General features: G+C 57.0%; 53 protein-coding genes and 1 tRNA gene (1 of these 54 running past the window's edge). 39 read left to right on the top strand and 15 right to left on the bottom strand.

From position 1 onward, the window contains the following. Positions 1-51 precede the first annotated feature (51 nt). The 6 genes from AC13E3_RS10390 to AC13E3_RS10415 form a co-directional block, all read right to left on the bottom strand. Positions 52-477 (bottom strand): DinB family protein, encoded by a 426-nt coding sequence (locus AC13E3_RS10390; protein WP_273072856.1) that lies wholly within the window; start codon positions 475-477, stop codon positions 52-54. 283 nt (positions 478-760) lie between these two features. Further along, complete coding sequence (locus AC13E3_RS10395) at positions 761-1,456, bottom strand: TSCPD domain-containing protein (RefSeq protein ID WP_008174265.1); 696 nt, start codon at positions 1,454-1,456, stop codon at positions 761-763. A gap of 27 nt (positions 1,457-1,483) precedes the next feature. Next, positions 1,484-3,622, bottom strand: a complete 2,139-nt coding sequence (locus AC13E3_RS10400) for an adenosylcobalamin-dependent ribonucleoside-diphosphate reductase (RefSeq protein WP_482902032.1) — start codon at positions 3,620-3,622, stop codon at positions 1,484-1,486. A 402-nt stretch (positions 3,623-4,024) separates the two neighbouring features. Beyond that, positions 4,025-4,819 carry an ABC transporter ATP-binding protein gene (locus AC13E3_RS10405; RefSeq protein WP_092032790.1) on the bottom strand — a complete coding sequence of 265 codons (795 nt, stop codon included), beginning with the start codon at positions 4,817-4,819 and terminating at the stop codon, positions 4,025-4,027. 9 nt (positions 4,820-4,828) lie between these two features. Continuing rightward, positions 4,829-5,731, bottom strand: coding sequence for an ABC transporter permease (locus AC13E3_RS10410; RefSeq protein WP_008174269.1), 903 nt, complete (start codon positions 5,729-5,731; stop codon positions 4,829-4,831). Between the two features lie 66 nt (positions 5,732-5,797). Continuing rightward, complete coding sequence (locus AC13E3_RS10415) at positions 5,798-6,772, bottom strand: ABC transporter substrate-binding protein (protein WP_008174270.1); 975 nt, start codon at positions 6,770-6,772, stop codon at positions 5,798-5,800. Between the two features lie 241 nt (positions 6,773-7,013). Between AC13E3_RS10415 and AC13E3_RS10420 the strand changes: the two genes are divergently transcribed. Together AC13E3_RS10420 and AC13E3_RS10425 are read left to right on the top strand one after the other, a co-directional pair. After that, positions 7,014-8,681: an AMP-binding protein gene (locus tag AC13E3_RS10420; protein ID WP_288367919.1), complete on the top strand. Its 1,668-nt coding sequence runs from the start codon at positions 7,014-7,016 to the stop codon at positions 8,679-8,681. A gap of 131 nt (positions 8,682-8,812) precedes the next feature. Beyond that, positions 8,813-9,298 carry a thioesterase domain-containing protein gene (locus tag AC13E3_RS10425; protein ID WP_008174272.1) on the top strand — a complete coding sequence of 162 codons (486 nt, stop codon included), beginning with the start codon at positions 8,813-8,815 and terminating at the stop codon, positions 9,296-9,298. 5 nt (positions 9,299-9,303) lie between these two features. Here the strand turns inward: AC13E3_RS10425 and AC13E3_RS10430 are convergent, their stop codons facing one another. Continuing rightward, positions 9,304-10,992, bottom strand: a complete 1,689-nt coding sequence (locus tag AC13E3_RS10430; RefSeq protein WP_008174273.1) for an ABC transporter permease — start codon at positions 10,990-10,992, stop codon at positions 9,304-9,306. A 155-nt stretch (positions 10,993-11,147) separates the two neighbouring features. Continuing rightward, positions 11,148-12,164: a Fe(3+) ABC transporter substrate-binding protein gene (locus AC13E3_RS10435; protein WP_039882044.1), complete on the bottom strand. Its 1,017-nt coding sequence runs from the start codon at positions 12,162-12,164 to the stop codon at positions 11,148-11,150. Between the two features lie 186 nt (positions 12,165-12,350). On the opposite strand from AC13E3_RS10435, the gene AC13E3_RS10440 reads away from it, so the two are divergent. From AC13E3_RS10440 to AC13E3_RS10450, 3 genes are all read left to right on the top strand, one after another. Continuing rightward, positions 12,351-12,629 (top strand): PilZ domain-containing protein, encoded by a 279-nt coding sequence (locus AC13E3_RS10440; protein WP_008174275.1) that lies wholly within the window; start codon positions 12,351-12,353, stop codon positions 12,627-12,629. A gap of 73 nt (positions 12,630-12,702) precedes the next feature. Then, complete coding sequence (locus AC13E3_RS10445; RefSeq protein WP_008174276.1) at positions 12,703-13,296, top strand: hypothetical protein; 594 nt, start codon at positions 12,703-12,705, stop codon at positions 13,294-13,296. A 176-nt stretch (positions 13,297-13,472) separates the two neighbouring features. Next, positions 13,473-14,780: a cyclic di-GMP phosphodiesterase gene (locus AC13E3_RS10450; protein ID WP_053114999.1), complete on the top strand. Its 1,308-nt coding sequence runs from the start codon at positions 13,473-13,475 to the stop codon at positions 14,778-14,780. Here AC13E3_RS10450 and AC13E3_RS10455 read toward each other — a convergent pair. Beyond that, positions 14,770-15,885 carry an organic solvent ABC transporter permease gene (locus AC13E3_RS10455; RefSeq protein ID WP_482902033.1) on the bottom strand — a complete coding sequence of 372 codons (1,116 nt, stop codon included), beginning with the start codon at positions 15,883-15,885 and terminating at the stop codon, positions 14,770-14,772. The two genes, AC13E3_RS10450 and AC13E3_RS10455, sit on opposite strands and share 11 nt — an antisense overlap. A gap of 261 nt (positions 15,886-16,146) precedes the next feature. Between AC13E3_RS10455 and AC13E3_RS10460 the strand changes: the two genes are divergently transcribed. From AC13E3_RS10460 to queF, 3 genes are read left to right on the top strand one after another with little or no spacing between them, the layout of a single operon-like run. Further along, positions 16,147-17,097 (top strand): ABC transporter ATP-binding protein, encoded by a 951-nt coding sequence (locus AC13E3_RS10460; protein ID WP_014576877.1) that lies wholly within the window; start codon positions 16,147-16,149, stop codon positions 17,095-17,097. Then, positions 17,094-17,867 carry an ABC transporter permease gene (locus tag AC13E3_RS10465; protein ID WP_014576878.1) on the top strand — a complete coding sequence of 258 codons (774 nt, stop codon included), beginning with the start codon at positions 17,094-17,096 and terminating at the stop codon, positions 17,865-17,867. The genes AC13E3_RS10460 and AC13E3_RS10465 overlap by 4 nt, the downstream gene beginning before the upstream one ends. Before the next feature lie 14 nt (positions 17,868-17,881). Further along, on the top strand, positions 17,882-18,700 hold the full coding sequence (gene queF / locus AC13E3_RS10470) for an NADPH-dependent 7-cyano-7-deazaguanine reductase QueF (RefSeq protein WP_288367815.1): 819 nt from the start codon (positions 17,882-17,884) through the stop codon (positions 18,698-18,700). 30 nt (positions 18,701-18,730) lie between these two features. On the opposite strand, the gene AC13E3_RS10475 is transcribed toward queF, so the two are convergent. Together AC13E3_RS10475 and AC13E3_RS10480 are read right to left on the bottom strand one after the other, a co-directional pair. Then, entirely contained in the window at positions 18,731-20,170 is a 1,440-nt protein-coding gene (locus AC13E3_RS10475) for an adenylate/guanylate cyclase domain-containing protein (protein WP_053115003.1), read from the bottom strand. A 1-nt stretch (position 20,171) separates the two neighbouring features. Beyond that, entirely contained in the window at positions 20,172-20,483 is a 312-nt protein-coding gene (locus AC13E3_RS10480) for an Mpo1-like protein (protein WP_053115004.1), read from the bottom strand. 155 nt (positions 20,484-20,638) lie between these two features. Between AC13E3_RS10480 and AC13E3_RS10485 the strand changes: the two genes are divergently transcribed. The 18 genes from AC13E3_RS10485 (at position 20,639) to secF (ending at position 38,502) form a co-directional block, all read left to right on the top strand. Beyond that, positions 20,639-21,190, top strand: a complete 552-nt coding sequence (locus AC13E3_RS10485; RefSeq protein ID WP_014576882.1) for a nitroreductase family protein — start codon at positions 20,639-20,641, stop codon at positions 21,188-21,190. Between the two features lie 238 nt (positions 21,191-21,428). Continuing rightward, positions 21,429-21,827, top strand: a complete 399-nt coding sequence (gene flgB, locus AC13E3_RS10490; protein WP_041645182.1) for a flagellar basal body rod protein FlgB — start codon at positions 21,429-21,431, stop codon at positions 21,825-21,827. Between the two features lie 44 nt (positions 21,828-21,871). After that, positions 21,872-22,321, top strand: coding sequence for a flagellar basal body rod protein FlgC (gene flgC / locus AC13E3_RS10495; protein WP_053115005.1), 450 nt, complete (start codon positions 21,872-21,874; stop codon positions 22,319-22,321). Positions 22,322-22,339: 18 nt separating this feature from the next. Beyond that, positions 22,340-23,017, top strand: coding sequence for a flagellar hook assembly protein FlgD (locus AC13E3_RS10500; protein ID WP_008174289.1), 678 nt, complete (start codon positions 22,340-22,342; stop codon positions 23,015-23,017). A 27-nt stretch (positions 23,018-23,044) separates the two neighbouring features. After that, positions 23,045-24,943, top strand: a complete 1,899-nt coding sequence (locus AC13E3_RS10505) for a flagellar hook protein FlgE (protein ID WP_273043944.1) — start codon at positions 23,045-23,047, stop codon at positions 24,941-24,943. Between the two features lie 76 nt (positions 24,944-25,019). Next, positions 25,020-25,772, top strand: coding sequence for a flagellar basal body rod protein FlgF (locus AC13E3_RS10510; protein WP_008174293.1), 753 nt, complete (start codon positions 25,020-25,022; stop codon positions 25,770-25,772). Positions 25,773-25,858: 86 nt separating this feature from the next. Next, positions 25,859-26,647 carry a flagellar basal-body rod protein FlgG gene (flgG, locus tag AC13E3_RS10515; RefSeq protein WP_008174295.1) on the top strand — a complete coding sequence of 263 codons (789 nt, stop codon included), beginning with the start codon at positions 25,859-25,861 and terminating at the stop codon, positions 26,645-26,647. Positions 26,648-26,666: 19 nt separating this feature from the next. Then, entirely contained in the window at positions 26,667-27,368 is a 702-nt protein-coding gene (gene flgH, locus AC13E3_RS10520) for a flagellar basal body L-ring protein FlgH (RefSeq protein WP_008174297.1), read from the top strand. After that, a complete protein-coding gene (locus AC13E3_RS10525; protein WP_008174300.1) occupies positions 27,365-28,462 on the top strand; it encodes a flagellar basal body P-ring protein FlgI in 1,098 nt (365 codons plus the stop codon). The genes flgH and AC13E3_RS10525 overlap by 4 nt, the downstream gene beginning before the upstream one ends. A gap of 8 nt (positions 28,463-28,470) precedes the next feature. After that, on the top strand, positions 28,471-29,457 hold the full coding sequence (flgJ, locus tag AC13E3_RS10530; protein ID WP_288367806.1) for a flagellar assembly peptidoglycan hydrolase FlgJ: 987 nt from the start codon (positions 28,471-28,473) through the stop codon (positions 29,455-29,457). A 5-nt stretch (positions 29,458-29,462) separates the two neighbouring features. After that, entirely contained in the window at positions 29,463-31,493 is a 2,031-nt protein-coding gene (gene flgK, locus AC13E3_RS10535) for a flagellar hook-associated protein FlgK (protein WP_092032816.1), read from the top strand. A gap of 18 nt (positions 31,494-31,511) precedes the next feature. Further along, complete coding sequence (gene flgL, locus AC13E3_RS10540; RefSeq protein ID WP_288367803.1) at positions 31,512-32,750, top strand: flagellar hook-associated protein FlgL; 1,239 nt, start codon at positions 31,512-31,514, stop codon at positions 32,748-32,750. A gap of 82 nt (positions 32,751-32,832) precedes the next feature. Then, positions 32,833-32,919: transfer RNA gene (locus AC13E3_RS10545), tRNA-Leu, on the top strand. Positions 32,920-32,954: 35 nt separating this feature from the next. Then, positions 32,955-34,058: a tRNA preQ1(34) S-adenosylmethionine ribosyltransferase-isomerase QueA gene (queA, locus tag AC13E3_RS10550; RefSeq protein WP_288367704.1), complete on the top strand. Its 1,104-nt coding sequence runs from the start codon at positions 32,955-32,957 to the stop codon at positions 34,056-34,058. Positions 34,059-34,072: 14 nt separating this feature from the next. Then, the gene (gene tgt / locus AC13E3_RS10555) at positions 34,073-35,194 is read left to right on the top strand and encodes a tRNA guanosine(34) transglycosylase Tgt (protein ID WP_288367729.1); all 1,122 of its coding nucleotides are present in this window, start codon (positions 34,073-34,075) and stop codon (positions 35,192-35,194) included. A 29-nt stretch (positions 35,195-35,223) separates the two neighbouring features. Next, a complete protein-coding gene (yajC, locus tag AC13E3_RS10560; protein WP_053115014.1) occupies positions 35,224-35,586 on the top strand; it encodes a preprotein translocase subunit YajC in 363 nt (120 codons plus the stop codon). Between the two features lie 95 nt (positions 35,587-35,681). Next, a complete protein-coding gene (gene secD / locus AC13E3_RS10565; RefSeq protein ID WP_092032821.1) occupies positions 35,682-37,556 on the top strand; it encodes a protein translocase subunit SecD in 1,875 nt (624 codons plus the stop codon). Beyond that, entirely contained in the window at positions 37,549-38,502 is a 954-nt protein-coding gene (gene secF, locus AC13E3_RS10570; RefSeq protein ID WP_053115016.1) for a protein translocase subunit SecF, read from the top strand. The genes secD and secF overlap by 8 nt, the downstream gene beginning before the upstream one ends. Before the next feature lie 83 nt (positions 38,503-38,585). Here secF and AC13E3_RS10575 read toward each other — a convergent pair whose 3' ends face one another. After that, positions 38,586-39,386, bottom strand: coding sequence for an inositol monophosphatase family protein (locus AC13E3_RS10575; RefSeq protein ID WP_053115017.1), 801 nt, complete (start codon positions 39,384-39,386; stop codon positions 38,586-38,588). A gap of 183 nt (positions 39,387-39,569) precedes the next feature. Between AC13E3_RS10575 and trmJ the strand changes: the two genes are divergently transcribed. The 13 genes from trmJ to der all read left to right on the top strand — a co-directional run bounded on the left by trmJ (position 39,570) and on the right by der (position 52,290). Then, positions 39,570-40,433 (top strand): tRNA (cytosine(32)/uridine(32)-2'-O)-methyltransferase TrmJ, encoded by an 864-nt coding sequence (trmJ, locus tag AC13E3_RS10580; RefSeq protein ID WP_014576900.1) that lies wholly within the window; start codon positions 39,570-39,572, stop codon positions 40,431-40,433. Further along, positions 40,426-41,199: a serine O-acetyltransferase gene (gene cysE, locus AC13E3_RS10585; RefSeq protein WP_053115569.1), complete on the top strand. Its 774-nt coding sequence runs from the start codon at positions 40,426-40,428 to the stop codon at positions 41,197-41,199. The genes trmJ and cysE overlap by 8 nt, the downstream gene beginning before the upstream one ends. A gap of 78 nt (positions 41,200-41,277) precedes the next feature. Continuing rightward, on the top strand, positions 41,278-41,775 hold the full coding sequence (gene iscR / locus AC13E3_RS10590; protein WP_288367708.1) for a Fe-S cluster assembly transcriptional regulator IscR: 498 nt from the start codon (positions 41,278-41,280) through the stop codon (positions 41,773-41,775). A gap of 22 nt (positions 41,776-41,797) precedes the next feature. Next, positions 41,798-42,946 carry an IscS subfamily cysteine desulfurase gene (locus AC13E3_RS10595; protein WP_288367709.1) on the top strand — a complete coding sequence of 383 codons (1,149 nt, stop codon included), beginning with the start codon at positions 41,798-41,800 and terminating at the stop codon, positions 42,944-42,946. A 68-nt stretch (positions 42,947-43,014) separates the two neighbouring features. Next, positions 43,015-43,443, top strand: coding sequence for a nucleoside-diphosphate kinase (gene ndk, locus AC13E3_RS10600; RefSeq protein WP_069184985.1), 429 nt, complete (start codon positions 43,015-43,017; stop codon positions 43,441-43,443). A gap of 63 nt (positions 43,444-43,506) precedes the next feature. Beyond that, complete coding sequence (rlmN, locus tag AC13E3_RS10605; protein ID WP_288367711.1) at positions 43,507-44,619, top strand: dual-specificity RNA methyltransferase RlmN; 1,113 nt, start codon at positions 43,507-43,509, stop codon at positions 44,617-44,619. Between the two features lie 74 nt (positions 44,620-44,693). Beyond that, positions 44,694-45,467 (top strand): type IV pilus biogenesis/stability protein PilW, encoded by a 774-nt coding sequence (gene pilW, locus AC13E3_RS10610; RefSeq protein ID WP_008174329.1) that lies wholly within the window; start codon positions 44,694-44,696, stop codon positions 45,465-45,467. Beyond that, positions 45,457-46,494 carry a RodZ domain-containing protein gene (locus tag AC13E3_RS10615; protein ID WP_008174331.1) on the top strand — a complete coding sequence of 346 codons (1,038 nt, stop codon included), beginning with the start codon at positions 45,457-45,459 and terminating at the stop codon, positions 46,492-46,494. The genes pilW and AC13E3_RS10615 overlap by 11 nt, the downstream gene beginning before the upstream one ends. A gap of 35 nt (positions 46,495-46,529) precedes the next feature. Continuing rightward, positions 46,530-47,648, top strand: a complete 1,119-nt coding sequence (ispG, locus tag AC13E3_RS10620; protein ID WP_008174332.1) for a flavodoxin-dependent (E)-4-hydroxy-3-methylbut-2-enyl-diphosphate synthase — start codon at positions 46,530-46,532, stop codon at positions 47,646-47,648. Positions 47,649-47,697: 49 nt separating this feature from the next. Further along, the gene (hisS, locus tag AC13E3_RS10625; protein WP_482902034.1) at positions 47,698-48,978 is read left to right on the top strand and encodes a histidine--tRNA ligase; all 1,281 of its coding nucleotides are present in this window, start codon (positions 47,698-47,700) and stop codon (positions 48,976-48,978) included. A 52-nt stretch (positions 48,979-49,030) separates the two neighbouring features. Beyond that, positions 49,031-49,687: a YfgM family protein gene (locus AC13E3_RS10630; protein ID WP_053115018.1), complete on the top strand. Its 657-nt coding sequence runs from the start codon at positions 49,031-49,033 to the stop codon at positions 49,685-49,687. Next, positions 49,687-50,859, top strand: a complete 1,173-nt coding sequence (bamB, locus tag AC13E3_RS10635) for an outer membrane protein assembly factor BamB (RefSeq protein WP_482902035.1) — start codon at positions 49,687-49,689, stop codon at positions 50,857-50,859. Before AC13E3_RS10630 ends, bamB begins: the two co-directional genes overlap by 1 nt. Before the next feature lie 9 nt (positions 50,860-50,868). Next, on the top strand, positions 50,869-52,290 hold the full coding sequence (gene der / locus AC13E3_RS10640) for a ribosome biogenesis GTPase Der (protein WP_288367721.1): 1,422 nt from the start codon (positions 50,869-50,871) through the stop codon (positions 52,288-52,290). A 28-nt stretch (positions 52,291-52,318) separates the two neighbouring features. Here the strand turns inward: der and pta are convergent, their stop codons facing one another. The 3 genes in view from pta to AC13E3_RS10655 are tightly spaced (at most 27 nt apart) and all read right to left on the bottom strand, a layout consistent with a single transcriptional unit that may run on beyond the window. After that, positions 52,319-54,475 (bottom strand): phosphate acetyltransferase, encoded by a 2,157-nt coding sequence (pta, locus tag AC13E3_RS10645; protein WP_288367723.1) that lies wholly within the window; start codon positions 54,473-54,475, stop codon positions 52,319-52,321. A gap of 27 nt (positions 54,476-54,502) precedes the next feature. Further along, positions 54,503-55,699, bottom strand: a complete 1,197-nt coding sequence (locus AC13E3_RS10650; protein ID WP_008174344.1) for an acetate/propionate family kinase — start codon at positions 55,697-55,699, stop codon at positions 54,503-54,505. Positions 55,700-55,726: 27 nt separating this feature from the next. After that, positions 55,727-57,671, bottom strand: partial view of a bifunctional diguanylate cyclase/phosphodiesterase gene (locus AC13E3_RS10655; protein ID WP_482902036.1) — the 3' portion only. It continues 467 nt past the right edge of the window; only the last 1,945 of its 2,412 coding nucleotides appear in the window; its start codon lies off the right edge, out of view; it ends in the stop codon at positions 55,727-55,729.

Below are 57,671 nucleotides of genomic sequence, written 5' to 3' on the forward strand. Positions count from 1 at the left end.
TAAGAAAAGCCAAGGCACAAAACACGGAATCGGTTGACCCATCGTGACCGCTCAGAGTACAAAACTGACTCCAGCGTGATGGCCGTGTGCAAACCGGTCACGATCCCCGGAATGACCGGTCACGTTCGCCGGAATACGCAACCCGGCTACCCAGCTAATAATCTGCCGGTCAAGCCAAGTCCGATGTTCGAATAAGCTACCAATATCGTCAAACACTATCTGGCTTAGGCTTGTCGGATTTGGAAGGTTGGCGACCTCCTGCAACGAGCCCACGCAGGATGGATGGTTGGCAAACCGCTTCAGCCAGATCGTGTCACCAACGACGATGTGATTCAGAGTTCCAAGAATAGAGCCGAAAAAAGCCCCGCGATCCTGAGTTAAGTCTGTTGCAGAGAGCGAACTTGCAGACTCGTAAATTTTGGAATTCATCCATTGGTTGTATATGGACAGCAATTCAAAGTGATCTTTCAGGCTCACCTGAGTTCCCTCTCATGTATAACATTTTTATATTGGTCGTGATGACCATTTTTCCGACCAACTATCCAGAATGACCACTTTGCCAATCGAACCAAAAGTTCAAAAAAACTCAATATCTTGAATTCCAAACTTGCCTCAAAACTTCTATAAAAACGATCACAACGACTGCTTTTCCTGAGATCACCAATTTTTCGATAAAACCGATGACTTTTCCTGCCCACCAAACAAAAAGGCCCGAAGTTCTCACTCCAGGCCTTCTTGTTACTCAGTGCCGCTCATCATCTCAACCGCACTTGCTATCGCCGCAGGAGAGGCAAGTCGCACAGCCGTCCATCACAATCACCGCCTTGGTGCTGCACTTGCCGCACATGGTGGCGTTGGGTGGGTAGTCGTCGGCTTTTTCGTCGTTCGTGGCCGTGCTGTGGCTGGCTTCGAACTCGGCGCGCTTTTCAGCGAGGATGCGCTTGGTGGTTTCGCTCATTTCCTCGCTTTCCAGCAGGCCGATGGCCTTCAGGTGCTTCTCAATCACGGCGCCGATTTCAGCGACCAGGGACGGCATGAACACGCCGCCTTTCTTGAAGTAGCCGCCGTTGGGGTCGTACACGCTACGCAGCTCTTCCACCAGGAAGGTTACGTCGCCACCCTTGCGGAATACCGCAGAGATAACGCGGGTGAGGGCGATGACCCACTGGAAGTGTTCCATCGACTTGGAGTTGATGAACACTTCGTACGGCTGCCGGCTTTCGTGGTCGGTGCCTTCGTTGAGCAGGATGTCGTTGATGGTGATGTACATCGCGTGCTCAGCCACCGGCGGCTTGATCTTGTAGGTGGTGCCCAGCAGGAAGTCCGGCCGTTCGATGTATTCGTTCATCTGAACGGGCTTGGTTTCTGCGTGCACCGGTGCCTGGTGTTCGGTAGCTTCGGGGTCGACCTTCTTTACGCGGTAGCCGACGATTTTGTTTCTGATTTTAACTGTCATGTTCGTTTTCCTGTGTCGGTTCCCGGATCAGTACTTGCCGTAGGTGCCTTCTTTAAGCGCGTCAAACAGGTTGGCGGCGTTGTGGATTTCGCCGTCGTACTCTACCTGCTCGTTGCCCTTGAGGGTGACCTTGCTGCCATCGTCCAGGGTGAACTCGTACAATGTGTTCTCGAGGTCTTTTTCCTTAACCAGTACGCCCTGGAAGGCTTCCGGGTTGAAGCGGAAAGTGGTGCAACCCTTCAGGCCCATGTCGTAGGCGTAGAGGTAAATGTCCTTGAAGTCCTGGTAGGCGAAGTCTGTCGGAACGTTCGCGGTCTTGGAAATCGAGGAATCTACCCACTTCTGGGCGGCGGCCTGGATGTCCACGTGCTGCGACGGTGTTACATCGTCGGAGGTGGTGAAGTAGGCCGGCAGCTTCTTGTCCTCGTCATCGGAGAACGGCATGGCGCCCGGGTTCACCATATGACGATATGCGAGCAGCTCGAAGGAGAATACGTCGACTTTCTCTTTGGTCTTCCGGCCTTCGCGGATGATGTTACGCGCGTAGTGATGCGAGAAGCTCGGCTCGATGCCGTTACTGGCGTTGTTGGCCAGTGACAGGCTGATGGTGCCGGTCGGCGCGATGGAGGTGTGGTGGGTAAAGCGGCCACCTTTGTCGGCCAGTTCTTCCACCAGCTTCGGTTCCACGTTGGCAATCTGCTGCATGTACTTGCTGTACTTGGCGTGCAGGATGCGGCCTTTCACCTTGTCGCCCAGTTTGTAGCCGTCTTCAGACAGCTGCGGGCACTTGGTGAGCATTTTCGGGGTAATTTCGAACTCGTCGTCCATGATTGGCGCAACGCCTTTTTCTTCGGCCAGGGCGAGGGACTGGCGCCAGCCTTCCACGGCCATTTCACGCACGACTTCTTCGGTGAACTGTACGGATTCTGCAGAACCGTAGGGCATGCGCAGCATGGCGAGGGTGGAACCCAGGCCCAGGATGCCCATGCCGTGGCGGCGCTTGTAGGTGATTTCGTGGCGCTGCTCGGCCAGCGGCAGGCCGTTGATCTCTACCACGTTGTCCAGCATGCGGGTGAAGATGCCCACCACCTTGCGGTACTTCTCGTAGTTGAAGCTGGCCTTGTCGGTGAACGGGTAGTCCACGAACATGGTCAGGTTCACCGAGCCCAGCAGGCAACTGCCGTACGGGGGCAGGGGCTGCTCACCGCAGGGGTTGGTGGCGCGGATGTCTTCGCAGAACCAGTTGTTGTTCATCTGGTTGACCTTGTCGATCAGGATGAATCCCGGCTCGGCGTAGTCGTAGGTGCTGGTCATGATGGTGTCCCAGATGAACTGGGCTTTCAGGGTGCGGTAGATGCGGCAGGCAACCTTGCCTTCCCCGTTCACCACGTAGCCTTTCTGTTCGGGGAAATCACGGTATACGAACTGGCTCTCGTCGCTCAGGTCCAGCTTTTCGTCTTCCACTTCCTTCTGGGTAACAGGGAAGGAGAGGTGCCAGTCGTCGCCGTTGCGTACGGCTTCGATGAAGTCTTCGGTGATCAGCAGCGAAAGGTTGAACTGGCGCAGGCGACCGTCTTCACGCTTGGCCTGGATGAAATCGATCACGTCCGGATGGTGCACATCGAAGGTGGCCATCTGGGCGCCACGGCGGCCACCGGCAGAGGACACGGTAAAGCACATGCGATCGAAGATATCCATGAACGACAGCGGGCCGGAGGTGGTTGCCCCGGCGCCGGCCACATACGCGCCTTTCGGGCGCAGGGTGGAGAATTCATAACCGATACCACAACCTGCCTTGAGGGTAAGGCCGGCTTCGTGGTTCTTTTCCAGGATGTCGTTCATGGAGTCCTGAACGGTGCCGGAAACGGTGCAGTTAATGGTGGAGGTTGCCGGCTTGTGTGCTTCGGCACCGGCGTTGGAGGTAATCCGGCCGGCGGGAATGGCGCCGTTCTGCAGGGCCCAGATGAAGTTCTTCATGTGCTGGGTGCGTACGGATTTGTTTTCCACCTCGGCAAGGGCTTTGGCAACACGTTCGTAGGTTGCGTTGATGTCCTTGTCTACGGGCTCGCCGGTCTTGGTCTTCAGCTGATATTTACTGTGCCAGATGTCGATCGAGGCTTCCTGCATCGGGATTGTCGTTACCACTGCCTGTGCCTTAGCGTTCATTTCCACCCTCTGTCTTCCGGTATGTCTTCTTTTGATGGCGCCAGTCCTTATACCGGCGGCGCCATACCCCTTGAGAATCGTCTGATTGGCCTTGGGCCTGTTTTCTTTTTAACCACTATATATGGGCTGAATCTGAAACGAGTATAACAGGATATAGTGTTCTGTGAATAAGAACGCAACTATTGATAGACGCTTCGGGGCAAAGAAAATCAATCAAAACCGACTTGAATCCGGGAAATTTTTTCTAAAACAGCGGTTTGGGGCTAAAGGTTCAAAACCACTACATGTTGTGGTTTTGTGAGGATGTGGTGTCAATAGCGAATTGTGCGATTCCGGTCGAAAAGTGACAAAAACAAGCGGGCCCGGAGGGGAAACGGGGGCCAGTCTGGCCCCGTTTTTTTATCAGCCCAGCAACAGGCTGTCGTCGTCCACTTCCAGCCCACGCTGCTTTTCAAACAGCCCGAGCAGATCCTTCACTTCCAGACCTTCCCGATCTTTGCCTGCGATATCGAATACCACCTGGCCCTGGTGCAGCATTACCGTGCGGCTGCCGACTTCCAGTGCCTGCTTCATGCTGTGGGTTACCATCAGTGCCGTGAGCTTCTGCTCTTCGATGATCTTGGTGGTGAGTTCCAGCACGAATGCAGCGGTTTTCGGGTCCAGCGCGGCCGTGTGTTCGTCCAGCAGCAGGATGCTCGAGGGCGTTAGGCTCGCCATCAGCAGGCTCACGGCCTGGCGCTGACCCCCGGAGAGCAGGCCCATCTTGTCGCCAAGACGTTTTTCCAGGCCCAGATTCAGGGACGAAAGGCTGTCCCTGAATTTTTCCATGTACTGCTTCTTCACGGCGCTGGTGAGGCCGCGGCGTTGGCCACGTTTGATGGCCAGGGCGAGGTTTTCCTCGATGCTGAGGCCCTCGCAGGTACCGGCCAGTGGGTCCTGGAATACCCGGGCAACACGGCCGGCCCGTTTGTGGGTCGGCAGTTTGGTGACGTCCAGGTTGTCCACGATGATCTGGCCGCTGTCTACCAGCACTTCGCCGGCGAGGGCATTCAGAAAGGTGGATTTGCCGGCGCCGTTGCTGCCTATCACGGTGACGAACTCACCCTGGTTAACGGTCAGGCTCATACCCCGAAGGGCCGGGTTTTCCAGCGGTGTGCCCCTGCCAAAGGTAAGCCGGAGATCGGTTGCACTGATCATGTCGCCTCCTTAGGCCTTGCTACGGGAAAGTTTGCCGGCAATGGATGAACGTACGCCGGGCAAAACGATGGCCAGGGTAACCAGAACCGCGGTAATCAGGTTCAGATCCTGGGCCTGCAGTCCCAGGAAATCCGCATTCAGAGCGAAGGCAATGGCCAGTCGGTAGATGATTGCGCCCACCACGCACGCGATGAGCGCGCGTACCACGGTCGAGGGAGTCACCACGGCTTCACCGCCAATCAGGGAGGCAAGGCCAATGACGATCACCCCTACGCCCATGGTGACATCGGCTGCACCCTGGCTCTGGGCAAAGAGCGCACCGGCAAGTCCGACAAGGCCGTTGGAAACGGCAACGCCGAGAACAATCATGGCGCCGGTGGCGATGCCCTGTGCCCGGGCCATTCTGGCGTTGGCGCCAGTGGCTCGCATGGCCAGACCGGTTTCGGATTTCATGAAACGCCACAGCAGGATAAGGGCAACAAAGACCACAATAACGAACAGAAGCACCGGTACCTGATGGTAGGCCAGATCCAGGTCGTACCAGGGCGTCAGCACGGTTTCTTCGGTCAGCAGGGCCACGTTCGGGCGGCCCATGATGCGCAGGTTGACTGAATAGAGCGCAATCATGGTCAGGATCGAGGCAAGCAGATTAAGAATGTTGAGTTTCACATTCAGCAGTGCTGTTACCGCGCCTGCGGCCATGCCGGCCATGACGGCACAGCCTGTGGCTAACCACGGGTTCCAGCCTTCAATGATCAGTACGGCGGCAACGGCAGCACCGAGGGGAAAGCTGCCATCTACAGTGAGATCCGGGAAATCCAGCACCCGGAAGGAGAGGTAGATGCCGAAGGCGACCAGGCCGTAGATCAGTCCGGTCTCAATGGCACCATAAAGAGCGATGTTACTCAGCATGGTCGGGTATCACCAATGATAAAACGGGCAGCCCCTCGTGAGGGCCGCCCGTTGGGTTCAGGGGGATTACTTGGCGCTGTCGATCACTTTCTTCGCGTCTGCGATTACATCATCTGACAGGGTGATGCCCATGCGCTCTGCGGCGGCCGGGTTCACGAACAGGTCCAGCTTCTCCATGGTTTCAACCGCCATTTCGCCGGGTTTCTCGCCATTCAATACCCGGGCAACCATCACGCCGGTCTGGCGGCCATGGTCGTAGTAATCAAACCCGAGTGCTGCAACGGCACCGCGCTCAACGGTAGCGGTGTCTGCCGCGAATACCGGAATGCTGGCGCGCTCACCAACAGAGATGACGGCTTCGGCAGCACTGATCACGGTATTGTCTGTGGTCAGGTAGATGGCGTCTGCTTTACCCACCAGGGAGCGGGCCGCGCCCAGAACCTCGGAAGTTTTGGTGGCAGCACCTTTTACCAGTTCAAGGCCACGCGCCGCGAGGCGCTCTTCGAGCAGTTCCACCAGGGAGACGGCATTGGCTTCGCCCGGGTTGTACACCGTGCCAATGCGTTTGGCATCGGGCATTACGCGCTGCAGCATGTCCAGGTGTTTGTCGATGGGCAGCATGTCGCTTACGCCGGTAATGTTGGCGCCAGGCGCCTCCAGATTACTTACCAGCTTGGCGCCAAGCGGGTCGGTCACAGCGGAGAAAATCACCGGTGTATTGCGGGCCGCAGCGGCAACGGTTTGCGCGGAAGGCGTTGCAATCGCCACGATCACGTCGGGACTCTCACCAACGAATTTGCGAGCAATCTGGGAAGCAATGGCAGAGTTGCCCTGGGCACTTTCGTGCATCACTTCGAGGTTGTCGCCCTCTTTGAAGCCGCGCTCGGCGAGTTCATCTTTTATGCCCTGGTAGACGGCGTCCAGTGCCGGGTGTTCCACAATCTGTGTGATGGCTACAACGCGGGGTTCCTGTGCCTGAACAAGTGTTGCCAGCGCCAGCAGGGTGGCACCGAACAGGGTGCGCAGGGTTGTCTTGGCCATATGCCCATCTCCGGGTAGGTTAACTGATATGTTGCGAATCTGAAGGGGCGGAAGTTTACCACAGGCAAGGGGTTCAAGGGGTAGGGGATGTTGCCGGTGGCGGCGTTTTGGTTGCAATAGATGCAGTTGGAAATTATTTTGCTTGTGTCACGTTTTGACCGCTCATACTATGTTGAAATACCCTACGAAAGTCTAATAATAAATCATCTATAACTCGAATAACGAACTGCAAGGAAGGTCCATGGACACAACAAACAAGCTTCCCCTGGATATGGTTGATCACTGGGAGAAGGCCAAGGCGAACTCCGTATACATGACCCAGCCCATTGGCGACGGCAAAACCGTCGACTACACCTGGGGTCGGGCGGTGGATGAGGCGCGGCGCATGGCGTCTTACCTCAAATCGCTGAATCTCCCCGAAAAGAGCCGCATCGGCCTGATCTCCAAGAACTGCGCCCACTGGATCATGACCGACTGGGCCATCTGGATGGCCGGTCACATTTCCGTTCCGCTGTATCCCACCCTGAATGCCGACACCGTTAACTACATCCTGAACCACGCCGAGTGCGAGGTGGTGTTTGTCGGCAAGCTGGACGACTGGGACATGATGAAACCGGGCGTGCCGGAATCCGTGCGTTGCATCTCCTTCCCGCTGAGCCCTCCCAATGATTTCGAAACCTGGGACGATATCGTCGCCAAGTATCCGCCTCTGGAAGAAAATGTTAAGCGTGATGCCGACGAACTGGCCACCATCGTTTACACCTCAGGCAGCACCGGTAAACCCAAGGGCGTCATGCTCAGCTTTTACAACATGGCCTATGCGGCAGAGGGCGGCATGGAGGTACTCGGTGTGAGCTCCGAGGAGCGCATGTTGTCGTACCTCCCGCTGGCTCACGTGTTCGAGCGTACCTTTGTTGAGCTGGCCTCGCTCTATGCGGGTTTCCACCTGTATTTTGCAGAATCTCTGGACACCTTCGTGCAGGATTTGCAGCGTGCGCAGCCAACGCTGTTCCTCTCGGTACCGCGCCTGTGGGTGAAATTCCAGCACGGTGTGCTCCAGAAGCTGCCGAAGAAGAAGCTGGACCGGCTGCTGAAGATTCCGGTGGTCAACAAACTGATCAAGAAGAAAATCCTGAAGGGCCTTGGTCTGGACAAGGTCAAGCTGGCAGGCAGTGGCTCAGCCCCCCTCGCGAGCGACGTTCTGGACTGGTACCGCAACCTCGGCCTCGAGTTGCTTGAGGGCTATGGCATGTCTGAAAACTTTGCCTACTCCCACATGAGCAAGCCAGGGCGCTCAAGAACCGGTTACGTTGGTGAGTCCGCGCCGGGGGTTGAAACCCGCATCAGCCCGGAGGGAGAGATTCAGATCAAGAGCCCGGCCACCATGATGGGCTACTACAAGGACGAAGAGAAAACCCGGGAGACCTTCACCGAGGATGGCTTCCTGAAGACTGGCGACAAGGGTGAAATTGATGAGATGGGCCGGCTCAAGATCACCGGTCGCATCAAGGAAATCTTCAAGACCAGCAAGGGCAAGTATATTGCGCCTGCACCCATTGAGAACCGTCTGATGTCCCACGATGCCATCGAGATGGTGTGTGTCTCCGGTGCCAATCAGACCCAGCCCCACGCGCTGGTGATGCTGGCCGAGGAGTCCCGGCCGAAAATGGCGGATGAAGCCTTCCGTAAGGAAATCGAAGAAAGCTTCAAGAAGCTGATTGCTGATGTGAACAAGACCGTGGATCCGCACGAACAGTTGGCGTTCATCACCGTAATGAGCGACGAGTGGTCGATCGAGAACAGCTTCCTCACGCCGACCATGAAGCTCAAGCGCAACGTGGTTGAGGATGCGTATCAGGAGCAAGTGGACAACTGGTATGCACAGCGTCAGCCGGTTATCTGGCAGTAAAACGCCCGATTCGAAATGAAGATGTTATAGCCCGGCTCTGCCGGGCTTTTTTTGCCGGAAGAAAACCGACGTAAGTCGCATAGGGAAAAGGAGAAAGCGGGCCTAAACTGGATGAATATCAGGAGGATGTTATGAGCCAGTTGTCCCTTTTCCAGAAGCGTATCCAGGACGAAATTCCCCTTTCCCGGGCGTTGGGGATTCAATTGCATTCCTGGGATGGCCATTCGCTGCTGCTCAGTGCGCCGCTGGAACCCAACAAGAACCACCAGGGTACGGGGTTCGGAGGCAGCGTGTACTCTGCGGCGGTTACTGCGGCCTGGGGCCTGACTGAATTGGCACTATGGGATCTTGGCTTAAAGGGCAATGTGGTGGTGCAGAGCGGGAATATCGACTACCTCGAGCCCGTGTCTTCCGATTTCTATGTGATCTGCCGCCTGCCCGGTGAGGAGGTACCGGAACGTTTTCGCAAGAGTCTGGCCCGGCATGGCAAGGGACGGCTGGATCTGACGGCAGAGGTTTTTTGCGGCGAACCAAACACAATGCCTGAGGGGGATCCTGTGGCGGTTTTCCAGGGGCGGTTCGTGGTTCAGGATGTGAAATCCCGGGTAACGTTCTGAGCTGGTCAGGCAATTGACCGGCTGTTGGAGATTGAGCGGCTCATCAGAATAATCGGAATGATGCCAGCCAGAACAATAATCAGGGCGGGCAGGGCGCTGTGGTACAGGCGCTCGTCAGAGGCGAACTGGTACACGTAGGTCGCCAGTGTCTCGAAGTTGAACGGCCTGAGTATCAGGGTGGCCGGCAATTCCTTCATGCAATCGACGAAAACCACCAGGGCCGCTGTTACCAATGTGCCTCGCAACATTGGCAAGTGAACCCTGACCAGGGTGTTGCCCGGGGTGTGGCCCAGAGAGCGGGACGCCATGTCCATGCTCGGGGTAATCTTCTGCAACGCACTCTCCACGCTACCGGCCGAAACGGCAAGGAATCGCACGGTGTAGGCAAACACCAGGGCGAAGGCCGAGCCACTCAGTAACAGGCCCGTGCTGATTCCGAATACGTCCCGCATCAGGCTATCCAGCCAGTTGTCAAAACCTGCCAGGGGCACAATCACACCAACAGCCAGCACGGCGCCGGGCATGGCATAGCCCAGGCTGGAAAGGCGCATCAGTACCTGCATTTTGCGAGTGTTGTGCAGTCGGCGGCTGTAGGCGAGCGTAACACCAATCAGCAGAGTAGTGAGGGCTGCCGTGCCAGAGAGGAAAAGGCTGTTGAAGGTGTTTCGGACAAAATCCGGGTTCCAGCTTTCACCGAAGTATTCCCACGCATAGAGCCCGAGGGTTGCACCGGGAATCACGAAACCGAACAGAACCGGTAAGGCGCAAACCGCTACGCAAATCATCTGGCGCGGGAAGGACATGGTGAAGCGCTGGATCGGCTCACGGTTGTCCCGCGCTGCGAACTGTTGCTGGCGTCTGCGGGAATACCGTTCCAGGGTAACCAGGATCACCACGAAGATCAGCATTGTGGTGGCTATTTGAGCTGCCCCGCCGAGGTTGCCGAGGTTCATCCAGGTATCAAACAGGCCAGCGGTCAGGGTCTGGACGGCAAAGAAGTCCACGGTACCAAAATCGTTCAGGGTTTCCATCAGCACCAGGGAAAGGCCGACGGCTACCGCCGGTCGGGCGATGGGCAGAACCACCCTGAAGAACGTGCTCAGCGCGGAGTGGCCGAGACTGCGGCTGACCGCGAACAGAGACGGGGACTGTTCCAGAAAGGCGGCGCGGGCCAGAAGGTAAACGTAGGGATACAAGACCAGCCCGATCATCAGCGTGGCGCCTTCGAGGCTGCGAATTTCCGGGAACCAGTAGTCTGCGGCACTGCTCCAGCCGAACAGGTCTCGCAAGGCACCCTGAACGGGGCCAGCGTAGTCCAGGAGGCTTGTGTACACATAGGCAATAACGTAGGCGGGCACTGCAAATGGTAGCAGCATCGCCCACTCAAAGAATTTGCGACCCGGAAACTCGCACATGGTGACCGCCCAGGCCGACGCCAGGCCTATAACCAGGGTAAGGGCACCCACCCCAATCATCAGTTTGAGCGTGGTTGTCAGGTACCGGGGAAGGGTGGTTTCGATCAGGTGTGGCCAGATGTTCTCTTCGGGAAAAAACGCCAGAAAAATAACGGAGAGAACCGGAAGGGCGACGATGGCGGTGGTCAGAAGTGCGCTGATCATCCATTTTGGAGAGGTACGCTTAGCCAGCAGGGGCTGGGATAGCCCTGGATTAACGCTGGTTGCGGCCTCGCTCATAGTGTCCCTGCGCCTGGATGTGGAGTCTGTCCAATTGAAGGCTGCAGATTGTAGTCACCTGACCTGATGCCTGCAACGACTGGTGTCATACCGGAAGAGGGAAGCGCCCGCCAAAGGGCATGTGAGGGTGGTCAAACCACCCTCACTGTTGGCGATTACTCGCCGTCGTAATCGACGCGGTCAACCAGTTTGACTGCGGCATTGCGGTTATCTGCAATCTCCTGCAGTGACAGGTTGTCGGGGTTGATCTCACCCCACTCGGCAACCAGTCCGGAAGGCTTAACCTCCGGGTTTGCCGGGTATTCCGTGTTTGCCTCAGCGTAGATACGCTGGGCTTTCGGTGAAGACAGGAATTCCATCAGTTTGATGGCGTTCTCGCGGTTAGGCGCGCTCTTGGTCAGTGAAATACCACTGATATTTACGTGAGTGCCCCGGCCTTCGGCGTTCGGAAATACAAGCCGTACCTGTTCGGCAATCGGCCGCTGGTTCTCATCCTGCAGCATATTGCCATAGTAGTAGCTGTTACCAATGGAGACGTCGCATACGCCCTCGGCAATAGCCTTGATCTGGTCGCGGTCGCCACCCTGGGGTTTGCGGGCCAGATTGTCTTTCAGGCCTTCCAGCCACTTCTCGGTTTCGGCTTCACCATGGTGTGCGATCATGGAGGAGAACAGGGCGATGTTGTAGGGGTGCTTGCCGCTGCGAGTACAGATACGGTTGTTCCACTTGTCGTCTGCCAGTTGTTCGTAGGTGGTGATCTCACCTTCTTCCACGCGGTCCTTGGAAACGAAGATCAGGCGCCCGCGGGTGGTCAGGGCAAACCACTTGCCCTCGGGATGGCGCAGGTTTTCCGGAATGTTCTCTTCCAGAGTCTCGTTGTCGACGTTCTGAACGAGATCACGTTCTACCAGCTCGTTGAGGCGGGAAATATCAACGGTCATCACCAAATCTGCCGGGCTGTTGCGACCCTCGCGCTCCAGTCGCTCGGCCAGACCCTGTTTGGCAAAGACCACGTTGCTCTGGATGCCGGTTTCCTGTTCAAAAGCGTTCAGCAGGGGTTCGAGCAGATATGCCTGACGGTATGAGTAGATATTGACCTCGCCATCTGCGGAGGCGGCCATGGGCATGGCAGAGAGGGCGATTGCTGCGGTAGCAGCCAGTTTCATTCGCATATTCCCATCCTTTCGGGTGTTTCCGGTATTAATTTGCTTTGCCAGGATCGGCAAGTTTTTAAAAACGCCAACCATTCTCATTTCCATTGACTCCAGAGTCAATCTCTCCGTTGGCATATTTTTCTGAAAATGGTGTTATGCTTCGGAAGACTATAAAAACTATGCAAAAAGTAGTGGAATCCTCAAATGGATGGGAACGATCGAAGAGAGCACATACGCACGGCAATGAGTGCGAAAGTAAAGGTGGTTCACGAGGAGCTCGGCGAGTTCATATTCTCGACCCGCGATATCTCCGACGGCGGTGTTTTCATCGTTGTGGACACTGAGCCATTTGCGCCAAACCTCGGCGACACAGTTACCGTGCAGGTGCAGGGGCTACCTGTTCCAGCACCGATACTTGAAATGGTGGTCGTGCGCAAAACCAACGACGGGTACGGCCTCCAGTTTGATCAAAATGGTGACTGATAGACGGATTGAATGCCCCTGCCGTGGATAATGGCAGTGTTCAACCAACCGCTGTCAGGGATGCAACAGCCAGATGATCTTTTCAGTCTTTTCCAGAGCTTACAAGCCGATTATTGCAAGCCTTGTCCTGGTTTCCGTATCGGGCTGTGCGAGCTATTACTCACATTTTGCGATGTTTCCGGCTGAGAATTCATCCGGTGAGCCAAGACACGTGCGGCTGTCCTGGCAAAGCGCGGAGTATCCTGGTTGGTGGTTTGCCGGCGATAAAGCCACGCCCGTGAAGCTGGAAACCCAGTGCAGCGACCGTGTCTGGCGCCTCCGCGATGACGAAGAGGCGAGTGCCTGCGGCGAGGGTATTCGTGCCTGTGGCGAAGCGGGCCGGGATCTGGTGGCGCAGACGGGGCAGCCGGCAAGCGGCTCAACCCGCTGCATGTCCATCAATCCGGCGGATCCGGATGCCCGTATTGCAGAAATAGAAGGGAAACTGGAGTTGCTGGTGTCCTGTACCCCTGCCGTCTTGGCAGAGGGTGAGGGTGATGACGCCCTGAACCTTGACTATCTGCGAGCATCATCAGTTCCGTACACGGTTTATGTCCGGAAGGCGCCGCGGGGTTCAATGCGGTCCCGATTGCCTGAATTTGATGAATCGGTATGTGACGCAGAGTGACACTTTCTGACGTTGATATGTGACTCCCATCACGTTGCTACATTTTGTTTCCTGTTGAACATTAGCGTTACGTTTTGTCGCGTTTGGGTTACCTGGCGATACGATATTGTAATTGTGTCTTCCGGCGGTTCGGTCAGAATGGTAGCTATCGAAAAGTTTGTTGTGTGAGGTGGCCCGTGGGTGTCCAACAGAAAAAAGTCGCAGTTCATGATCTGGAAGTGGGCATGTTCGTGTCTGATCTGGACAGGCCATGGCATCAGACCCCCTTTCCGATTCAGGGTTTCCATATCCGGTCCCAGGATGACATTCGTGCACTGGTATCCCACTGCAAATGGGTTCTGGTCGATGTGGCGGAAGCAAGGGAATCCAAAGAGGTAAAAGGCGGAAGCAAGCCGGCTTTCGGAACATTGCAAGGCAAGCGCAGGGGTGGGCGGGAGCAACTCCAGTTGCCGCCCCTGAGTATTCGCGAGCCAGTGACGTATGAAACCGTTACCAGTCTCAAGAAGGAAATGAAAACCTCAAAGCGCCTGCTTGACGATATGGAAGGCGCGCTGGATCAGCTTTTCGAGACACTTCGTGCCGATGGCGTGCCCGATCTCCGGCCGATCGCTGCGATCACCAGCAAAATGGTGAGTAGCGTTGTTCGCCAGCCAGACGCTCTATTGTGGCTCAGTCGCACCCGTGCCCACGATAGCTACCTGTACCGGCATGCATTGAATACCTCTGTCTGGGCCCTGGTGTGTGGACGCCATCTCGGGTTGAACGAGGGGCTGCTGAACCATTTGGGCCTGGGTTGCCTGCTGTCCCAGGTGGGCAAGACCACGCTGCCTGCCGAGTTGCTGGCGCGGGAAGGCCAGTTAAGCTCAGAGGAGTATCTGACCTACCGGAGTTACGTTGGCCGTGGAGTCAGGATGCTTGAAAACGGCGGGCTCTCCCGTGCCGTGCTGAGTGTGGTTCAGGGGCATCGGGAACGTCATAACGGTTCCGGCTTTCCGGAGGGTGTCCGCGGCGATCGGATTCCATTGCTGGCCAAGGTTGCCGGTATCGCGGAATTTTTCGAATCGTTGATAGCGCCCCGGTCTCATGCCGAGCCGATGACACCGGCAAAAGCGGTCACGCTGCTCTATGAGATGCGCAATATCGAGTTCCAGGAGGACCTGGTCGAGAATTTCATCCAGGCGATCGGTATCTATCCCACCGGGAGTCTGGTCGAGCTGACCGATGGTCAGCGCGGTATTGTGGTTTCCCATTCCCCTGAGCGCCGTTTGTGGCCGCGGGTAATGGTAATGACCGATGCTGCCTCAAGGCCGTTGAAAACAGCCAAAATTATTGATCTGGCCAGATATAACGAAGGCAAGGAAGCGCCAGAAACCGTGCGGGTTCGCGATTGTCTGCCGCACGGTACGGAAGGCCTCGATCCTTCCTATTACGACGTGACCGGCGTGGAATCACGCTGGAGCCTCTCGCGCCTGATCAGCGGATAAGCACTCGCAGCTGTTTGCGAACCCACCGATAGGTATCCTCCGGACGGAAGCTGAGCAGCAGCTCGGACTCACCGCCGGAGGGACCAGCGACAAAATACTCAACCTCTCCGCTCTGCCAGTCGGCTGAATTTATCTGGATATCCTGCGGGCGTGTGCTGATGGCCTCCAGCTCCGCCAGGGAAAGTCCGCCCCAGATTTTCCGAACCGCAACCTGCTTCAAAGCTGTATCAGTGGCCGGATGACTGGCAACGTCTTCATCCAGGAAATATCGGTTTGCGACGGTTGTACTGATCGCCTTGAGTTCCCGGGTGAGATAGGTCTGGGCATCCTCCGAATCAATGTCTTCCATGGTTCGCACGGCATTCTCGATTCGGTCCTTTTTGGCCTGCAGGTCTTCACTGTATTCAATGTCAGGATCGCGATCCTCATCATTCTCCGGTCGTGGCGGTGCGTTGTCGATTTCCTCCTGGGTGGGCGGCTCCTCACAGAGTTCATCGTCCTCGGGGTAAAAACAGATCGCGGCAAGCAGCTGATTGGCGGGAGACATCGGGTTGTTGGCCGTGAATTCGGATTCGCTGACACTGAAATCAATCGGCGCTGTCAGGCCCGGAAGGGCCGCGTTCAACTGCCTAATAACCCAGTCGCGGATATCGATACCGTCGCCCTCAGCAACATTCTGGCTCCAGTTCAGGAGCATCAGGAACCGGGACAGGTTCATCAGCGTTGTATTCTCCAGAACGTTTTGCTCAGTCAGCGTGTGGGTGCTCAATCCCTCATCATCCACCATTGGCGTTTGCAGCCCTGTGCGGGTGGTCTCGAAAAATTCGAGCAGGGTTACGTATTGCCTGGCCGGTACATCGCTAACCAGCGGCAGGTCTCCAACCCTGAACGTGAGGGTTTCGCCGGGGTAGTAGCGGAATTCTCCCGCTGCGTTGGTGGTGCCGGACTGACTGGCAGTCTGATAGGAAAGACCGTTAAAACCATTGAAATTGACTCGGCCGGTGCTCCTGTCGTCGCCGGAGCCTCCGCCGTCATCCAGACAGCCGGAGAGAGCAAGTGTGCCCAGCAGGGTGAACGTAAGTCGGGTGCGGTGAACGGATCTCATGGTTGAACGTACATTCCCTTCGTTTCAGCGCGCCTGCACCCGGGGTGCAGCAGCCTCTTTTGTAAATTGTTGTAACCGCATTATAGGGGCGTGATTTGCCTCATATCGGGATTCCTGTCGCAGTTTCCGTTATTGGTCCGGGGATGCCTCCGGCCGATAAGGGCCTTGAAATCAGCGACTTTGTCACAATAAATAGCAATCTAAATTCTGGCTGGCGGCGAGGGCCGTTCATTGCCGTTTTTCACCGAATCGGGATGAGTTATGACCAATGCACTGGAAATTGAGGGCCTCACCAAAACCTATGGTGACGGCTTCAAGGCTCTCAAGGGGATTGATCTGCACGTCGCCGAGGGGGACTTCTTCGCCTTGCTGGGGCCCAATGGGGCCGGCAAATCGACCACCCTGGGCATTGTTTGCTCCCTGGTAAACAAAACAGCGGGAAAGGTGCGGGTGTTCGGATATGACACCGACACCCATCTCTCGGATGCCAAGTTGAACCTTGGTGTTGTGCCGCAGGAGTTCAACTTCAACCAGTTCGAAAAGGTCTTCGACATTGTCACCACCCAGGCCGGCTACTACGGAATTCCTCTTAAACAGGCCTCGGCGTCGGCTGAAAAGTATCTGAAAAAGCTCGGACTCTGGGAGAAGCGGGACACCCCGGCACGCATGCTTTCCGGAGGTATGAAGCGTCGTCTGATGATTGCCCGGGCCCTGGTTCATGAGCCCAAACTGTTGATCCTGGACGAGCCGACTGCTGGCGTAGATATTGAACTTCGCCGGTCCATGTGGACCTTTCTGGAAGAAATGAATCGTCAGGGCACCACCATTATCCTGACGACCCATTATCTGGAGGAAGCGGAAGCCCTTTGCCGCAATATTGCCATTATTGATCACGGCAAGATTCTGAAAAACACCAGCAAAAAGGCCCTGCTGCAGCAACTGAGCCTGGAAACCTTTGTTCTGGACACCGAGAAGACCCTTGATGCCGCGCCTGAACTGAATGGTTTCCCGACTCGATTGGACGGAGAAGGTGCTCTCGAGGTGGAAGTGCAGAAAGGGCAGGGGCTCAACCAGGTGTTCGTGGAGCTTGAACGGTTGGGCATCAAAGTGGTCAGCATGAGGACCAAGGCCAACCGGCTGGAGGAACTGTTTATTCGCATGGTCGAAGAGAATGCTGCGGAGTCAACTCAAACCGTGGAGGGTGCAGCATGACTCCACAAGCGCTCTTCACCGCCTTTAGTACCATCGTTGTCCGGGAGATACGGCGGTTTACCCGCATCTGGGCGCAAACCCTGTTGCCGCCCGCGGTCACCATGACCCTGTATTTCATTATTTTCGGCAACCTCATCGGCTCCCGAATTGGGGAGATGGGCGGCTTCGACTACATGTCTTTCATTGTGCCGGGGCTGATCATGATGTCGGTGATCACCAGTTCCTACGCCAATGTGGTGTCTTCATTTTTCTCCATGAAGTTCCAGCGCAGTATCGAGGAGCTTCTGGTGTCGCCGGTGCCGAACTGGGTGATCCTGGCCGGCTATGTGACAGGTGGCATGGCGCGAGGCCTTGGCATCGGGCTGATTGTCACGCTGTTGTCACTGGCGTTTACCCGCCTGTCCATCCACAACTTGCCAATGATGGTTCTGACGGTATTTCTGACTTCGGCACTGTTTGCCCTGGGTGGCTTTATCAACGCCATGTTGGCGACCAAGTTTGATGACATCTCCATTGTGCCCACGTTCGTATTGACGCCGTTGACGTATCTGGGCGGCGTGTTCTACAGCATCGATTTACTGCCGGGGTTCTGGCAGGGCGTATCCATGGCCAACCCTATCCTCTACATGGTCAACGGCTTCCGGTACGGCATTCTGGGCGTGTCAGACGTTAATCCGTTTGTTTCTCTTGGTATGATTCTGGTTTTCATCTCCGTACTGGCATTCATCGCTCTCAGAATGCTGGAGCGTGGTAAAGGCATTCGCCACTGATTTCAGGAACCACTATGGCACTTAACGACGCTCCGCTTGGCAAGACAAGCGACTACCCGGACAGCTACGATCCTGGGCTGCTTTTCCCGGTGGCGAGAGAGGAAAATCGCCGCCGCATTGGTCTGGAGGATGGCCGTTGGCCTTGGTTTGGCGAGGATCTGTGGCAGGCCTGGGAAATCTCCTGGCTGCGTCCAAGCGGCGTGCCGGAAGTGGCCTGGGCGGAGATTGTTTTTCCGGCGGCCTCGTCCGCAATCATTGAGTCCAAATCGCTCAAGCTGTACCTGAACTCGTTGAACCAGGCGGTCTACTCTTCTCGGGAGCAGGTCGCGGAGGTGATTACCCAGGATCTTTCCAGCGCCTGCGGCGGTGCTGTTCAGGTGAATCTGTTGAGCGTCGACGAATCCGGTGAAGCGATTGGCCGGCCGGAGGGCTTCGAGCTCATTGATGACGAGCCGGTCAGCGAAGTGGTTTTTGAATACGCGCCTGAGGCGCTTTCAGCGAGTGGGGAGGTGGTGACAGAACGGCTCTGCTCCCATCTGCTGAAGAGCAACTGCCCGGTAACCGGTCAGCCTGACTGGGCGACACTCCTCATAAGCTACACCGGACCGAAAATCGATCGGGGCGGTTTGTTGCGTTACGTGGTGAGCTTCCGGCAGAAACAGGATTTCCACGAGCATTGCGTGGAAACCGTGTTTACCGATCTGATGGGGCGGTGCAACCCGGAGTCGCTTACCGTGGTTGCCCGGTATACACGGCGGGGCGGGCTGGATATAAATCCGTGGCGAAGCACGGAAACCGGCGGGGATGCCGGCCCAAGGTTGATACGTCAGTAGCAGGATTCTGTTTGAGCGCAGGGAAGCGCCTCAGGAAACATCCTCTTCCCGCCGCAGGCGATCTGCAGCATCTTCCAGAGCGGTCAGGATGGCCTGCCGCTCTTTCTCGGTGATCTTGTCCGAATCGAGATACATGGCGAAGCCGCTATGTTCGTGTTCCAGGAAGCTTCGGTTGGGCCCCATGTCGCGCCGGAAGTCGACCACTTCGTAAATTGGCACCGGCTTGACAAAGCCCTTCACGGTAATCTCGCCCTTGTCTCTGCACATGATCTTGTCCTTGATCAGCGCGAAGGTTTCGTAGGAAACGAGGATTTCGCCCGGCTCCGCCAGGGACTCAAGCCGGCTGGCCAGGTTTACTTCCTTGCCGATAATCGTGTAATCCATCCGGTTCTCGGCGCCAAAGTTACCAACCGTTGTATAACCGGTGCTTATTCCCATGCGGATTTCCAGCGGGGTCTTGATGCCCTGGCTGCGCCATTTCTGCCGCATGATTTTCATATGCTTGCGCATCTCGATGGCCATGGAGACACAGGCAAAGGCATCTTCCCGTTGGCCCCGGCTGGTGGGGTCGCCAAAGAACACCATGATGGAATCGCCGACGAACTTGTCGATGGTGCCGCCATATTTCAGGGCCACTTCCGACATTTCATTGAAGTAGTGATTCAGTAACTCAGTCAGGGCCTCGGGTTCCATTTCCTCAGACAATTCGGTGAAGCCTTTGATGTCAGAGAAAAACACCGCCAGTTTCTTGCGCTGGGTTTCCAGTCTCACGTCCCGCTCACCGGTGAAGATCGACTGCCAGACTTGAGGCGAGAGATATTTGGACAGTTTGTGTGAAAGCGCGATGGACTGCTCCCGCTGGTTCTGGATCTGGGTCTTTGCCAGCATCAACGCCCGTGCCTGCTGGTGGGAATAGTAAGCCGTAACGCAAATATAAAGCCCGGTGGATAAAATCGACACGATGCTGGTCAGCAGGGGCGAGTGTGGTCCGTCTGCCGGGCCGACGATCGCAACCGCCCCCGCAATGGAGGCCGCCATGAAGCCGGTGCCCAGGACCCACTGACGGATACCACCAACAATCAGGCAACTGAACATCAGCATCAGTGCAACGGCGAGGGAGGGGATGACGATCAGCCCGATGCAACCAATGAAAGCGCCACCAACCACGCAATCAAATATCAGCATTTTCTGACGGATGCGTGGCGAATTCCTGAGGAAAGTGCGGCGAGTCAGGGCATGGGCGATGTGGGGCCAGGTGAGGGCCCCGGCAACCAGCCAGAGAAGCCATTGCGGAAAGGCGCCCTGGAGAACGCCGGTTACGATAATGGCGGCGGTTGAGGTGTATGCCAGTACCCGGCCATTGTAATCGGGCATCGGGGGAATGGCGATCGGGTTGCCCGCCGCCTCGGACGAGAGGGCTCTGCCAGCTGAGCTACTGGCATTACGCAGGTCTGCCGGGGCACTCATCATTTCAGAAACGGATCCTGCCAATGAGCATGTCGCGGAACATGACCCAGTCACCCATAAGGCTGTACAGTGGATATTTGAAGGTAGCGGGGCGATTTTTTTCAAACTTGAAATGACCAACCCACGCAAAGCCATAGCCTATGACCGGCAAGGCCAGAAGCCACAACAGCTTGCCCGAAGCCAGAGCCCATACGGCGACTATCAGGACCAGGAGACTTCCAGCGAAATGCAAACGGCGACAGGTGACGTCGCTGTGCTCTTCGAGGTAGTACGGATAAAATTCGGAAAAGTTATTGAAGGTTTGCTGGTTGCTCATTGTGTTGCCACTCAACGTTGTACGACCGCGTCATTTATAATTGTTGGTAGACCCGACTACGACTAAAGGTTAACAGCATTACGTAGAACCCACAATTCACAGCCATGAATTGTGTTCGTACCTATATTTCAACAGTCTTTAAACAGCGAGCAGATATGACCGCAGTTACCGATTTCCTCCTGAACCGCTCCTCTGAACCGAGGCTGGAATCACCCGCGCCGGATTCGACAACCCTCGAAAGGGCCTTTTCCTGCGCGGCGCGTGCACCGGACCATGCACTGCTCAGGCCCTGGCGCTATCTGGTGATCGAGGGTAAAGGCCTTGAAGCCCTGGGAGAGCTGTTTGCGTCCACCTGTGCCAATAACAGCGATGAGAAAGAAATCGAGAAGCTCCGGCGTGCCCCCCTTCGCGCACCCATGGTCATAGTTGGTATCGCGTCGCCGAGGACGCATCCCAAAGTACCGGAAATCGAGCAGGTCATGTCGGCAGCTGCCGGCATGAGTTTTGTTGAGCTTGCCCTTCAGGATGCCGGTTTCGGCGTGATGTGGAGAACAGGCGGCGTTGCCTACCACTCCTCGGTTCACCAGGGGTTGGGCCTGGAAGAGCATGAACAGATTGTTGGCTTTCTCTACACCGGTACGGTCTCGGCATCCAAGCCGTCTGTGCCCAGACCGGCGGTGGACGAGTTTGTGAGTCATTGGCCCTGAGACCTTGTTGAATACCCCCGGCTTCTGCCGGGGGAAGCAGCTTGCCGCTTTTTCTTGCCCTTTTCCTTTCTCCTTTCCCGTAACCGCTACTCGGATTCTCTGCAGGGCCTGCCAACACTGGGTTTCCTGACAAATTAACACCTGACCATAAATCTGGCATTCAGCTTGCTTTAGTCCTGTCAAAGAGCACAGCCGGCAAAAACAGCTCGGCATACCAGTGCAGTTTTCGGGAGGCAACATGGCAATTACGTTTGATTCGGCTCTGGGCATTCATCAACACGCGGTTGAAGCGCGTGTTAAACGCGCCGAAGTTCTGGCAAACAACCTGGCAAACGCCGACACCCCGGGTTTCAAGGCGCGGGATCTGGATTTCCAGGCCATGATGCAGAAGGCCCAGGAGCAGGTCAGCGGATTCCAGATGGCCAAAACCCATGACGCGCACATGGATACCTCGCCATCGGCGTCGGAAAGCGATTTGATGTATCGGGTTCCCCATCAGCCGTCGGTTGACGGCAATACGGTAGACGCCCAGCAGGAGCAGACCCGGTTTATGCGCAACGCCATGGATTTCCAGGCCAGCTTCCAGTTTTTGAACAGCAAGTTCAGCGGTTTGACCAAAGCCCTGAAGGGCGAATAAGCCGCAGTCACGGGGTTAGCGAAGGTTAGCGAAGGAGAATTTTCATGTCACTGGGCAGCATTTTTGACATCGCCGGTTCCGGCATGACCGCGCAATCACTGCGGCTGAATACAACCGCGTCCAACATTGCCAATGCAGAAACGGCAAGTTCCAGCACGGGGGAAACCTATCGCGCCAGGAAGCCGGTTTTCTCGGCGATTCAGCAGTCTCTGATGAATCCCGGGCAGGGAGGCTTGCCCATGGCTGCCGATGAGGGGCCGGGCGCCGGCGTGAGGGTTGACGGTATTGTCGAAAGTGATGCGGAGCTGCAGATGCGCTACGAGCCCCATCACCCGGCGGCCAACGAGGACGGCTACGTCTACTACCCCAATGTGAATGTGGTTGAAGAGATGGCGGACATGATGTCGTCGTCCAGAAGTTTCCAGATGAATGTGGATGTCATGAACACAGCCAAGTCCATGATGCAGCGCATTCTGACTCTCGGTCAGCAGTAACAGGGTGAGGAGCACAATATGACTGCAGTAAATGCAACAGACGCGTCGGATGTTCTGAGCCAGTACCAGCTGAAGCAACAGAATGGCGGCCAGGGCACCAGCGAGTTGGGTCGGAACGAGTTCATGGAACTGATGCTGGCCCAGCTGAAGAACCAGAACCCGCTGGAACCCCAGGACAACGGTGAATTCATCTCCCAACTGGCCCAGTTCAGCTCGCTGGAGGAAATGCAGAACCTTTCCGGTACGGTTGAGGATGTGGTGGGTCAGTTCCGTTCCAGCCAGGCGCTGCAGGCCTCTGCCATGGTCGGCAAAACCGTGCTTGCCCCTTCCCAGATCGGGGTTCTGGGTGCGGACGGTGAGATCAGCGGCACCGTTGAAGTGCCGGCATCGACCGGTGGCCTTCGGCTTTCGATTCAGGGTCAGAATGGTGAGCGGGTTCGCCAGATCGACATGGGTAGTAGTCCGGCAGGGGTGACCTCGTTCCGCTGGGATGGCCAGGACGGCAACGGCAATCCCTTGCCGCCGGGCGCCTACCGGATTGTGGCCGAGGCTTCCTACCCGGATGGGCCGCAGCAGTTGGGTACGATGGTAAGTGCCAATGTTGACAGCGTGTCCCTGGGCCAGGGTGGCTCCATTACCCTGAATCTTGCAGGCATGGGCTCCATCGCCCTGTCTGATGTAAAACAAATTAACTGATACCGGTGAAACACCAAGGGGTGAACCATGGGATTTAATACGGGTTTGAGTGGCCTTCGCGCGGCATCGGTGGATCTGGACGTCACCGGCAACAACATTGCCAACGCCAGTACCGTTGGTTTCAAGGGCAGCAAGGCCCAGTTTGGCGATCTATACGCCAGCGGTTTCCTGAGCGCAGGCACCAACCCGATCGGCGACGGTGTCCGGGTCCAGGACGTTAAGCAGTCTTTTGGGCAGGGCAACATCAGCTTCACTGACAATGGCCTGGACATGGCGATTGCCGGCGATGGTTTCTTTATCCTGAACAACGGCGGCGAGATTCGTTATTCCCGCGCAGGACAGTTCGGCATTGATAAGGAAGGCTATGTAACGAACAACCAGAATATGCGGGTACAGGGATACACCGCGGACGAGGACGGCAACTTGTCTGGCATCCGGGGAGATTTGCAGATTGCAACAGACAACCTGGCTCCGAGAAGGACGACAAACCTCGACTCCGATCTGAATCTTGATTCCAGGGAGTCCGTGCTGGAAACCCGTGTTCGGGATGTCGGGCCTCTCACTCTTGCTTCCATACAGGGCGAGAGCTTTGATGTGCAGTATTCGGACGGCTCGCCTGCCTTCAACGTGAATATTGACCCTGCAGCCAGTGCCCGTGAAGCGGCCTCCACTATCAACGATGCGCCTGGATTGAGTGCTTCGGCCACAACGACGGCGACTTTTGACGGCACGCCGGCTCTTGATGACGCCTTCATCTCTGGCGCCAGTTCGTTTTCATTCAGCCTCGATATCAATGGATCGCCGCTGACCTTGGACACGTCAAATATCAATTCCCTGCAGGATCTGGTTGATTCAATCAACAACTCCAGCGAGACCGCAATTTCCGCTTCGATTGTCACCGGAGGCGGGGGCAGCGATGTTCTGCGAGTGATTCATAACCAGGGTGAGACGCTCGACTTTACCTTTGCCGATGGTAATGGCAACGGCGATACCGGCACCGTCGAAGGTGATGTGAACGTGACTGCGGACCGGTCGGTGGCGGGAATCACATCAACCACCGCTGACAATGATTTTGAGGTTGCGTTCAACGCGTCGCCAATCCGCGTCACCAATCAATTCAATCCGCTGGATCAGCGTACCTATAACCACGCTACATCCACCACGATCTACGACAGCCTGGGTAATTCCCACGAACTCACACAGTTCTTTGTGAAGAATCCGTCCCCAGGCAATGGTGTCGGGGTGAGCGAATGGTCGGTGTATGCCCAGATTGATGGCGAGTTTGTTGGTGGCACCGACGTGACTCCCTACACTGCAAGATTCGATCAGGGCGGTGCTCTTCAGTCGATCGATGGCGACCCCAGTGGCGAAATCGTTATTGATGACTGGATACCCAAAGACAGCGACGGCCAGCCAAATGGGGCGGATGGCCCTCCTGCTGCCGGCGAGGTGGTAGTAACACCCATTCCTGAGCCACCGACAACATCGGCTTTTGTGATCAATCTCAGTGGCACAACGCAATATGGCGCTGCGTTTGGCGTGAACGACCAACAGCAGAATGGCTATACCACTGGCCGGCTTTCTGGTCTGGACGTATCGGATCAAGGTGTTCTGTTTGCCCGATACACCAACGGCCAATCCCAGGCTCTGGGCCAGGTCGCGTTGGCCTCGTTCAATAACACCAACGGTCTGTCTCCCGTAGGCGATACGTCTTGGGTGGAAACGTTCGAATCCGGTCAGCCGATCATAGGTGCCCCGGATACCGGCACGCTGGGTTCTATCAAGGCCAGCTCGGTGGAGGAATCCAACGTGGACTTGTCGGCGGAACTGGTCAACCTGATCATCGCCCAGCGGAACTATCAGGCCAATGCCAAGACCATTGAAACCTCCGATGCGGTCACCCAGACCATCATCAACCTCCGTTAAGTTCGCGAGCTAGCGAACATGGCATGACTCCTGCTAGAAGACTGGAAACAGTCAAAATTCCGGCAGGAGTTTTCCCATGGACAAAGCCCTCTACATCGGTATGTCTGGCGCCAAGCAGAACATGCTGGCCCAGCAAGCCCATGCCAACAACCTGGCGAATGTCAGCACCACCGGCTTCAAGAAGGACTTCGCCCAGGCCCGTAGCATGCCTGTCTTCGGGGAACACCATCCCACCCGGGCCTATGCCATGACAGAGCGACCCGGCACGGACCTTTCCGCAGGCGCCCTGATGGACACCGGCCGCAAACTGGATGTGGCGGTTGAAGGTGAAGGGTGGCTTTCCATCCAGAACGATCAGGGCGAAGAGGTGTTTACCCGCAGCGGCAGTCTTCAGGTTGATGTGAATGGTCTGGTGCGCCTGGCCAATGGTGAACTTGTTCTTGGCAATGGTGGACCGGTTGCGCTGCCGCCTTTCGACAACGTGCAAATCGGCGCTGACGGCACGATTTCTGTTGTTCCTGTTGGCGGCCCGCCGAATCAGCTGGTTGAGGTGGATCGTCTGAAGCTGGTCAACCCGCCACCGGAAGCTCTGGAGAAGGGGCTAGACGGGCATATGCGCCGCAAACCGGACCAGGCAATCGATGGCCCTGAGCCCCCGGATGCAAATCTCAGAGTGGTCTCGGGTTTTCTTGAGAGCTCCAACGTGAATGCGGTGGAAGAGATGATTTCCAATCTGCAGCTTTCCCGGCAATACGAAATGCAGGTGAAGGTAATGACCACCGCCAACGAGAATTCCGAAGCAACGGCACGGCTGTTGCAGAACCTTTAAGTAACGACCGAACACATTGGCCTGGCGGGCCTGAAGCGGCAAAAACTGGCCGCCTGATTGCCCCCCCCCGGTATGGAGTAAGCAGCATGAATCCAGCACTTTGGGTCAGCAAGACCGGCTTGAGCGCGCAGGACACCAACATGTCCACCATTTCCAACAACCTGGCCAACGTCAACACCACCGGCTTCAAACGGGACAAGGCGGTCTTCCAGGACCTCCTGTACCAGATCAACCGACAACCCGGTGGCCTCACCAACCAGAACTCAGAACTGCCTTCCGGCTTGCAGTTGGGTACGGGTGTCCGGGTTGTGGGCACGGTCAAGCAGTTCTCCCAGGGCAATCTCCAGATTACCGAGCAACCGCTGGACATGGCCATCAATGGCCGGGGTTTTCTGCAGATTCTGCAGCCGGATGGCCAGATTGCCTACACTCGGGACGGTCAGTTCCAGTTGAACTCCAACGGCGATGTGGTGAATCCGGACGGGTACCCCCTGGAGCCGGCCATCAATATTCCCGATAACGCCACCAATATCACCATTGGCAAGGACGGCACGGTAACGGCGGTAACGGATGACCAGGCGGCGCCGGTAAACCTTGGCCAGATCACCCTGGTGGATTTCATCAATCCCCAGGGCCTGCAGGCCATCGGAAACAACCTGTTCAAGGAAACCATTGCCAGTGGCAACCCCGTTGAGGGGGAGGCGGGTCTGCTCGGGCTTGGCACCATCGAACAGGGTTCCGTGGAGGCTTCCAACGTTGAAGTGGTGGAAGAACTGGTGAACATGATTACCACCCAGCGCGCCTACGAAATGAACTCGAAAGTGGTCTCCACGACGGACCAGATGCTCCAGTTCATTACCAACAACATTGGCTAACGCCGCCAGAGGTGACGTCATGAATCCGATGACATCCAGCCGGATAACCCGGGGCGCCAGTACCCTGGCGACCTTGGTGGTACTGATCCTGCTACAGGGTTGCACGGCCATGAGCCGGCCCCGGGCGATGCCGGATGATCCTGAGTTTGCACCGGTACGCCCTGAGGCCATGACACAGAGAGACAGGGCGTCTGGTTCGATTTACCAGGTTTCCCGAAACTATAACTTTTACGGGGATACCATCGCGCTCAATGTGGGTGATGTACTGACAGTGAATCTCCAGGAATCCACCCGTGCCAGCAAGAATGCCGAAACCAGCATCACCAAGGACAACGAAATCACGCTGCCGGAGCCGAACATTCTGGGTAAGAACAACTTCGGGATCGGCACCTCACTGAACAACGAGCGCGATTTTGAAGGCACGGCTGAGGCTGATCAGAGCAACAGTCTTGCTGGCAGCATCACCGTCACGGTCACAGAGGTGCTGCCCAACGGCGTGCTGCGGATCCGGGGTGAGAAATGGCTGTCACTGACCAATGGCGACGAGTACATCCGCCTGACCGGGCTGGTTCGCCCCCGGGATATCCAGCCGGACAACGCTGTTGCCTCAAACCGTATTGCTGATGCGCGTATTGCCTATGGCGGTACCGGTGATTTCGACCAGGCAAACCAGATGGGCTGGCTTGCCCGCTTCTTTAACAGTGAGTGGTGGCCGCTATGAGCATGCGGCGTTTTCTTGCCTGGGTACTTGTTCTGGCGGCGGTTGCGGCACCGGTGATGGCGGACCGGCTGAAGGACCTGTCCCGCATCAAAGGGGTAAGGAACAACCAGCTGGTGGGCTACGGACTGGTGGTTGGCCTTGACGGGACCGGCGACAAGGCACCGTTCACCAATCAGACCTTCCGGAACATGATGAACCAGTTCGGTATCACTCTGTCTGAAGGCGTGAACCCGAAACTCACCAACGTCGCCGCCGTAACCGTGAGTGCCACATTGCCACCGTTTGCCAAGGCCGGGCAGGAGATTGATATCACGGTTTCCTCCATCGGCAACGCCGACAGCCTGCGCGGCGGTACCCTGCTGATGACCCCGCTGAAGGGCGCTGACAACAACGTCTACGCCATGGCTCAGGGCAGTCTGGTGGTTGGCGGTTTTGGTGCCCAGGGGCAGGATGGCTCCAGAATTACCGTGAACGTACCGAGCGTCGGCCGGATTCCCAACGGTGCCACTATCGAGCGGGAAGTGGTCTCGCCTTTTAGTCAGGGCGACACCATTACCTTCCACCTTCTGCGCCCAGATTTCACAACGGCACGTCGGGTGGTGGAAGCGGTAAACGACCGGCTGGGCCCCGATATGGCCTATGCCCACGATGCCACGTCGATTTCTGTGCGTGCGCCAAGGGATCCGTCCCAGCGGGTCAGCTTCCTGTCGATCCTTGAAAACATTGAGGTGGATCCGGCCGAGGATGCCGCGAAAGTGGTGATCAACAGCCGTACCGGCACCATTGTGGTTGGCCAGAATGTTCAGGTCAGTCCGGCGGCAGTCACCCACGGCAACCTGACGGTGACCATTCAGGAAAACCCCAATGTGGAGCAACCGAATCCGTTCGCCGGTGGCGACACCGCTATTGAGCAGGATTCCCAGATTGCCATTACCGAGGAGCCGGCGCGGATGTTCAAGTTCGGCCCCGCCGTCACGTTGAACGAGATCGTGCAGGCCGTAAACCAGGTGGGCGCGGCTCCGGGCGACGTAATGGCGGTACTCGAAGCCCTGAAACAGGCCGGTGCACTGCGCGCCGAGCTGATTGTTATCTAGGTGGCATGATGCAGGACTACAAGGTTCAACAGGCCCAGGTTTACACCGACTTCAACGGTCTCAATGCGTTGAAGGCCCAGGCTCGCACTGACAAAGAGTCAGCTCTGCGTGAGGTGGCGCGCCAGTTCGAGAGCCTGTTCCTGTCTGAAATGTTGAAGTCCATGCGCAAGGCCGGCGACGTCTTCTCCGAGGGCAACTACCTGAAGAGTAATCAGTCCGAGCTTTACCGGGATATGTTCGATAGCCAGATGAGTCTGACCATGGCCGGTGGCAAGGGCAGTGGTCTCGCAGATGCACTGGTACGTCAACTCGGCAAACAGATTCCGGGCATGAATAACGAAGGCGGCAGACTTGTTGGCCACAAGGCGAGCCTTGCAGATTATGATCGAAGCCTGCCCGCTCTCAATACCCAATTACCGGAGCAGGTGCAGAAGGTGACTTCTGTGGCAGAGGAAGCGCCTTTGGCAGTGACCGCGACCCCGCAGGATTTACCGCACCAGTTTGATTCTCCGGAGCACTTCGTCACCGAGTTGCTGCCGGTGGCCGAGCGGATTGCCCGCGATTCGGGCATTGATCCGAAACTCATGGTGGCCCAGGCCGCCCTGGAAACCGGCTGGGGCCGGCACATGATCCGCGGGGAGCAGGGTGAGCCCAGTTTTAACCTGTTCGGTATCAAGGCGGATAGCCGCTGGCAGGGGGATGCGGTATCCATCACCACCACGGAATACCGGGAAGGGCTGCCAATGAAAGAGCAGGCCAGCTTCCGGGCCTACCGGGATTACGAATCCAGCTTCCGGGATTATGTCTCTTTCCTGGAATCCAACCCCCGATACCGGGACGTCCTGTCGGTAGCAGACCAGCCTGAGGTTTTCGCAGAGAAGCTGCAGGAAGCCGGCTATGCAACCGACCCCAACTACGGCAACAAGATCCGCCAGATCATGAACCGTGACTCACTGATGACGCTGTCCATGGGCAGTGACGGGATGAAGGAGTAAAGCTTATGGCAGGGCTCATAGGTATTGGTCTGACCGGCATCCTCAGTCAACAGGCCGCACTGAACACCACTGGCAACAATATAACCAACGCCAACACGCCGGGTTACAGCCGCCAGGAAGTGCTGTTTGAAACCCAGGAAGGCCAGCGCACTGGTGCCGGCACCATAGGCAGCGGCGTGAACGTGGCGGACATTCGCCGCCTGGCCAACGAATACCTGGTTCAACAGGTGCGTGAAGACAGCACCCTGTACGGAGAGCAGGAGGCCCTAAATTCGGAGCTGACCAGGCTTGATAACCTGCTCGGGGGTGAATCTACCGGCCTCAGCAATGCACTGAACAACTTTTTTGCGAGCCTTCAGAATGCCGCGGAAGATCCCACTTCCTTGCCACAGCGCCAGTTGGTCCTGAGTGAGGCACAGCAGGTTGTAAACCGTTTCCAGGCCCTGAACCAGGAATTCATCCAGCAGCGGGAATCCATCAAGACCCAGATGCAGCAGGGTGTGAAAGACGCGAATACCCTGCTGAAAAGCATTGCGGAGCTGAACCTGGCGATTTCTGAATCACCCGGCATTGCCCAGGGGCAAATGCCCAATGAATTGTTGGATAAGCGGGATGAGAAACTGCGGCAGCTGTCGGAGCTTATTAGCATAAAAGTCAGCCCGGCAGACGGTAGCCAGGTTAACGTGTCTCTGTCGAACGGTTTGTCCCTGGTGGTTGGCAGTAACGCTTCGACCCTCGGCACCCGGGAAAATGCCGAAGATCCGACACGTCTGGAGTTCACACTGAGCAACGGTGGACGCCTCCTCAATATTGATGAACAGATCACCGGCGGCAAGCTGGGTGGCCTCCTGCGTTTCGATACCGAAGGTCTGAAACCGGCATTCGATGAGCTTGGCAGGATTGCCATTGCCCTCTCCGACACCATGAATCACCAGCATGAAATCGGGATGGATCTGGAGGGCGAACTCGGTGGGCTGTTCTTCACAGATATCAATTCGCTCGAGGCGCAACGGAGCCGCGTGGTCCCCAACGGAAATAACGCGCCCTCGACCAACGGACAGTTGGCCGTCGAGATAACCGACAGTTCGGCGCTTCCGGCAGGCCGCTGGACTCTCCAGTTCAGTGGCGATGGGCGAAGCTACGAGTTGATTGATCAGGGTACTGGAAGAACCGTCAATCAGGGCCGGTTGCCCGATCCGCCCCAGTCTGAGATTTCCATGCCCGGTTTCAACATCCGGGTGGAGGGCGGCACGTTCAATGCCGGAGACAAATATCTGATTCAACCAAGCCGGAATGCGGCGGAGAGCATTGGGCTGGTGGTCAATCGGGAGGAGGATCTGGCTTTCGCAAGTCCGGTTCGTGCTACCACCGGCGATGACAATATCGGAACCGGCAAGATTGATCAGGGCACCATGCTTAACGTCAGGAACCCGTTCACCAACTCCCTGTTGCCCGCGTTCCAATCGACCGGGCAACTGGCGAACGGGCCAATTACCGTAACATTCGACGATCCGGGAACCGGCCTGGTGTTCACGGTTACGGACGGCGGTGGAAACCCGATAGGTCCGGCAAACCGGCCCTACACGCCGGGCGTTGCCAATGAGTTGTTCAGCGACAATCCGGCGGATGGTGCCGAGTACCAGGGTTTTCAGTTCAAGATAACGGGCCAGCCGGCTGACGGTGACACCTTCGAGATCAATTACAACTCCAACGGTGTTTCGGACAACAGGAATGCGGAACTGCTGGCGGCGCTTGGCACGGCCAACACGCTGAATGGTGGTAGCCAGAACTTTTCCGAAGGCTATGCGGGGCTTGTTGAGGATATCGGTGTTAAAACACGCCAGAGCCAATTGGATGTGGATGCCGGCAAAACCCTTCTGGAGCAGTCGACCAATCAGCGGGAATCTGTATCCGGCGTTAACCTGGATGAGGAAGCCGGGCGCCTGATCCAGTATCAGGCCGCCTATAATGCCTCGGCCCAGGTAATGTCGGTAGCCCAGGATTTGTTCAATACCCTGTTACAGAGTTTCCGGTAACGGTTGAGGTGATGTGACATGATCAGAATTTCATCACAGCAGATTTTTTCAGGCGGTATTAATCGGCTCCAGGAGCTCAATACCAGCCTGAATAACACCCAGCAACAGATCTCGACTGGCCAGAGGGTAAACAAACCTTCCGACGATCCGGTCGCTGCGGCGCGCATTCTGAAGCTGGATCAGGAGCTTTCGCGGGTTGAAACCTATCAGCGCAACGTCGACCTGGCGGACAACCGTCTGAAACAGGAAGAAAATGCTCTTTCAAGTTCGATCGATGTGATTCAGCGGATCCGGGAGCTGACGGTTCAGGCGGGTAATGGGTCATTGTCGGCCAACGACCGGCGGTCGATTTCTTCGGAGCTGGAGGAACGCCTGGGGCAGCTCGCCAATATTGCCAATACCCGTGATGCCTCCGGCGAATACATCTTTAGTGGATTCCAGGGCTCGGTAAAGGCCTTTGAGCAGGATCCCTCAGGCAGTTGGATTTACCAGGGCGACGAGGGCCAGCGAGTCCTCGAAATTGATGATGGTGTCACCGTTCCGATCAGCGATAACGGCAAGGACATTTTCGTAAGAGTTCCTGCGGCCATCACCGGCGAACACAGCACGGTGAGCACGCCGGGCGCTTCTATTTCAGGCGTCAAGCTGGTTAACGAGGCAGATCTGGCTGCCGCCTACCCCAACTCGTTCCCGGACGATATTACAGTGGAGGTCGTCGACGTTGGAGCGCCGAATCCACCGGAGTTAAGGGCGTTTGATAGCCAAGGAAATCCATTGTCGGTTGATCCCCTTGTTTACGAGAGCGGCGAGCCGTTCACAGTTGCGGGTGTAGAGGCAACAATTACTGATGCTGTGCCTGGTGCGGGGGATGTGTTTACGCTGAAGATCAACGAAAAACAGTCGGTGTTCGGCACCATTGAGAACCTGATTTCCGGTTTGAACAACATCGACAAGAGCAGTCCGGATGGGCAGGCCCAGTACGACGACCTGATTGCTAATTCCCTGATCAACCTCGATAACGCCCAGGAAAGCATTATCCTCAAGCAGACCGAGTTGGGTGGCCGGATGAACGCGGTGGAATCGACCAAGACCTTCCTTGAGGATTCTTCGGTGTATACCAATGAAATCCGGTCCCAATTACAGGATGTGGATTACGCAGAAGCGATCAGTAACCTGAGTTTCCAGAGCTTCGTGCTGCAGGCGGCTCAGCAGTCGTTTGCGCAGGTTTCGCAACTGTCATTGTTCGACAGATTGTAAATATCCGAGCCAGCGGGCAGTTGTGTCCGCTGGCTTATTGCTTTCGCGATTAAGCTCAGTATAATCCCCACCACTCTCCGATGGCGGCGTGGTGAAATTGGTAGACACGACGGATTCAAAATCCGTTGGGGTAAAACCCGTGGCGGTTCGAGTCCGCCCGCCGCTACCATCTTCTTTCCTTCGGCGTCGTTAACAGTCCATTCCATGAATGTCTCCGATTTTCATTTTGACCTGCCGGACGAATTGATCGCCCGCTATCCGCTCAAAGATCGCAGCGCGTCCCGGCTACTTTGTCTTGATGGTCTCTCCGGAAAGCTCAATCACCGGATTTTCAGTGAACTTCCTGACCTGCTTCAGCCCGGCGACCTGTTAGTGTTCAACGACACACGGGTGATACCGGCGCGGCTTTTTGGCAAAAAGGAAACCGGTGGCCAGGTTGAAGTGCTGGTTGAGCGGGTGACTGGAGAGCAGGAAATCATCGCCCATGTTCGTGCCTCCAAGGCTTTGAAGGATGGCCAGAAGATTATTCTGGAGGACGGTACCTGCATGCGTATGTCGGGCCGGGAAGAAGCGCTGTTTCATCTGGTGTGTGAAGCTGAGGAACCAGTGCTCGACGTGCTGGAGCGCATTGGCCATATGCCACTGCCGCCTTACGTTGATCGACCGGACGAATCCACTGATCGGGAACGTTACCAGACCGTTTATGCCCGGGAGGCCGGCGCCGTTGCTGCACCGACGGCGGGGCTGCATTTCGATGAGAGTCTGCTTGAAAAACTGGCCGCCTGTGGAATTGAAAGCACGTTTGTGACGTTGCACGTGGGTGCCGGGACCTTTCAGCCGGTTCGGGTGGACAAAATCGAAGATCACACCATGCACAGCGAGGTGGTGAATGTCCCCCAGGACGCCGTTGACGCGATCGAGCGGACCCGCGCAAGGGGAGGGCGCGTGGTTGCGGTAGGCACCACGTCAGTTCGCTCCCTTGAGTCTGCCAGTCGGGGCGGTCGGTTGCGGCCGTTCACTGGTGAGACCGATATCTTTATTTACCCGGGGTATCGCTTCCAGACCGTCGATGCCCTGATTACGAACTTCCATTTGCCGGAATCCACCCTGATCATGCTGGTCAGTGCGTTCGCCGGCTATGACAATGTGATGGCGGCCTACCGGGAAGCGGTAAAGGAACGCTACCGCTTTTTCAGTTACGGCGACGCCATGTTTATTACCGGGCAGGAACCCAGCCGTGGCATGTTGCTGGGCTCAGCCGTGGAATCCAATGAAGCCGGTACCGATAATGCCGGGGAGGCCTTGTGACACAAACCTGTTTCATGTCGTTCGAAAAACTGGGAGAGGATGGGCGTGCCCGTCGTGGCCGCCTGACGTTCCCACGGGGCACCGTTGAAACCCCTGCATTCATGCCTGTCGGCACCTACGGCACGGTGAAGGGTATGCTGCCCCGCGATATCCATGAAATCGGGGCAGAGATCATCCTGGGTAACACCTTTCACCTGATGCTCCGGCCGGGTACCGAAGTGGTCAAGGCTCATGGTGACCTTCATGATTTTACTCAGTGGCAGGGGCCCATCCTGACCGATTCCGGCGGTTTCCAGGTGTTCAGTCTGGGTGAGATGCGCAAGATCACCGAGGACGGGGTTACCTTCCGTTCTCCGGTAGATGGTTCGCCGGTGGAGCTGTCACCGGAGATTGCGATCCAGGTGCAGCGGGATCTCGGGTCGGACATCGTTATGATATTTGACGAGTGTACGCCTTATCCGGCCACCGAGCGTCAGGCAAAAGATTCCATGGAACTGTCGCTGCGATGGGCGCAACGGAGCAAAGATGCCCACGAGGGGAATCCTGCGGCGTTGTTCGGCATCGTTCAGGGCGGTATGTACGAAGGCCTGAGGGACCGCTCTCTGGAAGGGCTTACAGAGATCGGCTTCGATGGCTACGCCATTGGCGGTCTGTCGGTTGGCGAGCCCAAGGAAGACATGATCCGGATTCTCGACCACTTGCCGCCGAAAATGCCGGAAGACAAGCCGCGGTACCTGATGGGCGTGGGCCGGCCGGAAGATCTCGTCGAGGCGGTACGTCGCGGTGTCGACATGTTCGACTGTGTAATGCCTACCCGCAATGCCAGGAATGGCTATCTATTTACGTCAACCGGGATCGTAAAAATCCGCAATGCCCGGCACCGTCATGACACCGCGCCGCTGGACGATCGCTGCGACTGTTATACCTGTAAGAATTTTTCGAGAAGTTATCTCCATCATCTGGATAAATGTGGAGAAATGCTTGGCTCACAACTGAATACCATCCACAACCTCCGGTTCTACCAGAACCTGATGGCTGGATTGCGTGGGGCCATTGAAGCAGGTACATTGTCGGACTTTGTAACCGACTTCTATGCTCTGCGCGGAGAGACCGTTCCGCCCCTGGGCAATGTTTGATCTATTCGCTAAACCAACGGAGATATTCAATGAAAGCTATTAAAATGCTCGTTGCCGGCCTTTTGGCTCTGATGCCTGCTCTTGCCATGGCGCAGGACCCGGCTGCTCAGGGAATGGGTGTTATGGGCCAGGTGATCTTTTTCGCCGGCTTCATCCTGATTTTCTACTTCCTGATCTGGCGCCCGCAGTCCAAGCGTGCGAAAGAGCACAAGGCTCTGATGTCCGGCCTGAATAAAGGTGATGAAGTTGTGACCTCTGGTGGTGTTGCCGGCAAAATTACCAAGGTGACTGACGATTTCATCGTTGTGGAAGTTGCTGACAACGTAGAGATCAAGGTCCAGAAAGTAGCCGTTGCTGCGGCGCTGCCGAAGGGCACGCTCAAGGACATCTGAGCGGGGGCCATTTAGCCGGCCATCCCTGGTGGCCGGTTTGAATCTTCCTGGCTGAAACACCAAGTCTGGCCGCTAGGCCGGCTACAAGGGATCCCATGCTGAACAAGTATCCGCTTTGGAAAAACCTGGTTATCCTGGTCGCGCTCGTGATCGGGTTTATCTACGCTTTGCCCAACCTCTTCCCCGACGACTACGCCATCCAGATTACCGGCGCCCGCAGTAGCACCGCGGTGAATGCCGGTGTGCTCGACAGGGCCGTTGGTGTGCTGGAAAGCCGGGGCATCGAGGTGAAAAGCAGTACTCTTCAGGATCGGGATGCTCTGATCCGTCTCACCAACTCTGAAGACCAATTGCAGGCCCGTCCCCTGGTGCAGGCTGCTCTTGGAAACGAATACCTGGTTGCACTGAATATGGCCGCCTCCACGCCCGGTTGGCTGAAGAGCCTGGGTGCCGGCCCGATGAAGCTGGGTCTGGACCTTCGTGGCGGTGTCCACTTCCTGTTGGAAGTCGACATGGAAACCGCAGTCAGCCAGCGTCTGGATGCCATGTCTGGCCAGATCAAGCGGGAGTTGCGGGAAGAGCGGATCCGCTATCGTGGCGGAGATGTTCAGGATAACCGCGAGATCGTTCTCAGCTTTCGTGATGAAGCCTCCCGCACCGAAGCGTTCAACATGGTGCGTGACCAGTACAACGAATTCCTTCTCGATGAGCAGACCGAGGGTGATGAATTCCTCCTCGTCCTGACGCTCTCCGAGGCTGAGGTCACTGCGATTCAGGACTATGCTCTGGAGCAGAACCTCACAACGATCCGTAACCGGGTGAATGAGCTCGGTGTTGCTGAGCCCCTCGTTCAACAACAGGGTGCCGACCGGATTATTGTTGAGTTGCCTGGCGTACAGGACACCGCACAGGCCAAGCGCGTACTTGGTGCAACCGCGAACCTTGAGTTCCGCATGGAGGCCCGCCAGGACGCCCCCAGCAGCGAGACCGAGGAGTTTGGTTTCCGGGATCAGCCACAGCGCACCGCGCGCCTCGAGCAGGAGGTGATCGCGACCGGTAACAACGTGGCCAATGCCCAGCAGGCGTTTGACGAAAACGGCCAACCCCAGGTCAATATCACCATGGATTCCGTCGGTGGCGACCTGATGAACCGGGCCACCCGCAATGCTATTGGCCGCAGGATGGCCGTGCTGTTCATCGAGTACCGCACGGAAACCGAAACCAGAATGGTAGACGGCGAGCCTCAGGAGGTGGAGAACCGCGTTGTGGAGAAAGGCATAATCAGCCTTGCCACAGTGCAATCCGCTCTGGGCAGCAGTTTCCGGATCACCGGGCTTGATTCCATTCCGGAAGCCGCAGAACTGGCGCTGCTCTTGCGCGCCGGTGCACTTGCCGCCCCGATGTATTTTGTTCAGGAGAGGACCATTGGTCCGAGCCTCGGCCAGAAAAATATAGACGCCGGCATGATGTCCGTTGCGCTTGGCTTCGGGCTGGTGCTGCTCTACATGCTTGTCTACTACCGCGGATTTGGCGTGGTAGCGAACATTGCGCTGACACTGAACCTGATGCTGCTCGTTGCGTGCATGTCGATCCTCTCGGCGACACTGACCCTGCCAGGCATCGCCGGTATCGTTCTGACCGTCGGTATGGCGGTGGATGCCAACGTGCTTATCTTTGAGAGGATAAAGGAAGAGCTGAAATCGGGCGTGCCGCCCCAGACGGCCATCAACTCCGGTTATTCCCGAGCCTTTGTTTCCATCTTTGATGCAAACATCACCACATTGCTGGTTGCCGTGATTCTTTTCGCAATGGGTTCCGGCCCCGTGAAAGGGTTTGCGGTGACACTCTGCATCGGGATTCTGACGTCGATGTTCTCTGGCCTGATGGTCAGCCGGAGCATCGTTAACATTATTTACGGCGGCCGCAGGGTCGAGAAGCTGTCGATCGGAGGAAAGCTCGCCAATGTCTGAAGATCAAAAGCAACCGTTTGATTTTATGGGTTTGCGGAAGATTGCTTCCGTAATTTCCATCTCGCTGATCGTTGTGTCTATCGCGCTGTTGGCCATCCGTGGCTTGAACCTGGGTATGGATTTCACCGGCGGCACCTCTGTTGAATTTGAATATGCAGAGGCTCCGGAACTGGATGAAATCCGCTCCAGGCTGACGGCTGCCGGCTACGAACAGTTTTCTGTTCAGAACTTCGGGGCTGACACCACGGTATTGGTGCGCATGGCTGAAGCTGACAATGATCAGCTGGCACCTGAAGTTACCCGAACCCTCGAGGAGGGGGGCGCGGAGCTGGAATTGGTAAGCTCCGAGTTTGTCGGTTCCCAGGTTGGTGAGGAGCTCAAGGAGGACAGTGGCCTCGGATTGCTGATTGCCCTTGCAGTGGTGCTGATTTACGTGGGTATGCGCTTCCAGTTCAAATTCGGTATTGCCTCGGTGGTGCCTCTGGCTCACGACGTCATTATCGTTCTGGGTGTATTTGCGTTATTCCAGTGGACCTTCGATCTTACCGTTCTGGCTGCGTTGCTTGCGGTCATTGGTTATTCTTTGAACGATACCATCGTTGTTGCTGACCGCATCCGGGAGAACTTCCGCAAAATGCGTGTGGGTGAGCCCTGGGATATCATCAACGAATCCATTCACCAGACCATTGCACGCACCATCAATACCTCCGGGACAACGCTTGTCGTGCTTTTTGCGTTGTATTTCCTGGGTGGTGAGGCAATCAACAACTTTGCCCTGGCCCTGATTATTGGTGTGGTTGTCGGTACTTACTCTTCCATATACGTGTCTGCGAATCTGCTGATGGTGATGGGCGTGTCTCGAGATGACCTGATCGTGCCGGCAAAAGAAGGCGCGGAAAATGCCGAAGAAGAAGAGCAGCCGCCGGAGTGGCTGAACCGGATGTAATCGTAGTTGTTCCCCGATTTCCGGGCATAAAAAAACCGCCACATAATGTGGCGGTTTTTTTGTGTCTCAGAGAGCCCGGGAGTTCAGCGAGGCAGACGGCCCCGGAACGGATGCAGGACCTTGAGCACTTCGCGGAACAGCTTCGGGTTTGCAACCACCAGCTGGCGGGCGTTCCCGGTGGACGGATTGCCCGAGAAATCACCGGTCAGGGCACCGGATTCCATGGCTAGTGTGACGCCAAGATCCAGCTCGGCTGCTTCCGGACGAAAGATGATGGCTGCGTCCATCAATCCGGCGGACACACGGGCGATATCCAGCACCACGCAGCCGGAGGTGCGGAACATACCGGAATCCCTGGCCAGTACAGCGGCCATTTCGCCCCAGAGCATCGGATCCTCGCTCTTTCGAGCCTGGTCCAGCAGGTTGGTAGCGATGGCGGCTTTCTCCGGCAGCTTGATTTCCGAAGCGCGCACGCGGCGGCTGTTGAGCGCCGCACCATGGCCTCGGCTGGCCGAGTATTCCTCGCCGGTAACGGGGTTAACCAGCAGCAGGTTTTCAGTTCGGTTATTCTTTTTCTGGGACAGGGCCAGAGCGAACTCCGGAATGCCCCGAAGGAAATTTTCACGGCCCAGGACAGGGAAAATATGCCAGCTCTTTTCGCTGGTTCCGGCATCCGCTTCGTTCAGGGGCGCGATGCTGTGGTCCTTGTAGGCTTTTTCGAGCTGTTCGGCAAAATTGTCATAAATAGATTGCTCAACCCGTTCCAGCTGACGACGGCGTTCTGAGTCGTCCTTGCCGGTAGGTTCCTGGCGCTCGAAATGGGCTTTCAGATAATCAGACCCCTGACGCGCGACGCGCAGGGCCATTTTAATAGCTGGTTGCATCTGAGTGTTCATTATCCGGGTGTGTGAAGGCCGGGTATCATAGCAAAAGATCACCCCGCTTGTATGTTTTTTGACTCAGCAATAGCACGGATAACCAGAGGTTACGGGTACTCCGGAGGGGCAGGGTGCCTTTGCTTTCTGCTATCATTGCCGCCCTGATCAATAACCTTGGGCCTGCTAACAATGCATAAAAGCGCACTTCCACAGGAAGGGACGGAAACATTCCAGGATCAGATCCGGATCGTTCTGGTTGAGACATCCCATTCAGGCAATATCGGCGCAGTCGCCCGTGCCATGAAAAATATGGGGCTCGGCAACCTGTGGCTGGTCAACCCGTCTTCGTTTCCGGACGAGGCTTCATACGCCCGTGCGGCGGGGGCTTCAGATGTGCTTGATAGCGCCCACGTGGTGTCTTCGCTCGATGAGGCGCTTGCCGACTGCGTTCTGGTAATGGGTACCAGTGCCCGGGGCAGAAAAGTCCCCTGGCCGGTGTGCGCCCCGCCCGAGGCTGCGGCCGCGGCCGCAGAGCACGCCGGCAGTGGCCCGGTGGCCATGGTGTTCGGCAGGGAGAACCATGGTCTCAGCAACGATGAGCTGCAGCGTTGTCATTATCATATTCATATTCCCTCCAATCCCGATTACAGCTCTCTCAACCTGGCCATGGCGGTGCAGGTCATGTGCTATGAATTGCGGATGTATTACCTCCGAAGCCTTGAAGGCGGTGAGGGAAGCCCATACTTAAAGTCGATGACCCGGCCCGGGGACGAAGGATGGGATGTGCCGCCGGCGAAAGTCCACGATGTTGAAGGCTTCTTCGGGCATCTTGAGCAGGTGCTTATCGATGTTGATTTCCATCGGCGGGAGAACCCCAGGCAGCTTATGACGCGCTTGCGGCGGCTGTTCCAGCGAGCCAGACTTGATCAGATGGAGATCAATATCCTCCGGGGCATCCTCACCGCTGTGCAGAAAGCGGCGGGCACACGGAACAACAGCAAATCAACCGAGGCCGATACTGCGGCGACGGAACAGGACAATGGCCATGTTTGAGCGTTTGCGGGAAGACATTAACAGCGTGTTCCATCGGGACCCCGCCGCCAGGAATACCTTTGAAGTGCTCACCAACTATCCCGGTTTGCACGCACTGCTTTTCCATCGGTTTTCCCATTGGTTGTGGAGTTTGGGATTGAAATGGCTTGCGAGGACCATTTCGACGATCGCCCGTTGGCTTACCGGCATTGAGATTCATCCGGGTGCAACCATTGGTCGTCGCTTCTTCATCGACCACGGCATGGGTGTTGTTATTGGTGAGACTACGGTGATTGGCGACGACGTAACCCTCTATCAGGGCGTTACGCTGGGCGGAACCAGCTGGAACAAGGGTAAGCGGCATCCCACGATTGGCAACAGTGTGGTGGTTGGTGCCGGCGCCAAGATTCTGGGGCCTTTTGAAGTAGGCGAGGGTGCCAAGATTGGTTCAAACTCGGTGGTTACCAAGGCAGTGCCAGAGGGAGCAACCGTTGTAGGTATCCCTGGCCGCGTTATTGTCAAACGCCAGGGCGAAGACGATGCCCGCCGCAAGGAGATGGAAGAGCGAATGGGCTTCGATGCATACGGCGTTACAGAAGAAATGCCGGACCCCGTCGCACGGGCCATGCGCTCGTTGCTTGATCACATGCATGCCGTGGATGACCGCATAGAGAATATGTGCAAGGCGTTGCGCAAGGTGAACAGTGAATACCAGAATGGCGAACTGCCACCGCTCCACGAGGAGGATTTCGATTGCGTGCGAGACGACGAAGAGGTGCGGCGCTGAATACTTGACTGAAATGGTTGGTCAATTCATACTCTGTTCTGCATTTTTGAGATTCAATCCCGCCATGGGGCTGACGCTATGAAGTTGACCACCAAAGGCCGCTATGCCGTTACGGCAATGCTGGATCTGGCTCTGCATGGAGACCAGGGGCCGGTGAGTCTGGCCGATATATCGGCGCGTCAGGAAATCTCACTGTCCTACCTGGAGCAGCTTTTCTCCCGTCTCCGCCGCCAGAAACTGGTTGTCAGTATTCGCGGTCCCGGTGGTGGTTACAGGCTCAGTCGTCCGGCGGCAGATCTGTACATCGCCGAAGTTGTCGATGCCGTCAGCGAATCGCTGGACACTACCCGGTGTGGCAATAAAGGCGATTGCCAGAATGGCGAGAAATGCCTGACCCACCACCTCTGGTCTGATCTGAGCGATCAGATTCATCAGTTTCTGAGCGAGATCAGCCTCGGGGATCTGATGAGAAAACACGAAATTCGCCAGGTTGCGGATCGGCAAAATCGTCGCCAGTCCGACAACGGCTCTGAAACCATCAACACCGAACGCCTGTCTGATCAGGCGCCGGCCTGATACCAACAAGTTCCTGGAATCCATGAAAAAGCCCGTTTATATGGACTACGCGGCCACCACGCCCGTTGATCCTGCCGTTGCCGATGAAATGATGAGGTACCTTACCCTGGAGGGCGTGTTCGGCAATCCTGCATCCCGCACGCACGCTTACGGCTGGCAGGCGGAAGCTGCTGTAGAAACCGCACGCAAGCAGGTTGCCGCGCTGATTCATGCTGACCCCCGTGAAATTGTCTGGACGTCAGGAGCCACAGAGTCGGATAACCTGGCGATCAAGGGCGCCGTTGCCGGCCGTAAGGATGCTCACATTGTCACCTCGAAGATTGAGCACAAGGCGGTTGTGGATACCTGCAAGTGGCTGGAGCACCAGGGTACTGAAGTGACCTGGCTGGATCCCGCCGCCGATGGAACGATCAGTTGTGATCAGGTGGTGAGTGCGCTGAAGGAAAATACCATGCTCGTTAGCCTGATGTTGGTAAATAACGAGCTGGGAACCATCAACGATATCGCCGCCATTGGTGCCGAATTACGTCAGCGAGGCGTTCTTTTCCATGTGGACGCGGCCCAGGCCGGCGGCAAGATGGCCATTGATGTCAGCTCCATGCCAGTGGATCTGTTGGCGCTCTCCGGGCACAAGGTTTATGGCCCGAAGGGCGTCGGCGCTCTGTACGTAAGGCGTTCGCCGGATGTTCGGATCGAGGCGCAGATTCACGGCGGTGGGCATGAACGAGGAATGCGTTCCGGAACCCTGCCGACCCACCAGATTGTTGGAATGGGAAAGGCCTTCGCTATGGCCCAGGCCGGACTTGAGGAGGAAATCGGTAAACTCGAGACACTTCGCGAGACTTTCCTCTCAGGCCTCCAATCCCTCGATGGTGTCACGCTCAATGGCAGCGAAAGCCAACGGGTTCCCGGTATCGTGAATCTTTCCTTTGACGGTGTCGATGCCGAATCGTTGATGTTGGGTCTGCGTGATCTGGCGGTTTCTTCCGGTTCGGCCTGCGCTTCGGCCACGGTCGAACCGTCCTACGTTCTCCGCGGAATTGGATTGAATGATGAACAGGCCCACCGGGCGCTGCGTTTTTCGCTCGGCCGTTACACCACGGAAGAGGAAGTGGTCTTTGCCAGTTCGCAAATAGTTGATGTTGTTAGCCGCCTCCGTGCAGTGCGGTAGGAAGTTTGCCCCGGACTGCGTATAATCGCAGGCCAGAAATTTTACCATCCACAAACTGGAGAAAGACCATGGCAACTGAGCGCACGCTCTCCATTATCAAGCCCGACGCCGTAGCGAAGAACGTGATTGGCGAAATTTACAGCCGCTTCGAGAAAGCTGGCCTGAACATTGTTGCGGCCAAAATGATGCACCTGACCCAGGAGCAGGCAGAAGGCTTCTACGCAGAGCACAAAGAGCGTCCGTTCTTTAACGATCTGGTTGCTTTCATGACCTCCGGTCCCGTGGTTGTCCAGGTTCTGGAAGGCGAGGGTGCCATCCTGAAGAACCGTGATCTGATGGGCGCGACCAACCCGAAGGAAGCCGACGCTGGTACCATCCGTGCGGATTTCGCGTCTTCCATCGATGCCAATGCCGTTCACGGCTCTGATTCCGCGGCTTCCGCAGAGCGCGAAATCGCATATTTTTTCAATGACAACGAGATCTGCCCGCGGGGCTGATTGCGTTGATCGGAGGCGATCATCCGGTCGCCTCCGAATTGGTTATTTGATCGAGGTTATGAAATGACAGCGGCCGCTGAAAAAACCAACCTTCTCGGGATGCCGAAAGCAAAGCTTGAAGCTTTTTTTGAGTCCCTGGGGGAGAAGCGTTTTCGTGCCACTCAGGTTTTGCAGTGGATTCATCAGCGCGGTGCTGATGACTTCGATCAAATGACCAATATGAGCAAGGCGCTGCGGGAAAAGCTCAAAAAGGTGGCCGAGATCCGTGGCCCTGAGGTGGTATACGACGAAACGTCCAAGGACGGCACCCGCAAATGGGTGATGCGCATGGACAACGGCAACAGCGTCGAAACAGTGCTGATTCCCGATGGCGAGCGCGGCACGCTCTGCGTTTCCTCCCAGATTGGTTGCAGCCTGGACTGCACTTTCTGCTCCACCGGCAAGCGTGGCTTCAATCGCAATCTCACCGCGGCGGAAGTGATCGGGCAGGTGTGGGTTGCGCGCAAGGCCTTTATGCCCTTTGAGCCAGGTCCGGATCGCCCGATCACGAACGTGGTGATGATGGGCATGGGCGAGCCGCTGCTCAACTTCGACAACGTCGTGGATGCCATGAACCTCATGATGGAGGATCTGGCCTACGGGATCTCCAAGCGTCGGGTTACCCTCAGTACCTCGGGCGTTGTGCCGGCTCTGGACCGCCTGTCGGAAGTTACCGATGTTTCACTGGCCATTTCCCTGCATGCGCCGAATGATGAACTGCGTAACAAACTGGTTCCGTTGAATAAAAAGTACCCGATTGCCGAATTGCTGGCCGCGACCAAGCGTTACTTCGCCCGCCTGCCGGACAAGCGCAAGGCGACAATCGAGTACACCGTCATTGAAGGAATGAACGATCAGCCGGAACATGCCCGTGAGCTTGCGGTGCTGTTGCGGGATTTGCCATGCAAGATCAATCTGATTCCCTTTAACCCGTTCCCGGAGAGCGATTTCCGGAGGCCGAGCATGAACGCGACACGTCGCTTCCAGGCCGTCCTGAACGAAGCAGGATATATTGCCACTATCAGGACTACCCGCGGTGACGATATCGATGCCGCCTGTGGTCAGTTGGTGGGCCGGGTTGAGGACAGAACTCGCCGGAGCCAGAGGTACATTCAGGTTCAGCAGGTGAATCCCTGAGCCAGGAACGTCTTGCAGCCCAATCGAGGAAGGGGACACCCGTGATAACAACACCAGCAAACCGACGTTCATTCGTGTTGGCCACCCTGTTGCTGACCCTGCTGGTTACAGGTTGCGTTACCACTACCGACAGTCGGTTTTCACGGGAAGCAGATCAGCAGGAAGCGCTCGATAACTATGTGAAACTTGCCACGGCCTATATTGGGCAGGGCAATCTTGAACGTGCACGCCATCACCTCGACAGGGCATTGAAACTGGATTCAGATGACCCGGGCGCCAGGGCTGCGATGGGGCTTGTCTATAACGCCGAGGGTGAGCCAGAACTGGCTGAGCGTAATTTCAAACAGGCTATTTCCGAGGATCCAGGGTACACACGGGCGCGGGTTTATTACGGAGCTTTCCTGTTCGGCCAGAACCGGATGGAAGACGCGCGGGATCAATTCCGTGCTGCGTCCCGGGATACCGGTTATCAGGATCGCGGCTCGGTTTTCTTTAACCTGGGCATGACCCAGGAGCGCCTCGGAGAACTGGAAGCTGCGGCCACATCCTATCGCCGCGCAGTGGAGCTGACACGAGGCGATGCACGTTCCCTGCTGGCGCTCTCCCGGGTGTCCGTAGAGACTGGCGACTACGACGACGCGGCACGCTATTACTCGCGACTGATTTCATTGATGCAGCGAAATCAGCGTCTGGTCCACTCACCGGAGAGCCTTCTTACCGGAATCCGCATTGCCCGCTTCTACAGTGATGAAAACCAGGAGGCGAGCCTTGCGCTTCAACTCAGAAACAAATTTCCGGAGTCAGTCGAATACCAACAATATAAGGTGCTGATTTCTAATGGCAACTGAAGAAAACTCACAGCCAGCTATGAAGGAGCCCGTAGGGCGGCAGCTTCAAAAGGCACGGGAGAAAACCGGTCTGAGTACCGGTGATGTCGCAGCAGCGCAGCATTTGCGTCCTTCGGTAATCCAGGCGATCGAGTCGGGAGATTACAGCCAGATTGACAGTGAACTCTTTCTGAAAGGGTATGTCAGGGCTTATGCAAAACAGGTTGGGCTGGACGCAGATGCAGTGATTGCCGACCTCGACCAGGAACTGGAACCCATTCGGCAACAGCGGGAACAGGAGCAGGAAGCCAATCCGCTGGTAGACATCGAACGTCGCAGACGTCGTAAACGTCAGCTTGCCAAGGCTCTGTTTTTCCTGGTGGTGCTGGGCATTGCCGGATACCTTGCTTTCACCTTTCTGGCTCCTTCACAGGGCCCGGCGCCTTCCGAGCCGACGACAGAACCGGAATCAGTGCCGGAGGAGCCTGCTCCTGCTGAAGCCGAGGAATCGGCTGCGTTGGCCGAGCCAGAGCGCTCCGAACCTGTGCTTGTTGCCAGTGCTGAAGAGTCGGAATCGGCAGTTATGGAGGCGGAGGCGCCTACCGTGCAGCAGTCTGAAACAGAAACTGAGGCTCAAGCGCCTGAAACTGACGTTGGTGAAAATCAGTTGCCTGAAAACACACTGGCTACGGACGATGGCGCGGCTGATGCAACCGAGCCTGTTACCGATCAGATTCCTGCGGTCGTCCAGACCCCCGAGCCGGTTCTGGAAGACCCGAATGGGCTGTCGGATGCTTCGGACAACGGTCGACTCCAGATTCGCTTCAGTGACGATTGTTGGGTGCAGATCAGTGACGCAGCCGGTAACCGCCTGGTGAATTCGCTCCAGCGTAACGGGGATCTGATTGATATCGAGGGGCCGACGCCCTTGAGGGTTGTGATTGGCGCAGTCGATGCGGTTGAATCCATCCGTTTCCAGGGCGAGCCAGTGGATATCGGTGGCTACCGGGTTGTTAACAACCGGTCAGAATTCACCCTGACAATCTGAAATTTGATCAAATTTTCCATATCGGTCAGTAAGACATGAAACAGGATTCCCCGATTATCAGACGCAAATCCCGCCAGATCATGGTGGGCAATGTTCCTGTGGGTGGTGACGCGCCGATTGCGGTGCAGAGCATGACCAACACCGAAACCTGTGACGTAGAGGCCACCGTTGGCCAGATCAAGGCATTGCAGGAGGCAGGTGCGGACATAGTGCGTGTTTCCGTTCCGTCCATGGACGCCGCTGAGGCGTTCGGGAAGATTCGGGAGCAGGTTTCCCTGCCGTTGGTTGCCGACATCCACTTCGATTACAAAATCGCTCTTCGGGTAGCAGAACTGGGTGTTGACTGTCTCCGGATCAATCCTGGCAATATCGGCCGCGATGACCGCGTCAGTGCCGTGATCAGTGCGGCCCGGGACGGCAACATTCCCATTCGCATTGGTGTGAACGCCGGTTCGCTGGAGAAGTCTCTCCAGCGCAAATATGGCGAGCCGACGGCAGACGCGCTGGTGGAGTCCGCCATGCGCCACATCGATATCCTGGATCGTCATGACTTCCAGGATTTCAAGGTTAGCCTGAAAGCGTCGGAAGTGTTTATGACGGTCGATGCCTACCGTAAGATTGCCCAGCAGATTGAGCAGCCCCTGCACCTTGGCATCACCGAGGCCGGTGGTTTGAGATCCGGAACCGTGAAGTCCTCCATTGGCCTTGGCATGCTGTTGATGGACGGCATCGGTGACACCATCCGGGTATCGCTTGCAGCGGACCCCGTGCAGGAAATCAAGGTGGGCTTCGATATACTGAAGAGCCTGCGCCTGCGCAGTCGCGGTATAAACTTCATCGCCTGTCCCAGCTGTTCCCGGCAGAATTTCGATGTCATCCAGACCATGAATGATCTGGAAGCTCGTCTGGAGGATGTAAACGATTCTCTGGATGTGGCGATCATCGGGTGCATCGTAAACGGTCCGGGTGAGGCGAAAGTGGCGGATCTCGGACTTACCGGCGGGAGCCCCAAGAACCTCTTCTACATGGCGGGAAAGCCGAACCAGAAGCTGGACAACGCGACATTGACGGATGATCTGGAGCGCCTGATTCGCGAGGAAGTGGCACGGCGCAAGGAACAGGAAGATTCGATTATTGCCCGGTCAGACAACTGATTGTTTCCAGTTCCCGGCATAACCATCCAGAAAAAGTTAAGGGTTAACATTGGCAAAGATTCAGGCAATTCGCGGGATGAACGATATCCTGCCGGAGCAGACGCCGGTTTGGCAGTTTGTGGAATCCACGGTTCGCAGAGTACTGGCCCAGTATGGCTACCAGGAAATCCGCATGCCGATTGTGGAACAGACCGATCTGTTCGAGCGTTCGATTGGTGAAGTGACCGACATCGTCGAAAAGGAAATGTACACCTTTGAAGACCGCAACGGTGACAGTCTGACCCTCCGCCCGGAGGGCACCGCCGGTTGTGTTCGGGCCGCCGAAGAGCACGGTCTTCTGTTCAATCAGACCCGCCGTCTCTGGTACACCGGCCCGATGTTCCGGCACGAACGTCCGCAAAAAGGCCGCTATCGCCAGTTTCATCAGATTGGCGTGGAATGTTTTGGCATGAACGGTCCGGACATTGATGCCGAACTGCTCATCTTGACGGCAAGGCTCTGGAAAGAGCTTGGGCTTGCCGAGCATACCCGGCTTGAGATCAATTCCATCGGAACGTCGGAGTCCCGTCGGGTTTACCGGTCCGCCCTCGTGGATTACCTCGGTCAGTTCAAGGCAGACCTGGATGCCGATAGCCAGCGTCGCCTCGAATCGAACCCCCTGCGCATTCTGGATAGCAAGGATCCTTCCACGCGGAAAATCCTCGAAAACGCGCCCAGCCTTGACGACTATCTCGACGAAGAATCCCGCGAGCACTTCGAGCGCCTGAAGGCGCTTCTTGAGGCTGCAGGGGTGAATTATTCAGTGAATCCAGCGCTGGTGCGGGGCCTCGATTACTACGGCAAGACGGTGTTCGAGTGGATTACCGACAGCCTCGGCGCCCAGGGTACGGTGTGTGCAGGTGGTCGATACGATGGCCTGGTGGAACAGCTGGGTGGCAAGCCGACCTTTGCAGTGGGCTTTGCAATGGGCCTTGAGCGCCTTATCCTGCTGCTGGAAACGCTGGAACTGGTTCCTGAGCACGTAAACAGCAATGCCGATGTCTACGTAACGGCGATGGGCGAGGGCGCATTGGCGCCTGCGCTCGTTCTGGCTGAACAGCTCCGGGCAGCCCTGCCAGAGCGTGTGATTGTTTCCCATTGTGGCGGTGGCAGTTTCAAAAGCCAGATGAAAAAGGCAGACCGCAGTGGTGCCAGGTACGCGGTGATTCTGGGCGAGAACGAAGTGGCCAACGGCACCGCCGGGCTTAAACCCTTGCGAGCCGACGAGCCGCAGGCGGAGATCGCCCAGGACAAGCTTGCGGACACTCTGGCAGCGGCGCTGGCCAACTGAATCTGACCAAATTTACTGATACAAAAGCAAAAATTCGACAACAGGAGTCCCCATGGCAGAGTTGCGCACCGAAGAAGAACAGGTCCAGGCGATCAAGGACTGGTGGAAGAAAAACGGCAGTTCTCTGCTGATCGGCATTGGTGCAGCCCTGGCCATTGTGTTCGGCTGGCAGGCTTGGCAGAACCATCAGGCGCAGCAACGCACCGAGGCAGCCAACCAGTTTGCCAACCTCCTCAATGCCTTTAGTGACCAGGCCGATGAAACCAGCGGCGAGACCGTCGCTTTCGTCGCGCAGACCCTGCGGGAGGACTACACGGATAGCGCCTATGCGGTCTACGGTAACCTGATCCTCGCCCGTCAGCAGTTGATGCAGGAGGGCAACGCCGAAGCCGCCATTGATTCCCTGAAGTGGGCATTGGAAAAAACCGGAGAGCATGAGGCACTGGCGCTTGTGGTCCGTAATCGTCTGGCTCGCGCCCAGTTTTCCTCAGGCCAGTACGAAGATGCTCTGGCCACCATCGACGGCGCCGGTAATGCCGATGCGTTTGATGCCATGTACTCCGAGCTCCGTGGCGACATCCTGTTGGCGCAGGGCGACCGGGAGGGCGCACGTGAGGCCTATCTTGCTGCCCGTGAGCAGAGCCAGCAGGGTCGTAGCGGTATTCTGGAACTGAAACTGGCAGACCTCGGTGTCGGGGAGGATGCCTGATGCCGGTTATCCGCGACAGGATCTCAAAACGCGGACTGCTGATGGCGCTGGCAATGCTGGCGGCACTTTCCGGGTGTAGCACCACGGATACTTTCGAACAACCTGTTCCGGTTCCCGAGATTGAGGCGTCTGCCGAATTTAAGAGAGTCTGGAGCATGTCCGTGGGCGACGGTCATGATGGTGATTTTCTCTACCTGGCACCTCTGAATACCGGGGATCTGATCTACGCCGCATCGGCGAATGGTGAGATTTACGCCGTGGCCTCGGATTCCGGCAAGGTTGTCTGGGAATCTGAATTTGAAGAGCGCATCTTCTCGGGCCTCGGTGGCGATGGGCAGAACCTCTATCTGACCACCGAGAACGCCGATCTGGTGGCGCTATCCCGTGAGGACGGCTCCGAGCTGTGGCGCCAGTCGCTGCCCACCGAAGTACTGTCGTCGCCCCAGTCCAACGGCTCCCTGGTGGTGGCCCATACGACGGACGGCAAGGTGTTGGGATTCAGTGCCACCGATGGTGAGAAACTCTGGCAGTACGACGGCACGGTTCCGGTTCTGTCCATGAGGGCTGCTGCGGCGCCGCTGGTCGGTGGAGACGTTGTCATTGCCTCCTTTGCCAGTGGCAAATTGATCGCTCTGGCGGCAGCCTCGGGGCAACCCATGTGGCAGTATGAAGTGGGCCAGCCTCAGGGGCGCACCGAGCTTGAAAGGCTGGTTGACGTGACGGGGCAGCCCCTGGTCATTGAGACCGCCGTCATGGTGGTTGGCTACCAGGGCAAACTTGCCCTCGTTGATATTCGTACCGGGCAGGAGATCTGGAGCCGGAAGGCATCCAGCCTCTATTCCCCGATGATTGGTGGCGGCGAGATCTATCTGGCCTCGGCCAATGGCGACATTGTTGCTCTGAGAGGCTCTGATCGTCGGGAAGTCTGGACCCAGGATCGTCTGGCCTGGCGGCAGCTGACCCAGCCAATAGTTTATGAAGACTATCTGGTGGTCGGCGATTTTGAAGGCTACCTGCATGTCATTGACCGTGAGGATGGCAAGCTGGTTGGCCAGCTGGAGTTCGACGATGAGGGTATCCGCGTACCGGCACAGCGCCTCGCCAATGGTAACCTGCTGGCTTTTGGCAACAGCGGAAAGATGGCCGTATTCCAGGTTAAGCCGCAGGATTGATCCCCCATTATGACCCCAGTTATTGCCCTTGTCGGACGCCCTAACGTCGGCAAATCGACATTATTTAATCAGATGACCCGTTCCAGGGATGCCCTGGTTGCGGACTTTCCGGGGCTTACCCGTGACCGCAAATACGGTGAGGGCAGCTACGAGGGGCAGCGCTTCATCGTCATAGACACCGGTGGTCTTACCGGTGACGAGCGGGGCCTTGATCTTGAAATGGCCCGCCAGTCAATGCAGGCGGTAGAAGAAGCGGACATCATACTGTTCCTGGTGGACGGTCGCGCCGGCCTGACCGCAGGCGATGAACTTATTGCAGACAGTCTTCGTCGGTCCGGCAAACAGGCCCATCTGGTGGTGAACAAGACCGATGGCCAGGATCCGGACATTGCGGCATCGGATTTCTACAGCCTTGGCTTTGAATCCACTTTCCTGATTGCGGCCTCCCACAACCGGGGTATTCGCTCGATGCTCGAAATCCTGCTGCCCTCAGAGGAGGAGCGGGAGGAAGAGGACCGGGCTGACCGTTACCCCGGCATCCGCATCGGAGTGGTTGGCCGGCCGAACGTGGGCAAGTCCACCCTGGTCAACCGGATGCTCGGTGAAGAGCGTGTGGTGGTTTACGACATGCCAGGCACTACCCGGGATAGCGTTTATATCCCGTACGAGCGTCAGGGCAGCCAGTACACGCTGATTGATACCGCCGGTGTCCGTCGCCGCAAGAACGTCAGTGAAGTGGTGGAGAAATTCTCCATTATCAAAACACTGCAGGCAATTGACGACGCACATGTGGTTATTCTGGTCATTGATGCCCGGGAAGGCCTCGTGGATCAGGACCTTCACCTGATCGGGTTTGTCCTTGATGCCGGCCGCTCGCTGGTGATCGCCGTCAATAAGTGGGACGGCATGGACCCGGAAGACCGTGTTCGGGTGAAAGAGCAGGTACAGCGTCGTCTCGACTTCCTGGATTACGCCGATAAGCACTACATCTCGGCGCTCCACGGTTCTGGCGTGGGCGTGATGTATGAGTCGGTGCAAGCGTGTTACGAGTCTGCAATGGCGAAGTGGCCGACCAACCGCCTGACTGCCATCCTGCAGGATGCCATTGCCCAGCATCAGCCTCCCATGGTGCACGGGCGTCGAATCAAACTGCGTTACGCTCATCAGGGCGGGTCCAATCCGCCGGTTATTGTGGTTCACGGTAACCAGGTGGATTCACTGCCGGGCGCTTACAAGCGCTACCTGGAGAACACCTTCCGCAAGGTCCTCAAGGTAACCGGGTCACCGATCCGTTTTGAATTCAAATCGGGCGAAAACCCCTTTGCTGGCAAAGTGGACCGTCTGACACCGCGTCAGAAGGTCAAGAAGGACAACGACGAGAAACAGGGTCGTCGTCCAAAGAAAAAACGCCAGAAGAGTCTCAAGCGCTGATTCTGTGGCCGGGTGAGGGCAGACTGCCTCAGCCCCGCCCGGCACTTTCAACCTGCTTTGCCTGAACCGCGGTCAAAGCGACAGTAAACACAATATCCTCCACCAGTGCGCCCCGGGACAGATCGTTGACCGGCTTGCGCAGGCCCTGCAGCATCGGCCCTATACTGACCACGTTGGCACTGCGCTGAACGGCCTTGTAGGTGGTGTTGCCGGTATTCAGGTCCGGGAACACAAATACCGTGGCCTTGCCTGCGACCTTGCTGTCCGGCGCCTTGCTCCTGGCCACACTCTCGATGGCCGCAGCATCGTACTGAAGCGGCCCGTCTATCAGAAGATCCGGCCTGCGCTCACGAGCTATCCTCGTGGCTTCTCTGACCTTGTCCACGTCCTGACCACTGCCTGACTCACCAGTGCTGTAGCTGATCATGGCGACCAGAGGTTCGATTCCAAAGGCTTCTGCCGATTCCGCGCTCTGGATAGCAATGTCTGCCAGTTCCTCGGCGTTCGGGTCCGGATTGATGGCACAGTCTCCATACACCACCACCTGTTGCGGCAGTAGCATGAAGAACACGGAAGAGACCACTTTCGCATGGTCATGGGTCTTGATCAGCTGAAGAGCGGGGCGCACGGTATTGGCCGTTGTGTGAACGGCCCCCGACACCAGGCCATCTGCTTCATCCAGAGCCACCATCATGGTGCCGAGGACAACATTGTCCTCGAGCATGGCCTCGGCCATGTCCGATGTCAGGCCCTTGTGCTTGCGCAGGTCCACCATCGGGCCGACATAGCGTTGACGCACCTCCGAAGGATCAATGATCTCGATATCCTCCGGCAGTTCCAGGTCCTGGGAATCCGCAACCCGCCGTATCTCCTGCGCATTACCTATCAGGGCACACCGTGCCAGCTTGCGCTGATGACAGATGATGGCTGCCTTTACGGTTCGTGGTTCGCTGCCCTCCGGCAGGACGATGCGCTTGTTGGCAGCCCGGGCACGTTCTGAAAGCTGGTATCGGAACGCCGGCGGAGAAAGCCGACCCTGTCGCGCGACCTTGAGATGCTGCTGCAACCAGTCCGTGTCTATGCGGGTGGCGACTGCCTCCATCGCTTTTTCGATCCGCTTGGGGTCATCAATGGGAATGGCGGACGAGAGGTTGGCCAGCATGTGCGCCGTCTCATAGGTATTGGCATCCGAGCCCAGTACCGGCAGACCCGTTTCCAGCGCCCGGTGGCAGAGATCAATCACACGCTGATCCGGCATCAGGCCGCCGGTAAGCATCAGGCCGGCCAGCGGCACTCCGTTCAGCGCGGCAACGGCCGTGGTCACCACAATGTCCTCCCGATCGCCCGGTGTCACCAGCAAGGTGCCGGGTCTCAGAGTCTCGGTCATATTCCGAATGCTTCGGGCACACAACGACACCTTCTGGACCCGCCTGGCGTGCATCTGGCCCTCATTGAGAACCGGTAACCCCAGTTCCCTCGCGATGTCGGAGACTCGCGGTGCAAGCAGCTCTGGCTGCCAGGGGATCTCGGCAATCAGCCGAAAACGGCCATCGCTGAAGACCTTACACTGGGTCTGGTAATCGATGACGCTCGGGGCAGGGTGGTTGCTGCTGGATCGGGGCTCAAGCCCCGCCTGCTCGGGTTCTCCCACCTTGTTCAGTATGACGCCTATGACATTCGGGTCGCTTGGATTGGCAAACAGGCGCGATGAGAAGTCCATCTCTTCATCCACTTGCTGGGCGCTCAGGTTCTTTGGGGTACTCACAAGGATAACCTCGGAGCCCAGGTTGCGGGCGACCTCCACGTTCAGCCTGGCAATATAGGCTTCGCTGCGGTCCGGCACCAGGCCCTCGATGATCACCACGTCCACGTCCCGGGCAACCTTCTGGTATTCGCCGACCACCGTCTCCAGCAGGTAATCCGATTTGCCCCTGTTGAGCAGTTGCTGGGCTTCCCTCAGGGCAATCGGATCTGGTGGATTCAGATGGCTGCTGGCGCGCACGAACGCCACGGAGGAGTCCTGGCCGGCATTGTGCCTGGACTCCGCCCGGTGGACGGTCTGGCAGAAAGGTTTGTAAAAGCCGACACTCACGCCCACTCGCTCCAGGGCGCGCAGCAGACCCAGGCAAACTGACGTGAGCCCTGAATCTATGGATGTCGGTGCAAAAAAGAGACTCTTTGCCATGGTGGTATTCCTGATGATGCGCGTGGGTCAGGCCGGGGCGACCGAGCCGGCAAGCCGGGATGCTTCCCGTGCAATAACCAGTTCCTCGTTGGTGGGGATCACCAACACGGGAAACCTGGAGTCGGGGCTTTCGATCCGCCCGTCGCTGAACTCGCCATGATGGTTGTTGAGGTCCGGACTGAGCTCAAACCCCATGAGCTTGAGATGGTTGATGGTTTCGGCTCTGATCCGGGCACTGTTTTCCCCAATGCCGCCAGTGAAAACCAGCGCGTCCAGGTGGCTAAGGGACGCCATCATGGCCCCAATGTAACGGGCGAGCCGGAAGCAGAAAACATCAATGGCGGTTTGTGATGGCTCATGGCCATGATCCGCGAGTTCACAGAGCGAGCGCATGTCATTGGTCTGGCCGGACAGGCCGAGAAGGCCACTTTCCTGGTTCAGGATCCGGTGAACCTCATCGGCGGCGAAGCCTTTGCCGCTTAGAAAGTCGAACAGGCCGGGGTCGACATCCCCGCTACGGGTGCCCATTACCAGTCCCTCCAGTGGCGTAAGGCCCATGCTGGTATCCACACTGATTCCGTCCCGGATGGCCGTAATGCTGCATCCATTGCCCAGGTGCGCCGAGATGACCGAGGTGGTTGCCGGTGTTTTTCCCAACAAACGGGCAGTTTCGGCGGCCATGAAGGCATGACTGGTGCCGTGGAACCCATAACGGCGGACGCCCCAATCGCGATACCAGGCCTCTGGAAGCGCATAGAGGAAGGCCCGTCTGGGCAGGGTCTGATGAAACGCGGTGTCGAAAACGGCAGTCTGGGGCACCCCGGGAAACTGTGCCAGGGTTGCTCGAATACCGGACAGATTGACCGGGTTGTGAAGAGGGGCAAGGCCTGCGCAGCTTTCAATGGCCTTGAGCACATCGCCATCAATGAGTACGGCCTCATGGAAGGTCTCACCACCATGAACGACCCTGTGACCTATGGCCGAGGGAGCCGTTGTCATCAGTCCCAGGTCCCGGAAAGCCGTGACCAGTGTATCTAGCGCCTGATCATGGCCGGCGCCAGCGTCCAGAGGGATCGTTCCTTCCTGGCCGTCAATGTGGGCAAATGCATCGTTCTGGCCCAGGCGCTCGGCCAGAGCGGACAGCAGTTTCCTGTGTTGGTTGTTGAACAGTGCGAGTTTCAGGGATGAGCTGCCGCAGTTCACGACAAGTACGGTGTCTTCCATGGGAATGGGCGTCCAACGGTTTTCGATCTATACCCGATGATTGCTGGCCAGCCAGGCATCAAAGTCCGCCGCCGGCAGCGGACGACTGTAGAAATACCCCTGAGAGAAGTCGCAACCTTCCTTTTTCAGGAAGTGGGTCTGAGCCTCTTCTTCCACGCCTTCAGCGATCACCCGCAGGCCCAGGCTGTGGGCCATGTTGATAATGGCCCGCACCAGTGAAGCATCTTCAGGTTCCTTCATGACATCCTGAACAAACGATTTATCGATCTTCAGGGTATCAAACGGGTAGCTCTTCAGATAGCTGAGGGCCGAGTAGCCGGTACCAAAATCGTCTACTGACAGCCGGATCCCGGCTTTGTCGAGTTGGCGCAGGATTTCGGCGGTTTCAATGGAGTTGTCCAGAATCAGTCGTTCGGTAATTTCAAGTTCCAGCTGTTCCGGTGCCAGACCGCTGGTAGAGAGGGCGTGCATCACGGCCTCGGTAAACCCGGGATCCCGGAACTGGCGTGGGGACACGTTCACGGAAATACCGATGTCTTTTCCGATGGCCTGCCTCCATCCCACGGCGGCCCGACAAGCCTCTTCAAGAACCCACTCTCCGATGGGTGTTATCAGGCCGGTTTCCTCGGCCAGGGGAATAAACCGATCGGGCATCACCATGCCCATGGCCGGGTTGTTCCAGCGCAGCAGTGCCTCCACCGAGCAAAGGGTGCCGGAATCGGTATTCACGATCGGCTGGAAATACAGTTCGAATTCCTTCAGCTCCAGAGCCCTGCGCATGCTGGATTCCATCTTCAGGCGCTCGTGGGAGACCTCGGTCATTTCCGGGGCAAAATGCGCGAAGGAACTCTTGCCTTTGTGTTTGGCCTGGTACATGGCGGCATCGGCGTGCTGCAGCAGCGTGCCGCTGTTGTCAGAGTCCGTCGGGAAAATAGCGATGCCGATGCTCGTGGTTACAAAAACCTCCTGACCATTGAGTATGTAGGGCGGTGAGAAGGTTTTCAGGATACGCTCTGCCACCTGCGACGAAGCCTCCGGGCCGGTCAGCCCCGGCAGGATGACCAGGAACTCATCGCCCCCCAGCCGTGCAACGGTACTGGTGCCACGGAGGCAGCTGGAAATTCGACGGGCCGCTTCAATCAGCAGGTTGTCTCCGGCATCGTGGCCGAGGGTGTCGTTTATGTGCTTGAAGTTGTCGAGATCGAGGAACATCACGCCCACGAGGGTACTTTCCCGACGTGCCTGGGCCAGTGCCAGTTTCAGACGGTCCAGGGCCAGCATCCGGTTGGGCAGCCCGGTCAGGATGTCGTAGTTGGCCTGGCGCAGGAGCTGCTGTTCATAGCGTTTGCGGATGCTGATGTCTTCACCCAGGATGAGGTAACCGGTGGTGCCGCCGGATTCGTCCTTGATAGGGGTGGCAATCAGTTGCTCCCAGAAGCGTTCACCATTACGGCGCACGCTGTTCACTTCACCCTGCCAGACCCCGACGCGCTGCACCTGCAGGCGGATGGATTGCCACAGGTGTCGGCTTTCACGGTTTTCAATATCATTGTCCCCAAGTGCGCCAGGGTGTTTGCCAATGATCGAAGCAGCCTCGTAGCCGGTTAACTGGGTAAATTTCTGGTTGGCAAATTCGATGCGCCACTGCCGGTCGCAGATCAGGACCGAGGAGGGGCTTTGTTCAATGGCTTTGGAAAACTTCCGGATTTCCGCCGCATCTTTTTGCTGGCGCTCCATATCCGCGTTCAGTCGCTCGCGCATCTGGTTAATGGCGTCCGTGACGCGACCCAATTCGTCGTTCCGGTTGGATGGTGTGTTGGGCCTATCCAGTGTTAGTGGCTTCGAGGTGGTTTTCAGCGAAAAGTCCCGGGCGTAATTCGCCATGGTAGTCAGATGGCGTGCCACGAAATGCTGGAATATCCAGATAATGAGGATCGATACAAAGAACGTCTTCAGGAACTGGGTCAGGAGA

It is taken from the genome of Marinobacter sp. L-80, assembly GCF_056859395.1.

Bases quoted from the DNA above. Each gene is read 5' to 3' on its own strand.
- AC13E3_RS10395 (WP_008174265.1), bottom strand. From the start codon at position 1,456: ATGACAGTTAAAATCAGAAACAAAATCGTCGGCTACCGCGTAAAGAAG.
- AC13E3_RS10400 (WP_482902032.1), bottom strand. From the start codon at position 3,622: ATGAACGCTAAGGCACAGGCAGTGGTAACGACAATCCCGATGCAGGAA.
- AC13E3_RS10405 (WP_092032790.1), bottom strand. From the start codon at position 4,819: ATGATCAGTGCAACCGATCTCCGGCTTACCTTTGGCAGGGGCACACCG.
- AC13E3_RS10410 (WP_008174269.1), bottom strand. From the start codon at position 5,731: ATGCTGAGTAACATCGCTCTTTATGGTGCCATTGAGACCGGACTGATC.
- AC13E3_RS10415 (WP_008174270.1), bottom strand. From the start codon at position 6,772: ATGGCCAAGACAACCCTGCGCACCCTGTTCGGTGCCACCCTGCTGGCG.
- AC13E3_RS10420 (WP_288367919.1), top strand. From the start codon at position 7,014: ATGGACACAACAAACAAGCTTCCCCTGGATATGGTTGATCACTGGGAG.
- AC13E3_RS10425 (WP_008174272.1), top strand. From the start codon at position 8,813: ATGAGCCAGTTGTCCCTTTTCCAGAAGCGTATCCAGGACGAAATTCCC.
- AC13E3_RS10430 (WP_008174273.1), bottom strand. From the start codon at position 10,992: ATGAGCGAGGCCGCAACCAGCGTTAATCCAGGGCTATCCCAGCCCCTG.
- AC13E3_RS10435 (WP_039882044.1), bottom strand. From the start codon at position 12,164: ATGCGAATGAAACTGGCTGCTACCGCAGCAATCGCCCTCTCTGCCATG.
- AC13E3_RS10440 (WP_008174275.1), top strand. From the start codon at position 12,351: ATGGATGGGAACGATCGAAGAGAGCACATACGCACGGCAATGAGTGCG.
- AC13E3_RS10445 (WP_008174276.1), top strand. From the start codon at position 12,703: ATGATCTTTTCAGTCTTTTCCAGAGCTTACAAGCCGATTATTGCAAGC.
- AC13E3_RS10455 (WP_482902033.1), bottom strand. From the start codon at position 15,885: ATGAGATCCGTTCACCGCACCCGACTTACGTTCACCCTGCTGGGCACA.
- AC13E3_RS10460 (WP_014576877.1), top strand. From the start codon at position 16,147: ATGACCAATGCACTGGAAATTGAGGGCCTCACCAAAACCTATGGTGAC.
- AC13E3_RS10465 (WP_014576878.1), top strand. From the start codon at position 17,094: ATGACTCCACAAGCGCTCTTCACCGCCTTTAGTACCATCGTTGTCCGG.
- queF (WP_288367815.1), top strand. From the start codon at position 17,882: ATGGCACTTAACGACGCTCCGCTTGGCAAGACAAGCGACTACCCGGAC.
- AC13E3_RS10475 (WP_053115003.1), bottom strand. From the start codon at position 20,170: ATGATGAGTGCCCCGGCAGACCTGCGTAATGCCAGTAGCTCAGCTGGC.
- AC13E3_RS10480 (WP_053115004.1), bottom strand. From the start codon at position 20,483: ATGAGCAACCAGCAAACCTTCAATAACTTTTCCGAATTTTATCCGTAC.
- AC13E3_RS10485 (WP_014576882.1), top strand. From the start codon at position 20,639: ATGACCGCAGTTACCGATTTCCTCCTGAACCGCTCCTCTGAACCGAGG.
- flgB (WP_041645182.1), top strand. From the start codon at position 21,429: ATGGCAATTACGTTTGATTCGGCTCTGGGCATTCATCAACACGCGGTT.
- flgC (WP_053115005.1), top strand. From the start codon at position 21,872: ATGTCACTGGGCAGCATTTTTGACATCGCCGGTTCCGGCATGACCGCG.
- AC13E3_RS10500 (WP_008174289.1), top strand. From the start codon at position 22,340: ATGACTGCAGTAAATGCAACAGACGCGTCGGATGTTCTGAGCCAGTAC.
- AC13E3_RS10505 (WP_273043944.1), top strand. From the start codon at position 23,045: ATGGGATTTAATACGGGTTTGAGTGGCCTTCGCGCGGCATCGGTGGAT.
- AC13E3_RS10510 (WP_008174293.1), top strand. From the start codon at position 25,020: ATGGACAAAGCCCTCTACATCGGTATGTCTGGCGCCAAGCAGAACATG.
- flgG (WP_008174295.1), top strand. From the start codon at position 25,859: ATGAATCCAGCACTTTGGGTCAGCAAGACCGGCTTGAGCGCGCAGGAC.
- flgH (WP_008174297.1), top strand. From the start codon at position 26,667: ATGAATCCGATGACATCCAGCCGGATAACCCGGGGCGCCAGTACCCTG.
- AC13E3_RS10525 (WP_008174300.1), top strand. From the start codon at position 27,365: ATGAGCATGCGGCGTTTTCTTGCCTGGGTACTTGTTCTGGCGGCGGTT.
- flgJ (WP_288367806.1), top strand. From the start codon at position 28,471: ATGCAGGACTACAAGGTTCAACAGGCCCAGGTTTACACCGACTTCAAC.
- flgK (WP_092032816.1), top strand. From the start codon at position 29,463: ATGGCAGGGCTCATAGGTATTGGTCTGACCGGCATCCTCAGTCAACAG.
- flgL (WP_288367803.1), top strand. From the start codon at position 31,512: ATGATCAGAATTTCATCACAGCAGATTTTTTCAGGCGGTATTAATCGG.
- queA (WP_288367704.1), top strand. From the start codon at position 32,955: ATGAATGTCTCCGATTTTCATTTTGACCTGCCGGACGAATTGATCGCC.
- tgt (WP_288367729.1), top strand. From the start codon at position 34,073: ATGTCGTTCGAAAAACTGGGAGAGGATGGGCGTGCCCGTCGTGGCCGC.
- yajC (WP_053115014.1), top strand. From the start codon at position 35,224: ATGAAAGCTATTAAAATGCTCGTTGCCGGCCTTTTGGCTCTGATGCCT.
- secD (WP_092032821.1), top strand. From the start codon at position 35,682: ATGCTGAACAAGTATCCGCTTTGGAAAAACCTGGTTATCCTGGTCGCG.
- secF (WP_053115016.1), top strand. From the start codon at position 37,549: ATGTCTGAAGATCAAAAGCAACCGTTTGATTTTATGGGTTTGCGGAAG.
- AC13E3_RS10575 (WP_053115017.1), bottom strand. From the start codon at position 39,386: ATGCAACCAGCTATTAAAATGGCCCTGCGCGTCGCGCGTCAGGGGTCT.
- trmJ (WP_014576900.1), top strand. From the start codon at position 39,570: ATGCATAAAAGCGCACTTCCACAGGAAGGGACGGAAACATTCCAGGAT.
- cysE (WP_053115569.1), top strand. From the start codon at position 40,426: ATGTTTGAGCGTTTGCGGGAAGACATTAACAGCGTGTTCCATCGGGAC.
- iscR (WP_288367708.1), top strand. From the start codon at position 41,278: ATGAAGTTGACCACCAAAGGCCGCTATGCCGTTACGGCAATGCTGGAT.
- AC13E3_RS10595 (WP_288367709.1), top strand. From the start codon at position 41,798: ATGAAAAAGCCCGTTTATATGGACTACGCGGCCACCACGCCCGTTGAT.
- ndk (WP_069184985.1), top strand. From the start codon at position 43,015: ATGGCAACTGAGCGCACGCTCTCCATTATCAAGCCCGACGCCGTAGCG.
- rlmN (WP_288367711.1), top strand. From the start codon at position 43,507: ATGACAGCGGCCGCTGAAAAAACCAACCTTCTCGGGATGCCGAAAGCA.
- AC13E3_RS10615 (WP_008174331.1), top strand. From the start codon at position 45,457: ATGGCAACTGAAGAAAACTCACAGCCAGCTATGAAGGAGCCCGTAGGG.
- ispG (WP_008174332.1), top strand. From the start codon at position 46,530: ATGAAACAGGATTCCCCGATTATCAGACGCAAATCCCGCCAGATCATG.
- AC13E3_RS10630 (WP_053115018.1), top strand. From the start codon at position 49,031: ATGGCAGAGTTGCGCACCGAAGAAGAACAGGTCCAGGCGATCAAGGAC.
- bamB (WP_482902035.1), top strand. From the start codon at position 49,687: ATGCCGGTTATCCGCGACAGGATCTCAAAACGCGGACTGCTGATGGCG.
- der (WP_288367721.1), top strand. From the start codon at position 50,869: ATGACCCCAGTTATTGCCCTTGTCGGACGCCCTAACGTCGGCAAATCG.
- pta (WP_288367723.1), bottom strand. From the start codon at position 54,475: ATGGCAAAGAGTCTCTTTTTTGCACCGACATCCATAGATTCAGGGCTC.
- AC13E3_RS10650 (WP_008174344.1), bottom strand. From the start codon at position 55,699: ATGGAAGACACCGTACTTGTCGTGAACTGCGGCAGCTCATCCCTGAAA.